The 57,671-nt window shown below is 72.7% G+C and carries 47 protein-coding genes (1 of these 47 running past the window's edge); 25 read left to right on the top strand and 22 right to left on the bottom strand.

What is annotated here, in order from left to right:
• On the top strand, positions 1–435 hold the final stretch of the coding sequence (locus G3I54_RS22470) for an aldolase/citrate lyase family protein (RefSeq protein ID WP_164616676.1). 864 nt of this gene lie to the left of the window's left edge; the window shows 435 of its 1,299 coding nt (coding positions 865–1,299); its start codon lies beyond the left edge, outside the window; it ends in the stop codon at positions 433–435.
• A 7-nt stretch (positions 436–442) separates the two neighbouring features.
• Here G3I54_RS22470 and G3I54_RS22465 read toward each other — a convergent pair whose 3' ends face one another.
• Positions 443–1,297 carry an SMP-30/gluconolactonase/LRE family protein gene (locus G3I54_RS22465; protein WP_239144509.1) on the bottom strand — a complete coding sequence of 285 codons (855 nt, stop codon included), beginning with the start codon at positions 1,295–1,297 and terminating at the stop codon, positions 443–445.
• Positions 1,298–1,610: 313 nt separating this feature from the next.
• The gene (locus tag G3I54_RS22460; protein WP_164616674.1) at positions 1,611–2,177 is read right to left on the bottom strand and encodes a CGNR zinc finger domain-containing protein; all 567 of its coding nucleotides are present in this window, start codon (positions 2,175–2,177) and stop codon (positions 1,611–1,613) included.
• Positions 2,178–2,278: 101 nt separating this feature from the next.
• On the opposite strand from G3I54_RS22460, the gene G3I54_RS22455 reads away from it, so the two are divergent.
• A complete protein-coding gene (locus G3I54_RS22455) occupies positions 2,279–3,124 on the top strand; it encodes an alpha/beta hydrolase (RefSeq protein ID WP_164616673.1) in 846 nt (281 codons plus the stop codon).
• A 99-nt stretch (positions 3,125–3,223) separates the two neighbouring features.
• Here the strand turns inward: G3I54_RS22455 and G3I54_RS22450 are convergent, their stop codons facing one another.
• Complete coding sequence (locus G3I54_RS22450) at positions 3,224–4,252, bottom strand: LacI family DNA-binding transcriptional regulator (protein ID WP_164616672.1); 1,029 nt, start codon at positions 4,250–4,252, stop codon at positions 3,224–3,226.
• Between the two features lie 207 nt (positions 4,253–4,459).
• Here G3I54_RS22450 and G3I54_RS22445 point away from each other — a divergent pair, with 207 nt between their 5' ends.
• Positions 4,460–5,389 carry an ROK family protein gene (locus tag G3I54_RS22445; protein WP_164616671.1) on the top strand — a complete coding sequence of 310 codons (930 nt, stop codon included), beginning with the start codon at positions 4,460–4,462 and terminating at the stop codon, positions 5,387–5,389.
• Positions 5,390–5,617: 228 nt separating this feature from the next.
• Here the strand turns inward: G3I54_RS22445 and G3I54_RS39655 are convergent, their stop codons facing one another.
• The 5 genes from G3I54_RS39655 to G3I54_RS22420 form a co-directional block, all read right to left on the bottom strand.
• Entirely contained in the window at positions 5,618–5,839 is a 222-nt protein-coding gene (locus G3I54_RS39655) for a hypothetical protein (protein ID WP_239144504.1), read from the bottom strand.
• A gap of 406 nt (positions 5,840–6,245) precedes the next feature.
• Positions 6,246–7,277 (bottom strand): hypothetical protein, encoded by a 1,032-nt coding sequence (locus G3I54_RS22435; RefSeq protein WP_164616670.1) that lies wholly within the window; start codon positions 7,275–7,277, stop codon positions 6,246–6,248.
• 27 nt (positions 7,278–7,304) lie between these two features.
• Positions 7,305–8,723 carry a type I glutamate--ammonia ligase gene (gene glnA, locus G3I54_RS22430; protein WP_164616669.1) on the bottom strand — a complete coding sequence of 473 codons (1,419 nt, stop codon included), beginning with the start codon at positions 8,721–8,723 and terminating at the stop codon, positions 7,305–7,307.
• A gap of 60 nt (positions 8,724–8,783) precedes the next feature.
• Entirely contained in the window at positions 8,784–10,448 is a 1,665-nt protein-coding gene (locus G3I54_RS22425; RefSeq protein ID WP_164616668.1) for an AMP-binding protein, read from the bottom strand.
• Positions 10,449–10,528: 80 nt separating this feature from the next.
• Positions 10,529–11,248 (bottom strand): maleylpyruvate isomerase family mycothiol-dependent enzyme, encoded by a 720-nt coding sequence (locus G3I54_RS22420; RefSeq protein WP_164616667.1) that lies wholly within the window; start codon positions 11,246–11,248, stop codon positions 10,529–10,531.
• 467 nt (positions 11,249–11,715) lie between these two features.
• On the opposite strand from G3I54_RS22420, the gene G3I54_RS22415 reads away from it, so the two are divergent.
• The 8 genes from G3I54_RS22415 to G3I54_RS22380 are packed head-to-tail and all read left to right on the top strand — an operon-like array spanning position 11,716 to position 20,778.
• Positions 11,716–12,876 carry an acyl carrier protein gene (locus G3I54_RS22415; protein WP_164616666.1) on the top strand — a complete coding sequence of 387 codons (1,161 nt, stop codon included), beginning with the start codon at positions 11,716–11,718 and terminating at the stop codon, positions 12,874–12,876.
• Between the two features lie 22 nt (positions 12,877–12,898).
• Entirely contained in the window at positions 12,899–13,150 is a 252-nt protein-coding gene (locus G3I54_RS22410; RefSeq protein WP_164616665.1) for an acyl carrier protein, read from the top strand.
• Positions 13,147–14,346, top strand: a complete 1,200-nt coding sequence (locus tag G3I54_RS22405) for an acyl-CoA dehydrogenase family protein (protein WP_164616664.1) — start codon at positions 13,147–13,149, stop codon at positions 14,344–14,346. The genes G3I54_RS22410 and G3I54_RS22405 overlap by 4 nt, the downstream gene beginning before the upstream one ends.
• On the top strand, positions 14,339–15,463 hold the full coding sequence (locus G3I54_RS22400) for an acyl-CoA dehydrogenase (protein WP_164616663.1): 1,125 nt from the start codon (positions 14,339–14,341) through the stop codon (positions 15,461–15,463). Before G3I54_RS22405 ends, G3I54_RS22400 begins: the two co-directional genes overlap by 8 nt.
• Before the next feature lie 54 nt (positions 15,464–15,517).
• Entirely contained in the window at positions 15,518–17,194 is a 1,677-nt protein-coding gene (locus G3I54_RS22395) for a carbamoyltransferase C-terminal domain-containing protein (RefSeq protein ID WP_164616662.1), read from the top strand.
• Positions 17,191–18,564 (top strand): lysine 2,3-aminomutase, encoded by a 1,374-nt coding sequence (locus G3I54_RS22390; RefSeq protein ID WP_164616661.1) that lies wholly within the window; start codon positions 17,191–17,193, stop codon positions 18,562–18,564. The genes G3I54_RS22395 and G3I54_RS22390 overlap by 4 nt, the downstream gene beginning before the upstream one ends.
• On the top strand, positions 18,561–19,238 hold the full coding sequence (locus tag G3I54_RS22385) for a 4'-phosphopantetheinyl transferase superfamily protein (protein ID WP_164616660.1): 678 nt from the start codon (positions 18,561–18,563) through the stop codon (positions 19,236–19,238). Before G3I54_RS22390 ends, G3I54_RS22385 begins: the two co-directional genes overlap by 4 nt.
• Before the next feature lie 7 nt (positions 19,239–19,245).
• The gene (locus tag G3I54_RS22380; protein WP_164616659.1) at positions 19,246–20,778 is read left to right on the top strand and encodes an AMP-binding protein; all 1,533 of its coding nucleotides are present in this window, start codon (positions 19,246–19,248) and stop codon (positions 20,776–20,778) included.
• 87 nt (positions 20,779–20,865) lie between these two features.
• Here the strand turns inward: G3I54_RS22380 and G3I54_RS22375 are convergent, their stop codons facing one another.
• Positions 20,866–21,582 (bottom strand): alpha/beta fold hydrolase, encoded by a 717-nt coding sequence (locus G3I54_RS22375; RefSeq protein ID WP_164616658.1) that lies wholly within the window; start codon positions 21,580–21,582, stop codon positions 20,866–20,868.
• 221 nt (positions 21,583–21,803) lie between these two features.
• Here G3I54_RS22375 and G3I54_RS22370 point away from each other — a divergent pair, with 221 nt between their 5' ends.
• The 6 genes from G3I54_RS22370 to G3I54_RS22345 all read left to right on the top strand — a co-directional run bounded on the left by G3I54_RS22370 (position 21,804) and on the right by G3I54_RS22345 (position 34,874).
• On the top strand, positions 21,804–24,398 hold the full coding sequence (locus G3I54_RS22370) for an amino acid adenylation domain-containing protein (RefSeq protein ID WP_164616657.1): 2,595 nt from the start codon (positions 21,804–21,806) through the stop codon (positions 24,396–24,398).
• A 59-nt stretch (positions 24,399–24,457) separates the two neighbouring features.
• On the top strand, positions 24,458–27,715 hold the full coding sequence (locus G3I54_RS22365; protein WP_164616656.1) for an amino acid adenylation domain-containing protein: 3,258 nt from the start codon (positions 24,458–24,460) through the stop codon (positions 27,713–27,715).
• Positions 27,705–28,964 (top strand): condensation domain-containing protein, encoded by a 1,260-nt coding sequence (locus tag G3I54_RS22360; RefSeq protein WP_164616655.1) that lies wholly within the window; start codon positions 27,705–27,707, stop codon positions 28,962–28,964. The genes G3I54_RS22365 and G3I54_RS22360 overlap by 11 nt, the downstream gene beginning before the upstream one ends.
• Positions 28,961–30,220, top strand: a complete 1,260-nt coding sequence (locus tag G3I54_RS22355; RefSeq protein ID WP_164616654.1) for an MFS transporter — start codon at positions 28,961–28,963, stop codon at positions 30,218–30,220. The genes G3I54_RS22360 and G3I54_RS22355 overlap by 4 nt, the downstream gene beginning before the upstream one ends.
• A gap of 51 nt (positions 30,221–30,271) precedes the next feature.
• Positions 30,272–33,556 (top strand): non-ribosomal peptide synthetase, encoded by a 3,285-nt coding sequence (locus G3I54_RS22350; protein WP_164616653.1) that lies wholly within the window; start codon positions 30,272–30,274, stop codon positions 33,554–33,556.
• 280 nt (positions 33,557–33,836) lie between these two features.
• Entirely contained in the window at positions 33,837–34,874 is a 1,038-nt protein-coding gene (locus G3I54_RS22345; protein ID WP_164616681.1) for an NUDIX hydrolase, read from the top strand.
• Positions 34,875–34,918: 44 nt separating this feature from the next.
• On the opposite strand, the gene G3I54_RS22340 is transcribed toward G3I54_RS22345, so the two are convergent.
• Together G3I54_RS22340 and G3I54_RS22335 are read right to left on the bottom strand one after the other, a co-directional pair.
• A complete protein-coding gene (locus G3I54_RS22340; RefSeq protein WP_164616652.1) occupies positions 34,919–35,605 on the bottom strand; it encodes an MBL fold metallo-hydrolase in 687 nt (228 codons plus the stop codon).
• Positions 35,606–35,747: 142 nt separating this feature from the next.
• Positions 35,748–37,112, bottom strand: a complete 1,365-nt coding sequence (locus tag G3I54_RS22335) for a dipeptidase (RefSeq protein WP_164616651.1) — start codon at positions 37,110–37,112, stop codon at positions 35,748–35,750.
• Between the two features lie 195 nt (positions 37,113–37,307).
• Between G3I54_RS22335 and G3I54_RS22330 the strand changes: the two genes are divergently transcribed.
• Positions 37,308–38,522 carry a geranylgeranyl reductase family protein gene (locus G3I54_RS22330; protein WP_164616650.1) on the top strand — a complete coding sequence of 405 codons (1,215 nt, stop codon included), beginning with the start codon at positions 37,308–37,310 and terminating at the stop codon, positions 38,520–38,522.
• 119 nt (positions 38,523–38,641) lie between these two features.
• On the opposite strand, the gene G3I54_RS22325 is transcribed toward G3I54_RS22330, so the two are convergent.
• The gene (locus G3I54_RS22325) at positions 38,642–39,097 is read right to left on the bottom strand and encodes a nitroreductase family deazaflavin-dependent oxidoreductase (protein ID WP_164616649.1); all 456 of its coding nucleotides are present in this window, start codon (positions 39,095–39,097) and stop codon (positions 38,642–38,644) included.
• Positions 39,098–39,223: 126 nt separating this feature from the next.
• Between G3I54_RS22325 and G3I54_RS22320 the strand changes: the two genes are divergently transcribed.
• From G3I54_RS22320 to G3I54_RS22305, 4 genes are all read left to right on the top strand, one after another.
• A complete protein-coding gene (locus G3I54_RS22320) occupies positions 39,224–39,928 on the top strand; it encodes a TetR/AcrR family transcriptional regulator (protein ID WP_164616648.1) in 705 nt (234 codons plus the stop codon).
• 89 nt (positions 39,929–40,017) lie between these two features.
• Positions 40,018–41,319 carry a sensor histidine kinase gene (locus G3I54_RS22315; RefSeq protein WP_203686970.1) on the top strand — a complete coding sequence of 434 codons (1,302 nt, stop codon included), beginning with the start codon at positions 40,018–40,020 and terminating at the stop codon, positions 41,317–41,319.
• Positions 41,316–41,981, top strand: coding sequence for a response regulator transcription factor (locus tag G3I54_RS22310; protein WP_164616646.1), 666 nt, complete (start codon positions 41,316–41,318; stop codon positions 41,979–41,981). The genes G3I54_RS22315 and G3I54_RS22310 overlap by 4 nt, the downstream gene beginning before the upstream one ends.
• A 186-nt stretch (positions 41,982–42,167) precedes the next feature.
• On the top strand, positions 42,168–45,386 hold the full coding sequence (locus G3I54_RS22305; protein ID WP_164616645.1) for an FG-GAP-like repeat-containing protein: 3,219 nt from the start codon (positions 42,168–42,170) through the stop codon (positions 45,384–45,386).
• A 97-nt stretch (positions 45,387–45,483) separates the two neighbouring features.
• On the opposite strand, the gene G3I54_RS22300 is transcribed toward G3I54_RS22305, so the two are convergent.
• The 3 genes from G3I54_RS22300 to G3I54_RS22290 form a co-directional block, all read right to left on the bottom strand.
• Positions 45,484–46,239 carry a maleylpyruvate isomerase family mycothiol-dependent enzyme gene (locus tag G3I54_RS22300; protein ID WP_164616644.1) on the bottom strand — a complete coding sequence of 252 codons (756 nt, stop codon included), beginning with the start codon at positions 46,237–46,239 and terminating at the stop codon, positions 45,484–45,486.
• Positions 46,240–46,281: 42 nt separating this feature from the next.
• A complete protein-coding gene (locus G3I54_RS22295) occupies positions 46,282–46,647 on the bottom strand; it encodes a hypothetical protein (RefSeq protein WP_164616643.1) in 366 nt (121 codons plus the stop codon).
• Between the two features lie 104 nt (positions 46,648–46,751).
• Positions 46,752–47,882 (bottom strand): MFS transporter, encoded by a 1,131-nt coding sequence (locus G3I54_RS22290; protein WP_164616642.1) that lies wholly within the window; start codon positions 47,880–47,882, stop codon positions 46,752–46,754.
• A 239-nt stretch (positions 47,883–48,121) separates the two neighbouring features.
• Between G3I54_RS22290 and G3I54_RS22285 the strand changes: the two genes are divergently transcribed.
• Entirely contained in the window at positions 48,122–49,336 is a 1,215-nt protein-coding gene (locus G3I54_RS22285; protein ID WP_164616641.1) for an ROK family protein, read from the top strand.
• 116 nt (positions 49,337–49,452) lie between these two features.
• Here the strand turns inward: G3I54_RS22285 and G3I54_RS22280 are convergent, their stop codons facing one another.
• Together G3I54_RS22280 and G3I54_RS22275 are read right to left on the bottom strand one after the other, a co-directional pair.
• A complete protein-coding gene (locus tag G3I54_RS22280) occupies positions 49,453–50,034 on the bottom strand; it encodes a DUF4865 family protein (RefSeq protein WP_164616640.1) in 582 nt (193 codons plus the stop codon).
• A 10-nt stretch (positions 50,035–50,044) separates the two neighbouring features.
• Complete coding sequence (locus G3I54_RS22275) at positions 50,045–50,629, bottom strand: TetR/AcrR family transcriptional regulator (protein ID WP_164616639.1); 585 nt, start codon at positions 50,627–50,629, stop codon at positions 50,045–50,047.
• A gap of 162 nt (positions 50,630–50,791) precedes the next feature.
• Between G3I54_RS22275 and G3I54_RS22270 the strand changes: the two genes are divergently transcribed.
• Entirely contained in the window at positions 50,792–51,085 is a 294-nt protein-coding gene (locus tag G3I54_RS22270) for an SHOCT domain-containing protein (RefSeq protein WP_164616638.1), read from the top strand.
• 135 nt (positions 51,086–51,220) lie between these two features.
• Here G3I54_RS22270 and G3I54_RS22265 read toward each other — a convergent pair whose 3' ends face one another.
• Both G3I54_RS22265 and G3I54_RS22260 read right to left on the bottom strand, forming a co-directional pair.
• A complete protein-coding gene (locus tag G3I54_RS22265) occupies positions 51,221–51,739 on the bottom strand; it encodes an ATP-binding protein (RefSeq protein WP_343240392.1) in 519 nt (172 codons plus the stop codon).
• Positions 51,740–51,996: 257 nt separating this feature from the next.
• On the bottom strand, positions 51,997–52,314 hold the full coding sequence (locus tag G3I54_RS22260; protein WP_007459530.1) for a hypothetical protein: 318 nt from the start codon (positions 52,312–52,314) through the stop codon (positions 51,997–51,999).
• Positions 52,315–52,572: 258 nt separating this feature from the next.
• On the opposite strand from G3I54_RS22260, the gene G3I54_RS22255 reads away from it, so the two are divergent.
• On the top strand, positions 52,573–53,706 hold the full coding sequence (locus tag G3I54_RS22255) for a PLP-dependent cysteine synthase family protein (protein ID WP_164616637.1): 1,134 nt from the start codon (positions 52,573–52,575) through the stop codon (positions 53,704–53,706).
• Between the two features lie 19 nt (positions 53,707–53,725).
• On the opposite strand, the gene G3I54_RS22250 is transcribed toward G3I54_RS22255, so the two are convergent.
• The 3 genes from G3I54_RS22250 to G3I54_RS22240 all read right to left on the bottom strand — a co-directional run.
• Positions 53,726–54,205, bottom strand: coding sequence for an SRPBCC family protein (locus tag G3I54_RS22250; RefSeq protein WP_164616636.1), 480 nt, complete (start codon positions 54,203–54,205; stop codon positions 53,726–53,728).
• Between the two features lie 97 nt (positions 54,206–54,302).
• Entirely contained in the window at positions 54,303–55,895 is a 1,593-nt protein-coding gene (locus G3I54_RS22245) for an SDR family oxidoreductase (protein WP_343240391.1), read from the bottom strand.
• Between the two features lie 103 nt (positions 55,896–55,998).
• The coding region (locus G3I54_RS22240) for a hypothetical protein (RefSeq protein ID WP_239144502.1) at positions 55,999–57,671 on the bottom strand (1,673 nt) is incomplete at its 5' end.

The raw sequence follows: 57,671 nt of genomic DNA, 5'->3' as shown, positions 1-57,671 counted from the left end.
GTCGCCGCCGCGGGCACCGGCGTACGTGTCTCCGACGGCTCGACCAACGTCCTGCCCGTCGGCCCGACCGACCAGGTCCACGAGGCCTGGCGGCTCCACTACGGCCTCACCCGCCGCGCTCTGGCCCGCGCCTACTACCAGGGCTGGGACATGCACCCCGGCCACCTGCCGACCCGCTACGCGGCCGTCTACGCCTTCTACCGCGAGGGCCTGGAGCCGGCCGCCGCCCGGCTCGCCGCCTACGTGGCCAAGGCGGGCGGCGACGTCATGGACGAGCCCGCCACCGCCAAGGCCCTCAGCGGCTATCTGCTGCGCGGCATCGACTGCGGCGCGCTGGACACCGCCGAGGTCGCCCGGCTGACCGGCCTGACCCGCGCGGACCTGGACGCCTTCGCCTCGCCCCGCCGGGGAGACCTGACGGTCACCGCTCCGTAGGGCTGCGTCAGTAGGCGGCGCGCCCCGGCGGAACGGCCAGTCCCGCCGGGGTGCGCAGGCCGGCGACGGGCAGCGTGCGTTGGCCGCCGCGCACCGCCAGTTCCACCACGCGGTCGTTGTTGAAGTCCGCGACGTACAGCGCGCCCGCCAGGTCGAAGGCCAGGCCGTACGGGGAGTTGAGCCCGGTCGCCGGAACGGTCTGCTGCGGCCCGCCGCCCGCCGGCAGCTTCACCACCCGGTCATTGCCGCTGTCGGAGACGAAGAGGTCTCCTCGCCCGTCGAAGGCGAGGCCGGTCGGCTGGGAGAGCCCGGTGGTGGGCACGGTCGTCTGCGGGCCGCCGTCGGCGGGCACCTTCACCACCCGGTCGTTGACGAAGTCCGCCACGAAGAGGTTCCCCGCGCGGTCCAGGGCCAGCCCGTTGGGGTGGAGCAGTCCGCTGGTGGGGACGGTGACCTGGCCGCTGCCGTCGGCGGGCACCTTCACCACGCGATCGTTGAAGCTGTCGGCGATGTACAGGTCGCCGTTCGCGTTCAACGCCAGCCCGATGGGGCGGGAGAGGTCGGTGGTGTCCACCGTGGTCTGCGGGCCACCGTCGGCCGGCACCCGTACGACCCGGTTGTTGCCCGTGTCGGCGATGTAGAGGTCCCCCGAGGCATCGAGCGCCATGCCGGTCGGGCGGGTCAGGCCGCTCGCCGCGACCGTGACCGGCTCGCCGCCGCCGGGCGGCAGCCGCAGCACGGTGTTGTCGGCGTAGTCGGAGATGTACAGCGGCGCCGAACCGTGCGCCGGAGGGTGTCCCTCCGGCGTCCCGGGCGCGGCGGAGGCGATCGGCGCCGCGCACAGCAGCAGCGCCGCCGCCAGCACCGCGGGCCGCCAACGAGGCCGCCCGCGGACCGGCTTCGGGGCGCCCGCCCCCGGTCCGCCGGAAGCCCTGGACGCCGCTGTTACGAGATGGCTCATGAGGTACGCACCTGTTCTGGACGTGCTGCCGCTGCCGTACGGGCCTGGGGCGGGTCCGGCGGGTTTGGCCGGGTCCGCGGCGCATCCGGGCCTTGATCCGCCGGAGCCGCCCCCTCGGGCGCCGACGGCCGACGTTAGGAATCGCCCCCGCCGATCCGTCGGCACCACGCCCCGACGGGCCGGGCGGCCACCCCAACGGCCCCGGACGCCAGCGTCACGCCCCGTCGGCCCTCGGGCGTCGTGGCGGCGCGGCCGGGCCGCCACGGGCTCGGTAGGCGCGCATCTTGTGCCGCGCGCCGCACACGTCCATGTCGCACCAGAGGCCGTTCGACGACGGAGCCCGGTCGTAGAAGACCCAGCGGCACTCCGGGGCCGCGCACGCCTTGAGGCGGGTGGCGTGACGCCCGGTCAGGCCGTGGAACAGGAGGGCTTCGAGCACCGGGCGCACCACCTCGGCCACCGCCCCGCCGGAGGTCGGCCGCAGCGTGAGCGTGCAGTCGGGGCGTACGGCCGGAGCGCCCGCGACCGCGGCGACGAGCCGGTTGAGGGCGTCGACCGCCTCCGGCGAGGTCCGCTCGACCAGAAAGGCCCGCACGGTCTCCCGTGCCTCCGCGAGCGATGCCAGGTCTCCGGGACCGCTCAGGGCCGGGAAGCCGTGCGCACCGAGCCACCGGGCCGCCGTCTCCGGCCGGGCGAGGTCGTCCTCGCCGTGGAGGTGGGTGGCCGTGTTGCAGAACTCCTCGACGAGTTCGAGCTCCGCGGGTGCAGGGTTCCTTCGCATGATCACTACTTTACCAACGTTACCGACAAGCCGCCTTTGCTGGTAACGTCGAAAGTCAGGCGAGGCCCCGCCTGTCCCAACCGCACATCAGGAGGCACGCCATGAACGGGCATCTGACCAGGACGTTCGAGACTCCGGACGGGGCGGTGCGCTGGGATGTGCTGGGGGAGGGGGAGCCGGTCGTCCTGCTGCACGGCACCCCGTTCTCCTCGCTCATCTGGCGCGACATCGCACCGGCGCTCGCCCGCAACCACCGCGTCCACCTCTGGGACCTGCTCGGGTTCGGGCAGTCGGAACAGCGCGACGGGCAGGACGTCGGCCCGGCGGCGCAGGCGAAGGTGTTCACCCGGCTCCTGGAGCACTGGGGGCTGGAGCGCCCACGCGTCATCGCCCACGACATCGGCGGAACCGTGGCCCTGCGGGCACTCCTCCTGGAAGGTGCGCGGTACGCGGACCTCACCCTGGTGGACGCGGTGGCCTGCGGGGAGTGGGGCACCGGACTCTTCCGGCTCATCCGGGAGAACGCGCATCTCTTCGAGCAACTCCCCGGCTACGCCCACGAGGCGCTGGTGGAGAGTCATCTGCGCCACGCCACCCACACCGGCTACCGGCCCGACGTGCTGGCCGCCCATGTCGATCCCTGGCGCGGCGAGCGCGGCCGGGCCGCGTACTGCCGGCAGTACCGGCAGGCCGAACAGGCCGACACCGACGCGTTCCAGCATCTGCTGGGGACCGTACCGGTGCCGACCCGGATCATCTGGGGGCGCGAGGACCGGTTTCTGCCGGCGCCCTTCGCCGAGCGGCTGCACGCGCTGATCCCGCACTCCGAACTGCACTGGATCGAGGGCGCGGGCCACACCGTGCAGGAGGACGCCCCCGCCCAACTGCTGGCCCTGCTGACCCGGGAGTTCCGGCCGGTCGGAGCCGGCGTCGGCGTCGGGAGCTGACGGGGGCGACGGGGTACGAGGCTCGCGGGCGGGTGGCGCCCGCGTCCTTGCCCTTGCCCTTGTACGGGCGGAGCCTCGGCCAGGCGGGCACGAGGGGTCTCAGGCGGGGGGCAGTTCGCCCGAGCCGCGCGGGATCAGCGTCGTCGGCAGCTCCACCCGTGCCGTGGCGTGGTCCGCCCCGTCGAGGCGGCGGAACAGATGCTCGGCGGCGGTCCTGCCGACCGCCGCCGCGTCCTGCGAGATCACGGTGATGCCGAGCAGATCGGCCAGCTCGATGTCGTCGAACCCCACCAGCGCCACCGGCGGCTCCCGCTCCGCGATCACCCGGACCGCCGTCACCGTCACCCGGTTGTTGCCCGCGAACAGGGCGGTGACCGGTTCGGGGCCGCTCAGCATCTCCTCGGCCGCGGCCCGCACCCGCTCCGGCTCGGTGGAGCCGAGGGAGACCCAGCCGTCCTCGACGGTGATGCCCGCCTCCCGCATGGCGACGTGATAGCCGCGCAGCCGCTCGGTGGCCGTATGGATCCGCGGCTGGTCGCCGATGAAGCCGATCCTGCGGTGGCCGTGCGCGATGAGGTGCGCCACGCCCTCCCTCGCCCCGCCGAAGCTGTCGGAGAGCACCATGTCGACGTCCACGTGGCCCGCCGGGCGGTCCACGAAGACGGTGGCGATGCCCGCCTTGATCTCCGGCTCCAGATAGCGGTGGTCGTCGCCCGCCGGGATCACGATCAGACCGTCCACGCGGCGGGCGCACAGCGCCAGCACCAACTCCTGCTCCCGCTCCGGATCCTCGGCGCTGGAACCGTTGATCAGCAGCGCGCCGTGCGCGCGGGCGACCTCCTCCACCGCGCGGCTCAGCGGACCGTAGAACGGGTCCGCCAGATCCTCCAGGACCAGTCCGATGGATGCCGTACGGCCCTTGCGCAGCACGCGGGCGCTGTCGTTGCGGCGGAAGCCGAGCGCGTCGATCGCCTCCTGCACACGGCGCTCGGTGTCGGGCGTGACGCCGGGCTCGCTGTTCACCACCCGGGAGACCGTCTTCAGGCCGACTCCGGCGCGGGCCGCCACGTCCTTCATGGTCGGCCGGTTGCCGTAGCGGGTCTCGGAATGACGGGCGGTCCGGTCCACGTGCGCTGTCCTGTCGTCGGATACGGGCGGGGCTGCGGTGCTCCGGCCGGGGCCGAGCGGGGCCCGGCTGGGGCGCCGCGGGGGTGATCGGAGGCTGTGGCGTCGAGCATAGGCCCTGGACAACGTTGTCAACAGAATGGAGACTGTGCAGACTATGGACGGAACCCGCAGGTCCCGCCCCTTCACTGATCCGGAGAGCCCACACCGATGCATACCGACCTCGTCGCCGCGCTCGACATCGGCGGCACCAAGATCGCCGGAGCGCTGGTGGACGGCGACGGATCCCTCCTCGTACGGGCGCAGCGGCCGACGCCCGCCCGGGAGGGCGCCGAGGCGGTCATGGGCGCCGTGGACGAGGTGCTGGGCGAGCTGATGGCCTCGCCGCGGTGGGGTCGCGCCGGTTCCGTGGGCATCGGCAGCGCCGGTCCGGTGGACGCCGCCGCGGGCACGGTCAGCCCGGTCAACGTCCCCGGCTGGCGGGACTTCCCGCTGGTGGAGCGGGTGCACAAGACGGCGGGCGGACTGTCGGTCGCGCTGGTGGGCGACGGGGTGGCGATGACGGCCGCCGAGCACTGGCTCGGTGCGGCCCGCGGCTACGACAACGCGCTCTGCCTCGTCGTGTCGACGGGCGTCGGCGGCGGTCTCGTCCTCGGCGGCACCCTGCGGCCCGGCCCCTCGGGCAACGCCGGGCACATCGGCCACATCAGCGTCGACCTGGACGGCGACCCGTGCCCCTGCGGCGCGCGCGGCTGCGTCGAAGGCATCGCCAGCGGCCCCAACATCGCCCGCCGCGCCCTGGGGAACGGCTGGCAGCCCGGCCCGGACGGTGACGCGACGGCCGCCGCGGTGGCCGTCGCCGCCCGCGCCGGCGACCCGGTCGCCATCGCCTCCTACGAGCGCGCGGCCCAGGCGCTGGCGGCCGGCATCGCCGCCACCGCCACCCTGGCGGACCTCGACATCGCGGTGGTCGGCGGCGGCGTGGCCGGGGCCGGCGACGTGCTCTTCGTGCCGCTGCGCCGCAGTCTGCGCGAGTACGCCACGCTCTCCTACCTCCGACGACTGACCGTGGCACCCGCCGTGATGGGCACCGACGCGGGTCTGGTCGGGGCCGCGGCGGCGGCCATCGCGCTGGGCTAGCGCCCGACAGTCCCCAGCGCCCGTCGGGCGTCGACAGCTTCCAGAGGGCGCCCGGTTCGTCAGGCCGGGCGCCCCTGGGCAGCGGGCGTCGACACGGTCTATCGCGATGGCGCCCCTGTCCGTCGACGCCGGGACGTTGAGGTGGTCGCCTGGCACGCGCTGACGGCTGTCGACGCGGCATCAGCGGCCCGGGCGTCGCCGACCCGCGTCGGCGCCAGTACGCGTACGTCAGGATGCCGAGCATGGGCCCCACAGGACCAGAGGGGCGTAGGAGGCATGGAAGTAGACGGTCTCCCAGCCGCCGGCCCTGCTCGGGAAGTCGGCCGGCAGCGGATCGCCGTTGACCTTGGACCGGGTGACCGTGGAGATGGTCGCGATGACCGTGAAGACCAGGGTCAGGATCGTCGCCCCGATCGTGGCCGGGACGACCGCGGCGGCCGTCGGCCCCATCCCGGCATCCAGCGCGGGAACACCTCGCCCCAGCGGGCGACCAGCCCGACGGCCGTGAAGGCGAGGATTTCGGAGATGAGGGTGAGGAAGACGATGTAGGCGTTCATCGCCCGGTCCTCGATCGACCCCGCCACGCTTGTCCGCGGCGAACAGCGCGCCCAGCCGCCAGATCCCGGACGGGAGCACCACCAGCGGCACCGCGTAGGCGACCCGGCGGGCCCAGCGCGGCACCCCTGCGGCGGGCTCGTGCGCCGCATGCCACGCCCGAGGCAGGCGGCCCTCGCGGCGAGGCGTGTTCGCTGCGAGGACGACACGTCCGTGCGACCAGGTTCACCGGCAAGGAAGCCGAAACGACCGGGTTCGCCGATGATCGGGGCGCCGAGCCGGGCGTGGGGTGCCGCCCGCGCTACTGGATGCTCCAGCGGTGCGGATGGTCGGGGTCGGTGGGGCAGGCGAAGACGTTCAGCTCGCCGAATCGGCCCACGACGACTTCGGTGGGGGTGGCGGACCGATGGGTGGGCAGGTCTTGATCCTCAAGCGGTTTCCAGCTGCCGCTGCCGCCGTCCCATTCCGAGCTGTCGATGGTCAGCAGCAGGTGCATCGGCATGCGGCAGGTCCGGCAGTCCATGGGGTGGGCGTCGGTGGCGTGCCAGGAGGCGAAGCCGCCGACGCGCCAGCCGGGCGGGATGGACAGGTCGTACTGGTAGTGGACCGGATCGGCCGCGTTCTCGCTGGGCTGCTGCTCCGCCTCCTCTTCCTGGGCTTCCTCCCAGGCGTCGAGCCGGGCGCACAGCTCCTCGGGCAGGAGGCCGGCGAACGGGTAGGTGGTCACCTGCTCCGGTTGCAGGACGCAGGACTCGGGTACGAACCCGGCGGACCCGACGACCAACGGCTGCGGGGGAAGGGCCAACGCCTCCCGGACTTCCCACGACCGCCGCCAGCGCAGATGCAGATTCAGGTCGTACCGGCTCGGGCCGTGCGCGTCGAAGGGGCACCAGAACACCTGGAGCAGGTCGCAGTCCTCCGGCCCTCGCGGCAGGTCCGGGACATCCCGCCGATACAGCTGGGCCAGGCCGATCAGAGGCAGCGGATCCGTCTCCGACGCCTCGGGGAGCCGGTGCTCCAGGTACAGCTCGGCCAGGAGCTCCCGTTCCTTCTCCGTGGGGCCCGGGCTCTGCTCCCGAGCCCACGCGGCAGCCAGGATCCGCCGGTAGCGGTGGATGTCGGCCGGGCGCCGACCCCGCCCTCTGCCGTGGGCCTCACCACACACCGGCCACGGCTCGTCCGCCGGCCACAGCATCGGACCACCCACCGAGCTGTCAGAAATCTGCGGGCTGCCCGGTCGCGGGTGGAGGCGCGTCGTCGTACCCCGGTAGGCAGCCAGTTCCGGGAAGAGCACCTCGACGTCGAGCGGGCGCGGTGGAGTGGTCCTCGTCATGGAACGCGACCCTAGACACCCTTTCGCTCAGGCGTCGAAGTAGAGCGCGAACTCGTACGGGTGCGGGCGGTGGCGGATGGCCTCGATCTCCCGTTCCCGCTTGAGGCGGATGTAGGTCTCGATCAGGTCCGGGGTGAAGACGTCGCCCCGCAGGAGATACGCGTGGTCCTGCTCCAGCGCGTGCACGGCCTCGTCGAGGCTTTCGGGAAGCCGGTCGGGGGCGGTTCCCCCGTGGGAGGCGTAGAGGTCGGCATCGATCGGCTCGGGGGGCTCGATCTTGTGCTGGATACCGTCGAGGCCCGCCATGAGGATCGCGGCGAAGCCGAGGTAGGGGTTGCTGGTGGCGTCCGGGAACCGGATCTCCACCCGCTTGGTCCGCGGGTCGTCACCCGTGACGGGGATACGGACACAGGCCGAGCGGTTCCCCTGAGAGTAGACCAGGTTGACCGGCGCCTCGAACCCCGGAAGCAGGCGGTGGTAGGAGTTGAGCGAGGGGTTCGTGAACGCCAGCAGACTCCTCGCGTGGCGCATCACCCCGCCGATGTAGTGCCGTGCGGTGTCGGAGAGGCCCGCGTAGCCGTTCGGGTCGTGGAAGAGCGGCTCGTCGCCGTTCCACAGCGACTGGTGCACATGGAGCGCGTTGCCGTTGTCCCCCTGCAGCGGCTTCGGCATGAACGTCACGGTCTTGCCGTGCTGCCATGCGGTGTTCTTCACCACGTACTTGAGGAGCTGCAACTCGTCGGCGGAGCGCAGCAGTGTGCTGAAGACGTAGTTGATCTCCGTCTGGCCGCCGGACGAGACCTCGTGGTGGGACTTCTCCACCACGATGCCGCAGTCCTGGAGGTGGGCGACCATGGTGTCGCGGAGGTCCGCGAACCGGTCGTGCGGGCTGACGGGGGAGTAGCCCTCCTTGGGGCGGATCCGGTATCCGAGGTTCCCGCCGTCCTCCTCACGGCCGGTGTTCCACCAGCCCTCCGCCGAATCCAGCTGGTGGAAAGCGGCGTTGACGTCCTCACCGAACCGTACGGAGTCGAAGATGTGGAACTCCGGCTCGGGGCCGAAGTACGCGCGGTCGGCGATGCCCGAGTCCTGGAGGTACCGCTCCGCCTTGCGGGCGATGTTGCGCGGGTCACGGCTGTAGGGCTCGCCCGTGGCGGGGTCGTGCACGAAGGAGTTGAGGATCAGCGTCTTCCGCGCCCGGAACGGGTCGACGCACAGCGAGCTGAGGTCGGGGATCAGCAGCATGTCCGACTTCTCGATGGACTGGAAGCCGCGGATCGAGCAGCCGTCGAAGGCGACGCCCTCGGTGAAGAAGGACTCCCCGATGGTCGCGGCGGGGAGGCTGAAGTGCTGCATCTGGCCGAACAGGTCGCAGAACCTGAGGTCGAGGAACTTGATGTCCTCGTCGGCGATGCGACGCAGGACGTCGTGAGGGGTGGGGGACATGGGTGCTGCTCCTTGCGGTTGCTCAGGTTGCTTAGGGGAGGGCTCGGGCGACCAGGTGGCTCAGGCTCGTTCTCGCAGCGCGGCGCGGTCGACCTTGCCGTTCTGGGTCAGCGGTATCTCGTCGAGGAACCGGATCTCCCGGGGGACCATGTAGCCGGGCAGCGATACCGCGCAGAAGGCGCGGATCTGCTCGCCCGTGACGACGCCCACGGGCGACCCGGCCCCGGAGACGTACGGACCGCCGCCCGGGGCCGGTGCACCGGTCTTAGCCCCGTCGGATCCACGGGCGTGCTTCACGGTGGTCACGAACGCGAACAGAGCGGGCTCGCCGTCGGCGTCCGGCAGGGCGAGCACCGCGGACCCGGCGACGGCGGGGTGTTCCTCGACCCGGCTCCGCACCTCGCCGAGTTCCACCCGGTTGCCCCGGATCTGCACCTGGGAGTCGGTACGGCCGCGGTAGTACAGCTCGCCGTCCGGGCCGCGGTAGGCCAAGTCGCCGGTGCGGAAGACCAGTTGTCCGGAGCGGTGGTCGAGCGGATCGGGAACCTGGGCGGCTGCCGTAGCCCGCGGATCGTTCCAGTAGCCGGAGAACATGGCGGGCGAGCGAAGGTAGAGCTCGCCGACGACGCCCTCGGTCCTCACGAGCTGCCCGTCCGGGCCGATGAGCATCCCTTCGGAACCGGGGTGCGGATTGCCGATGGACAGCCGGACCGCGTCGTCGGGCAGGGGATCGGGCACCTCGGTCAGGGAGCACGACATGCATTCGGTGTGCCCGAAGCTGTTCAGGACCCTGATGCCGGGGCGGAGTTCGCGCAGCCGGCGCAGTTCGGGCAGGGGGAACTCCTCACCCGAGAACAACACCGTGCGCAGCTTGTCGAGCCGGGCCAGCAGATCGGGCTCGCGCCGCAGGGACTGCCGCCAGATCGACGGTACGCCGTTGACCTGGGTGACCCCGGCGTCGTCGAGGAAGCGCAGGAACCGGCGCGGCCAGCGCAACAGCGAACGCGGCACCGGCACCACACAGGCCCGGCTCCCGAGCGCCATGCCGACATCGAAGAGGGAGAGGTCGAACTGCAGCGGCGCCGTGGTGGCGATCCGTTCGTCCGCCGGAATGTCGCTGTCGGCGATCAGCATGTTCAGGTAGGACACGATGCCACGGTGCGTCATGACGACGCCCTTGGGGCGGCCGGTCGTACCGGAGGTGAAGATGATGTACGCGGGGTCGGTTCCGACCGCCCGGCGCCGTCGGCGTTCCCGGTGCGCCGGACGCGTCCGCACCGTGAGCGCGGACGAGGTGAAGCGGGCTGAGCCGACCCCCTCGGGCAACTCGATGCGGCAGCTCGCCGCAGTGGTGAGGAAGAGCGCGGGGTCGGCGAGTTCGGTGATCGTCGCCACGCGCTCGGCGGGGGTCTCCGGGCTGACGGGGACGAAGGTGAGGCCCAGGAGGGAACAGGCGAGGAGCATGGCGACCGCGTCGGCGGAGGTGTCCGCCTCCAGGACGACGCGGTCTCCCACGTCCATCCCGAGCGGTTCGAGAAGCCGGGCGTACGCGTGGGTACGCCGCTCCAGTTCCCGGTAGCTCACCGGGAGGAAGGCGCCGTCCTCGGCGGCCTCCAGGAAAGCGGTCCCGTCCGGCGAGAGGCGGGCGCCCGACAGCATGAACTCGTGCAGCATGCGGGGTTCCTGGGAGGGGGCGTCGATGTTCGGGTGAGCCACGCGGTTCATCGGTCCTTTTCGTACGGCGGTGATGAGGGAGCGCCCGGGCGCGGGGGTGCCCGGCGGGGCAGGTGTCCGTCCGGACCGGTTCAGATCCAGTACGGGGCCGGGGGAGGCGGGCCGCCGGCCGAGCTCCGCAGGAGCGCCCCCGATGTGCGGCCGGTGAGCCAGCCGAGCAGGTCGGCCTGGGTCCCGGACACGGTCGGCCCTCCGGCGGCCAGCTCCAGGGCCAGGCCGGTGTCCGTCGCCTCGATCCGCAGGGCGGGGGCGCCGGTCCGGTGCCGCTGGGCTTCGACGAGATCCTCGATGATCCAGCGTGCGGCCTCCTGCGGCACATCGGCGCAGCTGTAGCCGCGTGCCAGGTCCACGTGGTGGATTTCCAGTTCGCGCAGGCGGGTGGGCACGAGGGAAACCGGTGTGCGCAGTTCGCCGGTGCGCATGCGGACCTCGTTGTGCCATGCCGCGGAGGACAGCGCGCGCACGGCGGCCTCGAAGCGGGCGGCGCTCTCCACGACATCGGCGACCAGTTCGTCCACGGGGCGCTTCGCGCCCGCCTCGATCTCCTCCGCACGTGCGTCCATGCCGGCGTACTGAGGTGTCTCCACACCGGTCTCGGCCCAGGAGAGAAGGCGGCACAGGCTGTCGGCGGCCCGTGCCACGTGGGTGATGACGTGGCCGCGGGTCCACGGCGGAACGAGGCTCTCACCGGCCACGTCGGCGGGGGACAGCCCCTTGACGGTGTCCACGAACCGCTCGGTGGACGCGGCGATCGGATCCAGCGCTTTCCGTTCCTGCGGGTGTGCCCTCACGAGTCGGTCAACCTTTCAGGTATCCGCAATGCGGAATTGAGTATCCGTATAGCGATAGCGGGTTGGACCCTAAGAGGAAACGCTCCGTTCCGTCAACCGGCTCTTCGGGCAGGTGGGGTGCGGTAACGGGGGCTGCTCGCGAGGTCGGTGGGGCCCGATGGTGATCTGGGTCACTGGGCATTGCCGAATGTGATCCACTGGCCTAACTTGATGCCGCAACGTGGATTTAATATTCCGCATTACGGAAAAGTATCCACGGTTGAGTGACCCGTGGCCCCGTGGACGCGACCTCCGGAAGCGAGCTCGCCGGGGCATGGGCACCCCAGGCGGCCTCGCCGGACCGGTTCCCCGCCGAACCCGTCCGCCTCTGGGGCACCACCGTCCGGCGCGGGTGCGCCGCACAGCTCCGACCACGGCGACCCATCTGCCGGTTCGCGGTCTGCATCGGCCTATACAAGGGGGAACGCGTGCACGTCACGAGGGAGACAGCCCACCGGATCGAAGCGATCTCCGGCGTCCGGGCCGGACTGCTGGACTGCGTCCAGTCGAACCTGGCCGTACTGGCCGATCACTTCCACGGCGCCGACGTCCATCTGCGGCTCGGATCGAAACTGAGCTCCCGGTGGTACCCGGGAGCGGACGACCTGCCCACCTTCGACCCGCCCCTGGAGGAGGAACTGGCCGAAGCGGAACGAGTCCTGGCGCTCACCGTCCGCGCGCGGACCACGACGACGGGCGCCCGACTCGCCCGGGAGACATGGGCACCGGGCGAAACGCGGTACGCCGTCGCCGACGCCCATGAGATGACGTGGCTTCCCTACTTCCGCCGCGCCCACATGGACCACAGCTTTCTCCTGATGGCGCCCGAGGTTCCGGACGGCCCCTGGACCGTCGTCGACGCGTACGACAACGAAACCCAGTGGGGCGCGGCCAAGCCCGGCACCTGGGCCGTGGCGCCGGCCGACGTCGCTCTGCTGGGCCGTATCGACCTGTACGACGTCGAGCCCTTGCCCGTACCCGGCACTCGCCCCGCGCTCCGTGTCGAACACGAACCCGTGGACGACTACATCGGCACGCTCGCCCGGCACGGCGACAGAGAGCGAGCCCTGCACCGGCTGACCGGCGACACCTGGCTCCTGGCCCGCTCCCGTCGGCTCCACGCCCTCTTCCGCGCCGGAGGCGCCGACCCGGGGGAGGAGACGTCCCGGCACCTGGAGCAGTGGGACCGGTTCGCCACCCAGACGTACGTCGCCTACCGGCGCGTGGCCCGGGGCCGTTCCGAACCCGCCGGAACGCTCGACCGGCTCGCCGAACTGCTCGAAGCGGACCGACAGGTCTTTCCCACCCCCGCCGGCCCGGCCGAAGCGCCGAGGCCGCCCGAGGAACTGCGCGGCCGGATCGCCGCCGTCGTGGGCCGGGTGCTCGGCGCCGACCCCGCGGCCCTGCTCACACCGGACGTGGACCTCGCGGCGCTGCCCGGCTACACCTCGTTCCGCGTGATCGACATCATCGACCGCCTCGAAGCGGAGCTCGCCGTGGAACTCGAATCCGACGACCTCGTACCGGAGAACCTGCGGAGCATGGACGGGCTGTGCCGCATCGTCCACCGCGCCACCCGCTCACACTGACCCGCCCACGAGAGGACCCGCTGTGGACAGCGCCTTCATCGAACTCCTCCGCCGCCAGCTCAAACTCGACCCGGCCGTCGAGATCACCGCCGACAGCAGCCTGCGTGACCTCGGCATGGACTCCATGCGCTCCATCGAGCTGCTGTTCGCCGTCGAGGACACGTACGACATCACCCTCCCGGACGACGAACTGAACGACACCACCTTCGGCACCCCGGGAAACCTGTGGCGAGCCGTCCACGCGCAGCTGCCCGGCGAACCGGTGACCTCATGAGCGCGGTGGCCGCCCCCGTCCACGAAAGCGCTCGGACCGCCGCCCGGCCGGAGCTGGACGCACGCATCGCCCGGGTGACCGCCGTCGCCGAGCAGCACCTGGCCGCCGCCGACCGGGACGCGGTGTTCCCCGTCCAGGCGCTGGACGAGCTGCGCGACACCGGCCTGCTCGGGCTGGTGGTCCCCACCCGGTACGGAGGACTCGGCGGTGGCCTGCGTGACGTCGTCGACGCGGGCATCGCACTCGGCCGCTGCGACATGTCGACCGCCCTGATCTTCACGATGCACTGCCAGCAGGTCGCCGCGGCGGTGGAGTTCGCCGCCCCGCCTCTGCGTGACGAGCTGCTGCCGGTGCTCGGCGCCGGGCGCACCTACCTGGCCTCGGTCAGCACCGAGAGCGGCAAGGGCGGGCACCTCTACAGCGCACGCGCCGCCCTGCACCGGAGCGGCGCGGAACTCCGGATCGACCGGTTCGCCCCCGTGGTGACCGGCGGCGCCCACGCCGACGGCTTCCTCATCACCATGAAGAACGCCGATGCAACTGCGGACAACGACGTCGCGCTCGTCTACGCCTCCCGTGACCAGCTCACCGTGGAGACCGCCGGGGAGTGGCAGCCGATGGGGATGCGCGCCACCGGCAGCGCACCGTTGAAACTCTCCGGTTCGGTACCCGGCGGCCAGATCGTCGGAGCCGACGTGCCCTTCCGGGACGTCGCCAACCGGGTCCTCGGGCCGTACGCCCATCTGGGCTGGTCCGCTTCCTGGCTGGGGACCGCGGCCGGCGCCCTCTCCCGCGTCCTCGGCCTGGTCCGCGGCCCCGACGGACGCAAGCGCTTCGACCTCGGATCGGAGCTGCTGCTCACCCGGCTGTCCACCGCGCGCCAGCGGCTCGATGCCGTGCACGCGCAGATACGGCACACCCTCCTGATGCTGGAGACGGCGCCCGACATCACCGCTCCCCCCTGCCAGTTGCTCCTGAACGGGCTGAAGCTCTCCGCGTCCGAGCAGTGCCTCGCCGCGGTCGACGACCTGGTCGACGCGGTCGGGCTCCAGCACGGCTACCTGAAGAACTCGCCGACCAGGCTCGAACAGAGCCTGCGAGATCTGCGGTCGGCGGCGCTCAACTACAAGAACGACCGCCTCCACCTGGCCGACGGACGTCTGGCGCTGCTCGACCGGGAGGTGTCCTTTGTCTGACGCGACATCCGCCGGAACCTCCGGCGAACTGCGCGACCTGTTCCGCTCGTTGCCTCCCGAGGCCACCGGGCGGCAGCTGTGGGAAGCCCTGGGCTCCGCGGGGCGCATCGCCTGGATGTTCCCCGACGGCGACGCCTCGGCCGGCGTCGTACCGGAACGGCTGGCCCAGGTCCTGGCCGCTGCGGGTGAACGGTTCTCCTTCGGCAGCACCATGTCCCTGTGCGTGCAGGCGGCCACCACCCTGCCGCTGCTCGCCTCCGACCCGGGCTCGGGCGCCACCGCACTGGCTCAGGCGCTGTCGGGGAAAGCGGTGATCGCTCTCGCGGCCACGGACACCGGTGCCGGATCGGATCTGGCCTCCCTGAGCACCCGGGCCGACATCGGGGAGCACGGTATCCGGATCACCGGCGCCAAACGGTGGATCAACAACGCGGTGGACGCCGACCATCTGCTGGTCCTGGCCCGCCACCGGCCGGGTCCGCACTTCACGAACTTCACCTGGTACCTGGTACCGGCCGACGCCCCCGGGGTGACGGTCCGCCCGAGCGACACGGAGCTGTTCGACGGGTCCGGCACCGGCGACATCGACCTGCACGATGTGCGGCTCGGCCCCGACTCCCTCATCGGGCGGACAGGCATGGGCTTCCCGGCGTTCATCCGCCACATCGGTCCCGAGCGCCTGGCGGGCGCCATGTGGGCCGTCGAGCTGTGCCGGTCGACGCTCGACAGCACCCTGGCCTGGTTGCGTGCCCGGCCCCACGGTGACGGCACCCTGTGGGACCTCGACAGTGTGCGCCAGCGGTTCGCGGCCGGTCTGACCCAGGTGACGCAGCTGTCGGCGCTGTGCGCGGGTCTGCGCGACCGCGTCGTCGACGGTCACGACAACACGGCCGCCGCTCTGCTCAAGGCAGCGGCCGGAACGACCGTCAACCAGGTGATGGATCTCTGCGGTCAACTGCAGGGCTCCCACGGCTTCTCGACCCTGGGCGTCCAACGACTGCGATCCCAGGCGGCCATCTTCGCCATCAGCGGCGGTGCCACCGAAGTCGTGCAGTCCATCGTGGCCGACAGCGCCCAGGACGAACTCGACCGTCTGCGTCTGCCCGACGGCGGCTGACGCCGTACCCGGCCCCGCCCGCCCTCCCCTTCCAACGGACCACGGAGCACTTCCATGTGGATTCTCGGCGTCAACGCGCCCCCCACCGGCTGGCACGACACAGCCGCCTGCCTCGTCAACGGCGAGGGCGAGGTGGTCGCCTTCTCCGAGGAGGAGCGCTGCAACCGCGTGCGTCACTCGCTGTACCGCAAGCCGCACCACGCCGCTCGCTTCTGCCTCGACCAGGCGGGCATCGAAGCGGCCGACATCGACGTCGTCGCCATCGGCTGGGATGTGGACCAGCTCTATCCCGGACGTTTCGAGGACGACGCCGACTTCCTCGCCTTCGCCGTCGGGCTCGACTTCGGCGACCGGCTGCCGGAGGTGGTGCGGGTACCGCACCACGCGGCACACGCGGCCTCCTCCTTCTACTCCTCGCCGTTCCGCAAGGCCGGGGTCCTCGTCGTCGACGGACACGGCGAGAACGAGTCGTCATCGATCTGGACCTTCGAGTACGGGGCCGAGCCCCGCTCCGAGCGCACCTGGCCGCGCACCGCGTCCCTGGGCTACGCCTACGACGCGGCTTCCACCTGGCTCGGCTTCTCCTTCCTCAACGCGGGCAAGACCATGGGGCTCGCCGCCTACGGCCGGGCCCAGGGGCTGTCGGTCGAGACCCTGGTGGACATCGAGGCCGACGACTTCCGGCTCGCTGTCGGCCCGCTCGTGGAGAGCACCGGCCGTGCGAGCGCCACGGAGATCAAGGAGCAGTACGACCTCATGGTCGCCGCCTGGCGCGACCGCTACGCGAAGATCGCCGGGGCGAGCGGGCCCACCCGGCCGGAGGGGTCCCTCGCCGACGACCCCGGCGCGGTCCTCGTCGCGTACACCGCACAGCGCGTCGTGGAGGAGAGCGTCACCGCACTCGCGGCCATGACCCGCAAGATCTCCGGCACCGACGCCCTGTGTCTGGCCGGCGGTGTGGCGCTGAACTGCAGCACCAACGGAATGCTGCCGGGCCCCCTCTACGTACCGCCGGTTCCCCACGACGCCGGAGTCGCCCTGGGCGCCGCGTGGATGGTGAATCCGCCGCGACAGCACACGGGGCGGGCGCTGAACCCGTACCTCGGCACGGACATCGACGGCGGCGCCCACGGTGCGTCGGCGTCACCGGACACCTCCGGCCTGGTCCGTACCGGCCTGGACATCGACGCCGTCACGGCGCTGCTGCTCGAAGGCCGCGTCGGCGCCGTGGCCCAGGGCCGGGCCGAAGTGGGCCCGCGCGCCCTGTGCCGGCGCTCCATCATCGCGATCCCCGACACGGCCGGAGTCACCGACCGGGTGAACCTCATCAAGGACCGCGAGCAGTGGCGTCCGTTCGCCGGTGTGACCCGCCCCGGGTACGGCGCCGAGCTGTGGGAGCCGCAGGAGCACCTGAGCCGCTACATGCTCGGGGCCGCGAAGGCGACCGACCTCGGCCGGCGGACCGCCCCGGGGGTGGTCCACGTGGACGGGACGACCCGCCCCCAGGTACTGCACGGCGACGAGGCCCCGGCCGTAGGCGCCGTGCTGGACGCCCTGGAGGGGCAGGGCGTACCGCCGGTGCTGCTGAACACCTCGTTCAACGGCAGGGGCGAACCGGTCGTCAACACCCGCGGCGACGCCCTCGCCGCGTTCCGGTCGATGAACCTGGACTTCCTGGTGCTCGGCGACGAGCTGTTCGTCAAGAAGAACCCGGCCGAGGTGGCGCGATGACCACGCCTCTCATCACAGGCCCCGGCCCGCTCACCGCCGCCGGGACCGTCCGGCCGCCGGGCGGGGAGCGCTTCCGGGCCTTCGGCCCGCGGCACATCGACGAGATCGCCGAGCGCTACGGACTCGACTCGGAGATACGCGAAACGGTGCGGCGGATCTCCCTCGTGCTGCCGTTCCGCGTCAACTCCTATGTCCTGGAACACCTGATCGACTGGGATCGCGGCGTCGACGACCCGATATTCCAGCTGACCTTCCCGCAGAGCGGCATGCTGACGCGCGGAGACGAGCGCCGACTGGCCGCGCTGTCCGCCGATCCGGCGGACAAACTGCTGCTGCGGAAGGCCGTCACGGCCATCCGGGACCAGCTCAATCCGCACCCCTCGGGCCAGCAAGAGCTCAATGTGCCCGAGCAGGACGGGGTCGCGCTGCCCGGGTTGCAGCACAAGTACCGCGAAACCGTGCTGTATTTCCCCAGCCAGGGGCAGACGTGCCACGCGTACTGCACCTACTGCTTCCGCTGGGCGCAGTTCATCGGCGACGCCGATCTGCGCTTCGCCGCCCCCGACCCCTCCGGACTCATCGACTACCTCGGAACGCACCCAGACGTCCAGGACGTCCTGGTGACCGGGGGCGATCCGATGGTGATGACGACGGAACGGCTGAGGACCCACCTGGAACCGCTGCTCGGCGTCGAGTCCGTCCGTACCGTCCGCATCGGCACCAAGTCGGTCGCCTACTGGCCCCAGCGATTCGTCACCGACCAGGACGCCGACGACGTACTGCGTCTGTTCGCGAAGGTGGTGGAGTCCGGCCGCCAGCTCGCGGTGATGGCGCACTTCAGCCATCCCCGCGAACTGGAGACGGACCTGGCGCAGGAGGCCCTGAGGCGGATTCGGAGCACCGGCGCGGTCGTCTACTGCCAGGCGCCCCTGATCGCGCACGTCAACGACGACCCGGACGTGTGGGGCCGTCTGTGGCGTGCCGAACTGGCCGCCGGGGCTGTTCCGTACTACATGTTCGTCGAGCGGGACACCGGACCGCAGGAGTACTTCAAGGTTCCGCTGGCCCGTGCCGTGGAGATCTTCCAGGAGGCCTACCGGACGCTGCCCGGCCTCGCCCGCACCGTACGCGGACCGGTGATGTCCGCGACGCCGGGAAAGGTGGCCGTGGACGGGGTGGAACAGACCCGGGACGGCCGCTGGTTCCGGCTGCGGATGCTTCAGGCTCGTGATCCCGCCCTGGTGGGGCGGCCGTTCAGGGCGCGCTGGTCGGCCGACGCGGCGTGGCTGCACGAGCTGGAGATCGATCCGCAGACGCCGGTGGAGCTGCGTGCGGCGGTGCTCGGGCAGCTGCGGACCGAAGCCGCATGACGCAGACGCGGGGGGCGGGGCCCGCGGGGTGGGAGGTCGCTTCCGGGGTGTGGCTGGCCGTGGCCGCGACGGAGGCCCTCGCACCCGGCGCGCACCGCGACGACGTGGCGCAGTCCCGGGGGATGCCTCCGTGGCGGGCCCGTGAGTTCTGCGCCGGGCGGGGCCTGGTGAGGAGCCTGCTCGCGCGCGCCGCGGTGGCGGGCGCGGGCGAGGGCGCCCGGCCCGCCCCGGACGTCCGCATCGTCCGGGACGCCGAGGGCAGACCCGCTCTGGAGGGCCACGCCGGAGTGCACCTGAGCGTGTCGCACGATGCCGGGACGGTGGCCGCCGCGGTGGCGTTCGGCCGCCCGGTCGGCGTCGATGTGCAGCACCCCGACGGGCGGATCGGAGCAGGACTGGCGCGGCGCTGTCTGCGGAGCGGGGCGGCCCGGCTGAACGCCCTGCCCGCCGAGGAGGCGGCACGTGAACTGGCCTGGGTCTGGACCGCGCAGGAAGCCTGCGTGAAGGCGGCCGGCCGAGGACTCGCCGGCCGCCCCTGGGAGATCGACGTACCACTGGGCGCTCGGCGGGGCCGGTGGCGGCAGTACCGGTGGCTCAGCCTCCGCGATCTTGTCGCGACACCGCTCAGCTGCGCGTTCCCCGAACCCGGCCCGCAGGGCCGACGGGAAGGATGACCGGCTGATGACGAGCACGCACACGAGCCGCACACTGTACGACCGGTTCGCGTCGACGGTCGAGGCGTACCCGGAGGAGACCGCCCTGGAGGTGGCGGGCACGCGGCTGGACTACGCGGGCCTGGCGGCCGGGGCGGAGCGGATCGCGGCCGGCCTGGTCCGGCGCCTGGGCGGCCGGGTGCCGCGCCGCGTGGGCCTGCTGGCGTCGCGGTCGGTGACGGCCTACGCCGGGTATCTCGCGGTACAGCGGCTGGGGGCCACGGTGGTGCCGCTGGGGACCGCCTTCCCCGCACGGCGCAACGGGCTCATCGCCGAGGCGGCAGGACTGGACGCGGTCCTCACGGACGGCAGTGGAGATCTCGCGGGGACCGGGGTGCCGGTGTGGGACCCCTCGGACGGGGCCGCGGTAGGCGCGGAGGAGAAGGACGCCGGGTCCCTGCCGCCCCCGTCCGATCCGCACGCCATCGCCTACATCCTCTTCACCTCCGGGTCGACGGGCGCGCCCAAGGGCGTCCCGGTGAGCCACCGCAACGTCGGCGCCCATCTCGATCACATGATCCCGCGCTGGGACGCCGGCCCCGGCGCCCGTCTCTCGCAGACGTTCGACCTGACCTTCGACCCCTCGGTCTTCGACATGTTCGTCGCCTGGGGGTCCGGGGCCGCGCTGGTGGTGCCGACCCGTGACGAGGTGCTGGCCCCGGTGCGGTTCGTACGTGGACAGGGCATCACCCACTGGAACTCGGTGCCTTCCGTCATCACGCTGGCGGACCGGCTGCGGGTGCTGGTGCCGGGCAGCATGCCGAGCCTGAGGCACAGCCTCTTCTGCGGGGAACAACTGACCTACCGGCAGGCGAGGGCCTGGCGACGGGCCGCCCCGTCGAGCAGCGTCCACAACAGTTACGGGCCGACCGAACTCACCGTCACCTGCGCCACCTACCGGCTGCCCGACGAGGAGGCCGAGTGGCCCCGCACCTCCAACGGGACGGTCCCGATCGGCACACCGCACCCGGGTGTCGAAACGCTGCTGCACGAGGGGGAGCTGTGCGTGCGGGGCCCCCAGCGTTTCGACGGCTACCTCGACAGCACCGACGACGCGGGACGGTTCCTGACGCCCGGTCTCGTGCCGTACCGCTCGGCGGGGGAACTGACCCCGGAGCACTGGTACCGCACCGGCGACCGGGTCGCCGAGGCGGGGACCGGTGTGCTGGTGCATCTGGGGCGCCTCGACCAGCAGGTCCAGGTGAACGGTTACCGCGTCGAACTGGGCGAGGTGGAGGCCGCGTTGCGCGAGCAGCCGGGCATCCTCGACGTCGTGGTCCTGGCCAGGGCCACGACGAGTGGCCCGCGGCTGGTGGCCGGCTATGTGACGGACGGCGCGGATGCGTCGCCCGGCGCCGTGCACGCGGCGCTGCGGGAGCGGCTGCCCGCCTACATGGTTCCCCAGTCCCTGACCGCCCTCGACGCCCTGCCGCTGAACGCCAACGGAAAGGTCGACCGGTCGGCGGTGGCCGGACTTCTGGAACGTGAGGGAGAGGGATGAGAACCGGCCCCGAGGGCCTTCCTGCGAGCAAAGAATTTCGCGAGGAGAGACCCCGGGGCCGACCTGAACCGAAGACCGTCGGGCCGTCTACTTCTCCGGGGAGCGGGATGCGATCCGGTCCGTGAGAAAAGCGAGCACATTGTTTTCCGGTGACCTCAGGAAGAAATGTCCGCCGGGAAATTCGTGGTGCTCGAAAACGCTGCTCGTGCAATCCCGCCAGCCGGTTATCTCGGTGCCGCGCAAAGAGTCCTCCTTTCCGGTCAGTACGGTGATCGGGCAGTCCAGGAGAGGCCCCGGGGCGGCCCGGTAGGTCTCGACCGCGGTGAGGTCCGCGCGCAGCGCGGGCAGTGCGAGCGCAGCGAGCTCGGGGTGGGCGAGAGCCTGCGCACTCGCGTCGTCGTGGCTCCTCGCCCAGTCGAGCAACCCTTCATCGGGCAGCAGGCTCACGTCCTGCCGACGGCTGCCCGCAGGGGCGGCGCAGGCGGCGGCGAACATCTGCCTCGGCCCGGGAAAGCCCTGTTCAAGAAGGGTGCGCGCGACTTCGAAGGCGACCAGGGAGCCCATGCTGTGACCGAAGAACACACAGGGCGGGCCGGCCGGTTCGGCAGCGACGGCGGCGGCCAGCGGGCCTGCGAGGCCGGTGATGCTGCGGGGCGGTTCCTCGCGCAGCCTGCTCTCCCGGCCCGGGTACTGGACGGCGCGGATCTCGATGTCCCGGGGGCCCGCGTCCAGCCAGGAGCCGTAGGCCGAGGCCGAACCGCCCGCGTGCGGGAACAGGAACAGCCGGATCGCTGGATTCTCCACGGGAATTCCGGTGAGCCAGGGTCGGGGATTCACTGGAAAATACCTCCAAAAGGGGCGGAAGGATGGCGGGGGAGTCATCGGGGCACGCCGATCGTCCGTGCCTGATCAGGTAATCATGCTTGACGGCAATCGGGAACTTTGACTACCGTTTCGTTTATTGAAAATGCAATTTCGCGATGCGGAAAAAAATGGCCGGGGATCGGCGAGGAAGAAGGGTGAGCGTGGAACGCACAGCGCTGGATACGGAGCATTACTGGCGTGAGCGCCTCTCCGGGTACGACGAGGCGCTCGTCCTCGGGATCGAGCACCCGTCCGGCGCCCCGGGCGATCGCAGCGTCCGTGAAGTGTCGCTGAGCCCGGCGGGCGACGCCGCTCTGCGCGCGGGGGCCACCCGCCTCGGAACGACCCCCGAGATCCTGGTCGTCGCCGCGTGGTCCGTGCTCCTGGGGCGGTACGGCGGAGGGGACGACGTCCTCTTCGGTATCGCGCGGTCCGCCGCCGACGGGGCCCGGCACCCCGTGGCCCCGATGCGCATCGGACCCGGCGGCGGACAGCGGGTCAGGGATCTCCTGGGCGCCGTGGCCGCGGCCCTGCCCGATCCGGCGCACACCCGGCCCGCCCCGCGGGAGATGCTCGCGTACGGCGAACTGCCCACGGCGGAAGCGCTGTACGACAAGGTGCTGCACCTGACGGACCGCGTCGGCCGGCGGGCCGGCGCGGACACGGACATCCAGCCCTCCGTCGAGGCGACCGTCACCACCGCCTCCCCGCTGACCCTGCGCCTCGACCACGACACCGCCCGCATCGAGGAGCGCGACGCCGCCCGTCTGCTGCGCCACTTCGGGCAGCTCTGCGACAGCCTGGCCGCCGCCGACGCGGACGCCCGGGTGAGCGAACTCCAGCTGCACACCTGGGACGAGCTGGACCGCATCCTGCACACGTGGAACGACACCGCCGTGCCCGTCGACGACCCCGTCTGCATCCACGAGCTCGTCGAACGCCAGGCCGCGCGGACTCCGGACGCCGTCGCCCTCGTCCAGGGCGACACCGCGATGACCTACGCCGAACTGGACCACGACGCCGACCTGCTCGCCGCTCACCTGGCGGCCCGAGGGGTGGGCCCCGGAGACTTCGTGGCCCTGCACGTCGACCGCACGGTCCACAGCGTGGTCGCGCTGCTCGGCATCCTGAAGTCGGGTGCGGCCTACGTACCGATCGAGTCCTCGCTGCCCGAGGAACGGATCCGCCACCTGCTCTCCGCACTGGACTGCTCCGTCGTGGTGTGCACCGTGCGACGGCTTCCCGTACTGGGAGAGCTGGCCCGGGACCTGCCTGGCCTGCGCCACCTGCTGGTCGTCGGCGAGACGCGGAACGAAGCCTTCCCGGACCGGGTCGCGCCCGACACCGTCACGGTCACCCCGGCGGCGGCCCCGCCTGCCACGGACGCGCCCACGCCCCGCCGCGCCACCCCCGACGACCTCGCCTACGTCATCTTCACCTCCGGTTCCACCGGTACTCCCAAGGGCGTCCTGCTGCGGCACGCCCCCGTGGTCAATCTGATCCGCTGGGTCAACTCCACGTTCGGGATCGGAGCCGAGGACCGGGTGCTGTTCATCACGGCCTTCGGCTTCGACCTCTCCGTCTACGACGTGTTCGGCCTGCTCGCGGCGGGCGGCAGCATCCGCCTCGCCGACGACGACGAGGCCCGCGATCCTCAGCGGCTGCTGGAGATCCTGGACCGGGAACCCGTCACCTTCTGGGACTCGGCACCGGCGGCGCTGCAACAGCTGGAGCCCTTGTTCGGCGCCCGCGCCTCCAGCCGCCCCGCGGCCCTGCGCCTGGTCTTCCTCAGCGGCGACTGGATTCCGGTGACCCTCCCGGACGCGGTACGGGCCGCCTTCCCCCGTGCCGAGGTCGTATCACTCGGCGGCGCCACGGAAGCGGCGATCTGGTCCAACTTCCACCGCGTCGACAAGGTCGACCCGCGGTGGAGCAGCATCCCGTACGGGCGTCCCATCGACAACGCGCGCTACTACATCCTGGACGGCGACCTGTGCCCGGCGCCGGTCGGTGTGCCGGGCGACCTCTACATCGGCGGCTCCTGTCTGGCGTCGGGCTACTTCGGGGACGAGGAGCTGAGCACCCGCAAGTTCATCCCCGACCCCTTCGCCGGCACCCCGTCGGCGCGCATGTACCACACCGGGGACCGCGCCCGGTTCTGGGCGGACGGCACCATGGAGTTTCTCGGCCGCTGTGACAGCCAGGTCAAGGTGCGCGGTTACCGCATCGAACTGGGCGAGATAGAAGCCGCGTTGAACACGATCGACGGGGTCGGCACAGCCGTCGCGCACGTCCACGGGTCCGGGGCCACAGCCGTGCTCACCGCCTACGCCGTGCCTGTACCCGGTCAGAGTCTCCACGCGGACGCCCTGCGCGAACGGCTCGCCCAGGCCCTGCCGGCCTACATGGTCCCCACCGAAGTCGTCGTCCTCGACCGGCTGCCCGCCACACCGAACGGAAAGCTGGACCGGAGGGCCCTGCCCGCACCCGGCGCGTCCCGGCCGGTGGGAGCCCGCCCGCACACGCCCACCGAGGCTGCCGTGGCGGAGGTATGGGCCGAGGTGCTCGACCGCCCCGTCGGAGCCGAGAGCGACTTCTTCGCCCTGGGCGGCCAGTCGCTCCTGGCCGTACGCGCCGTCGCGCGTCTCAACTCCTCCCTCGGCGCGGACATCCCGATCAGGACCCTGATGGAAAACCCCCGCCTGCGGGACTTCGCCCGCGCGGCGGAGCCGTTCCTGACCGGATCACCGGCCTGATGCACAACCCGCGCCCCACGCCCGGACTCCGGGCCGGTACGCAGGACTGGAAAGGTGTCATGCACGAACTCCACGACAGCACCCGCCCCCCGACCCCGACCGGGGCCCCCGTGCCGACGGAAGGAACCGGGACCCGCACACCACCGGGCGGAGGTCTGCACCACGGCTTCGAACAACAGGTGCGCCGGGCCCCGGGCCGGACCGCCCTGAGCTACGGCACGGAGCATCTGACGTACGGCGAACTCGACCGCGCAGCAGACCGGCTCGCCGGTCTGCTGCGCCGACAGGGGGCCGGGCCGGGCGAGTTCGTCGGGGTGTGCGCCGACCGGTCGGCCGAACTGGTGATCGCGCTCCTCGCCGTCCTCAAGTCCGGCGCCGCCTACGTTCCCCTCGACCCCGCCTACCCGGTCGAGCGCACCCGCTTCACCCTGGAGGACACCGGCTGCCGCCTGGTGGTGGGACAGGAACGCCACCGCGAGAGGTTCACCGACGCGGGCGCCGCCTATCTCGCCGTGGAGAACTCCCCCCTCCCGGCAGGGGCCCCCGTACTCCGGGCGACCACGACCGGCCCGGTGGGCGACGTGCGGCCCGGACAACCCGCCTATGTCATCCACACCTCCGGGTCGACCGGCACCCCCAAGGGCGTGGTGGTCAGCCACCAGAACGCCCTGCGCCTCTTCGAAGCCTGCCGCGACGAGTTCGGCATCGCCGCCGCGGGGAGCGACGACACCTGGACCCTGTTCCACTCCACCGCCTTCGACTTCTCCGTCTGGGAGATATGGGGCGCGCTCCTGCACGGTGGGCGACTGGTCGTCGTCGACCACATCACCAGCCGCTCCCCCGACTCCTTCCTGCGGCTTCTCATCGACCAGCGGGTCACCGTCCTCAGCCAGACCCCGACCGCCTTCCGCCAGCTGCTGCGGGCGGCGGAGGCCGACGGATGGCCCGAGACCGACCTCCGGCTCGTCGTCCTGGGCGGCGAGACGCTGGAACCCGCCACGCTGCGGCCCTGGTTCGACCGGTACGGCGACCTGAGCCCCCGCGTCGTCAACATGTACGGCATCACGGAGACGACCGTGCACGTCACCCACCGGGACATGACGGCCTTCGACTGCGACGCACGGCACAGCCCCATCGGAAAGCCGCTGCGCGACCTGGACGTCCACCTCCTCGACAGCGCGATGAGGCCGGTCCCGGCAGGGGACGTGGGGGAGATGTACGTCGGGGGAGCGGGCGTCGCGCAGGGATACCTGAACCGACCCGACCTCACCGAGCAGCGCTTCGTGCCCGACCCCTTCGGCGCGCCCGGCGACCGCCTCTATCGCACCGGAGACCTGGCCGCGCGGCGGCCCGACGGGGAGCTGGAGTTCCGCGGACGCCTGGACAACCAGGTCCAACTGCGCGGATTCCGCATCGAACTCGGCGAGATCGAGGTGGCGCTGGCCGCGCTCCCCGGTGTCCGCGAGGCGGCCGTCGCCCTCGGCGAGGACGCACTGGGCGAACCGCGGCTCGTCGGTTACGCGGTACTCGCCCCCGGCCACGCCATCCGGGAGGAGACGCTGCGCGAGGCGCTGTCCGACCGTCTGCCGGGGCACATGGTGCCCTCTGTCGTCGTCCTGCTCGACGCCTTCCCCCTGACGGCCAACGGCAAGCTGGACAGGAAGTCCCTCCCGGCGCCCGCCCCGCCCGCCGACCGCACCGCGCTCTCCGACTCCGCAGCCGGGGCCCCCGGGGCCGTACCGGGAGTGGGGGAGATCCTGCACCAGGTGTGGGCGCGTGCGCTCGGCCGGAGCGCCGTGGACCCGCACGCCAACTTCTTCGCCCTGGGCGGCGACTCCATCACGGCGGTCCGTGTCGTCGGCGCGGCACGCGAGGCCGGGCTCCGGCTCCGGGTGGAAGACGTGTTCACCCACCCCACGCTCGCCTCCCTGCAGACGCGGTGCGGCGTGTCCGACGGCACCCGGCTTTCCCGCGAGGCCCGTGCGCTCGACCTGCTGACACCGCAGGATCGCGACCGGCTGCCGACCGGGATCGTCGACGCCTACCCGCTCACCCTCCTGCAACTGGGCATGGTCTTCGAGTCACAGGTCAGCCCCGACGCGACCCTCTACCACGACCTGGTGAGCGCCCGCATCGAAGGGAGTCTCGACGAAGACGCTCTGCGCCGTGCCCTGGCATCGGTGACCGCGCGCCATGACGTCCTGCGCACCTCCTTCGACCTCGGCACCTACAGCGAACCGCTGCAACTCGTCCACGAAAGCGTCGACGCGGTGCTCCACCTGCACGGCCCGGCCGCCGCCGGCACCCCGTCGGGCACCGTGGAGGAGTGGTGGCGCGAGGAGTGGCGGCGCCCCTTCGACTTCTCCGCCGCCCCTCTGTGGCGCTGTCACGTACACGACCACGCCGACGGCAGCTTCCAGCTCTCCGTCTCCGCCCACCACAGCATCCTGGACGGCTGGAGCTTCTCCCTGCTCCTGACCGAACTGATCAGCGGCTACGAACGGGAACTCGTCGGCGGGTCCACACCGCTCCCGGCCTCGGGACCGCCGTACCGCGCTGCCGTGGAACTGGAACGCGCGGCACGCGAGTCCAGCGCCTCACAGCGGTACTGGTCCGAGGCCTGTCGGAAGAACGCCGGTCACGTCCCGCCGCCCGCTCCGCCCGGGGCCGCCCCCGCCGCACCATCGCTGGAACCCGATGTCCGCCTGCCGCTGCCCGTCGCCCTGACCGACGCGGCGCGGGCCGGCGCCGACCGGCTCGGCGTGCCGACGAAGTCCGTCTTCCTCGCCGTGCATCTGTGGGCCCTGAGCGAGGCCGCCGGAGCAGGCTCCGCGCCCGTCACCACCGGGCTGGTGGCCAACACCCGACCGGAGACCGCCGACAGCGAACGCACCCTGGGCCTCTTCCTCAACAGCGTCCCCCTGGCGGCGACCGTACGCGACGCCACCTGGCAGGACCTGGTGCGCGATGTCTTCGCCCAGGAGCGGGCGCTGCTCCCGCACCGACGCTTCCCGATGGCCGACATCCGGAACGCGACGGGCGAAGCGCCCTTCTCCGTCCTCTTCAACTACACCGACTTCCGGTCCTTCGACGACCTCGACGCACTGCGCCGGCTTCGCGTGGCCGACTGGTGGTCCTGCGACCGCACCAGCTTCCCCGTGGTCGTCGAAGTGGCACGGCGGCCGATGGGAACCGACTGGGAGCTCACGATCAGGGCCGACGCCACCAAGACCGACCCGGCCTTCTGCGCCCGTGTCGCACCCCTCTTCCTCGAAGGACTGCGCCGATTCCGCGAGGAGTGGGCCGATGCTCGCTGACCCGACCGCCACGGAGTCCGTACCCGTCTCCCCGGCCCAGCGCGAACGGCTCACCCTGTGGGCGGCGGGCACGCCGAGCCAGGACCAGCCCACCTTCGCCTGGGAGTTCCCCGCCGCGATCGACGAGGAACGCGTCAGGGACGCCTGGGCCAAGGTGATGGCCCGTTACGCGACGCTGCGTTCGCTCTTCGCCGAAGAAGGCGACGGCGTCTTCAGCTGCCGCCGCGGCCCGGTCACGATGGCCGACGACACCTGCGTCAGCACCCCGCCCGAGACCTTCTTCACACAGCTGTGCGCGCCCGTCGACCTCCTCGGCGGGCCAGGGGCCCGCCTCGTCCACAGCCCGGCAGGACCGAGGACGCTGCTCGGCCTCAGCATCGACCATCTGGTCATCGACGGGCACAGCTACGGCCGGGTCGTGGCCGACCTGTTCGCCCTGCTGCGCGGCGAGGAACCGGCCGGGCCCGCGCCCGCCGCCCCGGACGCCTTCTTCCGCGAAGAGCTGGAGGCGGCCGCCGGTCCGGCCGGTGAGAAGGCCCTGGCGTACTGGCGGCGCACCACCGGCGGCCGCACCTATCCGCCCCTGCACACGGGCCTGCACCGTCCCGAAGGCGCCGGTGTACGGGCGGAGACCGCCCACTGCACCGTCGTCTTCGATCCGGCCTGTCCGCACGCCCGCCATCCGCAGGGCCGCTCCGCCACCGTGCTGGCATCGGTGGCCGCGGCCACCGCCAGGACCCTGGACCTCGTCCCCGGGCAGGACCCGTTCACGGTGCTGCTGCAGAGCTCCCGCCGCTCGAACGACGAGAAGCTCAACATGGCGGGGTTCCTGTCCAACTGGCAGCCCGCCACCTTCCCCGTCGCCCACACCGCCCCGGAGCTCGTCGCGGATGTCGCCGATGCCGCCTTCCGCGCCCTGCGAGGCCATCACCTCCATCACGCCGAGGTGGTCCGCCGGCTGGAACCCGAGTGGTACGGAGCCCGGTACGTCCCCAGCGAACCACTGCCTCCCTACGCCCTCTTCAACTACCTGGTCGAACAGGAACCGCCTCACGTGGACGGCCATAGCGGCACCCCCCTCGACGTTCCGCCCATGGGCGCGTATCGGCTGCACGGAGCGCTGCGCGTCTACGGCACCGAGCGGGCCGACGCCCGTTCCGCCCAGGTGCGCCTGGTCGCCGACGCGTCCGTGTTCGGCGACGGCTTCGCGGGGCGCGTCGCCGAAGCGGTGACGGAGGCCGGGGCATGACCGGGCTGCGCAGGCGCATCGCCGGGGCCACCGAAGGGCTGCCGAGGGCCTTCTGGTTCCTCTGGGCCAGTCTCCTCGTCAGCCAACTGGGCTCCTTCGTCATCCTGTTCATGTCGATGTACCTGACGCGGGAGCGAGGGTTCTCCGCCTCCTTCGCGGGCCTTGTCGTGGGACTGGCGTTCGGCGGCGGGGGCATGGTGGGCACCCTGGCCGGAGGGTTCGTCGCGGACTTCCTCGGCCGCAGGCGCACCATGCTGACCGGGAACCTGGTCACGGTCGTGTGCATGGTGGCCCTCGGCTACGCACGGGACCACCTCACCATCCTGGTCCTCGCCGTGGCCGTCGGCACCGCCAGCAACATGGTGCGGCCCGCGGCCGGGGCGCTGATGGTCGACCTCACCGAGCCGAAGGACCGGCCGCGGGCGTTCTCGCTCCAGTTCTGGGCGGTGAACCTCGGCTTCTCCGTGGCCGGAGCCATGGCGGGTTTCCTGATCGAGGTCGACTTCACCCTGCTGTTCCTCCTCGACGCCGCGACCACGCTCGTGGCGGCGCTGCTGGTCTACTTCTGCGTGCCCGAACCGCGACCGGCGCCGAGTCCGTCACCGGCGGACGCCGGGGAACCGGCCGAGAAGCGTGGCACCGGCATGGCCCTGGTGCTGCGCGACCGGTCCTTCCTGGCGCTCGTGGGACTCGCCGTGCTGTTCTCCGTGGTGTTCATGCAGCACATGTCGACGCTGCCGCTCGCGGTCCAGAACGCGGGGCTGCCGCCCGCCACGTACGGCTGGCTCATCGCGCTCAACGGCATCGCCATCGTCGTGGGCCAGCTGTTCGTACCGCGACTGATCAGCGGCCGCCGCCCGGGGCGGGTCCTCGCTCTGGCAGCGGTCCTCATGGGCGGCGGCTTCGGCCTGCTGGCCGTCGGCGACTCGCTGGCCGTGTTCATCGTCTCGGTCCTGATCTGGACGGCGGGCGAGATGCTCAACGCCTCGACGGGACCGGCCCTGGCGGCCTCCCTCGCACCGGACCACATGCGCGGTCGCTACCAGGGGTTCTTCACCGTCTCGTACAACGTGGCGGGACTCGTCGGTCCCTCCGTCGGCGGCTACGTCCTCCAGCACGGCGGCAGCGCGCTGTGGCTGGGCTGCCTGGCCCTCGGCGCGCTGACCGGCCTGGGCCACCTCGCCGCAGGGGCGGCCAGGGAACGGGGAGCGGCCCGCCCGCAGCCGGCGCGCGAACCCGCCGCCCCGACCGCCTGAACCAGCCCGCGCAGGGACGTGACCCCGCGGCGACCTCCACGGAGACCACATATGACCAACCCCTTCGAGGCTTCCGGCCACAGGTATCTCGTCCTCACCAACGACGAGGACCAGCACTCGCTGTGGCCCGCGAACACCGCCACGCCCGACGGCTGGCGGGCGGTGCACGGACCGTCCGACCGTGCCGGATGCCTGGACCACATCACCGCGCGGTGGGGCGACATGCGGCCCCGCTCGCTCCGGCGGGCGACGGCCCCGGACGGGGCGGCCCGCCCCGACGCGCCGCCCGAGGACGGCCCCGTCGAATGGTTCACCAGGTGGGCGCGGCGCACCCCGGACGCCCCGGCCGTCCTGTCCGGCACGGCGTCGCTCACCTACGCCGAACTCGACGCGCGCTCCGAGGAGCTGGCCGGGCGGCTCGTCCGTCGGGGCGTGGGGCCCGAGGACCTGGTGGCGCTGCTGCTGCCGCGCTCCGCGGACCTTCTCGTGGCGTTGCTCGCCGTGCTCAAGTCCGGTGCGGCCTACGTGCCGCTGGACCCCGAGTATCCGCAGGACCGCATAGCCCATGTTCTGGCCGACGCCGCCCCGAAGGTGCTCCTGACCACGCCGGAACTGGCCGCGAAGGGAGCCGCGGGCCGGGACGCGCCGTACCCGCTGTTCGTCGCGGACCCGTCCGCGGAACCCGGCGACGCCGAGCGCGGCGGAGCCCCCCGACCCCGCGCGCTGCCGGACCGGCCCGCCTATGTCATCTACACCTCCGGCTCCACCGGCCGGCCCAAGGGTGTCGTCGTCACCCGTGCGGCACTGCGCAATTTCCTCATCGCCATGGACGAACTGGTGGGACTCACACCGCGGGACCGGCTTCTTGCGGTCACGACCATCGCGTTCGACATCGCGGGCCTGGAGATGTATCTGCCGCTGCTCCAGGGCGCGGCGGTGGTGATCGCCTCCGCCCGGGACGTCCGTGATCCGTTCGCGATGGCGGAGCTGATCGACCGGACCGCGGCCACCACCGTGCAGGCGACGCCGTCCCTGTGGCAGGCACTGGTCACCGACGTCCCCCACGCGCTCGGGGGCCTGCGGATGCTGGTGGGCGGTGAGGCTCTGCCGACCGCGCTCGGCGAGCGGATGCGCCGACTGGGACGCCGGGTGGTCAACCTGTACGGGCCCACCGAGACCACCATCTGGTCCACGGCCCAGGAGGTGGACGGCAGCGCGGCCCCGTCCTCGATCGGCCGGCCCGTCCGCAGGACCCAGGCCTACGTCCTCGACGACGGGCTCCACGAGGTCCAGGACGGGGCAGAGGGCGAGCTCTACCTCGCGGGGGACGGCCTCGCCCGTGGCTATCTGCACCGCCCCGCCCTGACGGCGGAGCGTTTCGTGGCCGACCCGTTCGGCCCCGCCGGCACCCGTATGTACCGGACCGGCGACCTGGTCCGGCGGGGCGGCGACGGCACCCTGGAGTACCTGGCCCGTGTCGATTTCCAGGTGAAGGTACGCGGCCACCGCATCGAACCGGCGGAGATCGAGCATGTGGTGGGCGGTCACCCGGACATCGAGCGGGCGGTCGTGACGGTCCATGAGGACACCCCCGGCGACGCCAGGCTCATCTGCCATGTCATCGCGGCTCCGGGGCGCCGCCCCGAGAGCGACGCGGTGCGCGAGTACGCCGGCCGCTTCCTGCCCGCGTACATGGTCCCGGCTGTCGTCCGCACCGTGGAGGCGTTCCCCCTCACCCCCAACGGCAAGCTGGACCGCGCCGCGCTCACCGCCCTGTCCACAGCGGCCGTACAAACGCCGCAGGACGGGGCGCGGTACCTGCCGGAGGACGACTCCGTACGGGGCGCGGTGGCCCGTGCCTGGCGCCAGGTCCTCAACGCACCGGTCCCGGCCGGGCGCGGTTTCGCCGAACTCGGCGGCAGCTCTCTCGGGGCCATCCGTGCGGCGGCCGCGCTCCGGGAGCTGACCGGCAGGGCGATGACCGCCACCGACGTCCTGGAAGCCGCCTGTGCCGAGGACCTCGCACGTACCCTGGCCCGGGCACCGCACGCCGCACCGCCCGCCCGTTCGGGCGACGGCCGCAGGTCCGCTCCGCTGAGCGCCAACCAGCGGGCGATCTGGATGCACGAGCAACTCAGCCCCGACCCGCTGCTCTATCTGGAGTCCTACTGCCTGGAACTCCACGGTGACGTGGACAGCGACCGGCTGGCCGCCGCCGTACGCAGGACCGCGCAGCGGCATCCGGCCGTGGGCGCGGCGGTGGAGTTCGACGACGGCGAACCGCACCTCGTCCTGAATCGCCATCACATCCGGCTCGTGGTCCGCTCCCTCCCCCCGGGCCTCGACCGGGACAGCATCCGGGCCCTGATGCGTGACGAGGCCGCCCGGCCCGTCCCGCTGGACGGCGGACCGCTGCTGCGCGTCCTTCTCTTCCGCGCCCCCGACGGCGTGAACGTCCTGCTGCTGACCTGGCACCACCTCGTCATGGACGGTTGGTCGCTGCGTGAGTTCCTGCGTGACCTCGGGTCCTTCCACGACGGACCCGGGGCCGCGGCGGCCGAGATCCCCGTCACCGTGTGCGACCTCAACGCGGCGAGCCTCCGGTCCGACGCAGCCCCTGCGGCCGAGGACGCCCTGGCCGAGGCCGCGGAGGCGCTGCGCGGCGCGGTGGACCGTTCCGTGACCGCCGAGCCCGCCCACTGGTCGAGGGCCGGGGTCGCCCATGCCGTCGAGTTCACCCTCCCCGGCGACCTGGCCCGCCGGGTCGAGGGCACGTCGGCGGCCACCGGGCACCCGCCCTTCGTGCTGATCTGCGCGGCCTACCGGCAAGCTCTGAGCACGGTGCTGGGCCTGCCGGACCCACTGCTGGCCGTCGCGGTCTCGGGGCGCGAGCCGGACCGGGCCGCGGAGGTGGTGGGCTGTTTCGTCAACACCGTGCTGCTGGCCGGCGTCCCCACCGAGGACCTCGACGGCCCGGAGCTGCTCGCCGCGACCCGTGCCCTGACCGACCGCGCCCTCGCGGTCCAGGAACATGTGCCGTTCTCCCGGCTGGTGCAGACGCTGCGCCGGACGGCACGGCTGCCGATGGACTTCCCCCGGCTGTATCTGAGCGTGGACGACGAACCCGCGCTGTGCCTGGACGGCGTTGACACCGAGGTCGTGCCGGTCACCCCGGACCGGGCGAAATTCGCTGTCACTCTGTCGCTGCTCCGGGCCCCCGGCCGCCTCTCGGGACGCCTGGAGCACCGGGATTCCGTACTGCCGCCCGGCGAGGGCGAGGTGCTTCTCAAGGCCTTCGAGTCGGCACTCGATCGACTCGCCGGTACCGCTGCCTGAGCCGCCCGTCCCGGCGGGGGGTGAGGGGCCGGTCGGCCCCGTACACAGCCCCCGCGACGGCTCGGAGCGCACGGCATGAGCTGCCCGGTGTGGAGGGTACGTACAGCGAGGTGACGATCGCAATGGAGGAGCGGATCGTTGGGTATCTCCAGGAAGTGGGGGAGACGGAAGTGGTGGGAGCCGGGCTGTGGGCACCGCCTTTTCCCGTCCTTCTCCCGGACGATCCCGCGAAATCCACTCCGCCGCTGTTCAGCGGCCTTCCCACCCAGGAGTACTAGTGATTGTTGTCTGGATCAACGGTGCGTTCAGTGCGGGCAAGACCAGCGCCGCGGGCGAACTGATCGAGCTGATCCCGAACAGCACGCTGTACGACCCGGAGATCACCGGAGCGGGGCTGCGCGGTCTGCTGCCGCAGAAGAGGCTCGCCGAGGTCACCGACTTCCAGGACCTGCCGATCTGGCGGCGGCTCGTCGTGGACACGGCGGCGGCGCTGCTCGCCGAGGTGCCCGGGGTGCTGGTGGTGCCGATGACCCTGCTGCGACAGGAGTACCGCGACGAGATCTTCGGAGGGCTCGCCTCCCGGCGCATCCCGGTCCGGCATGTGGCGCTCTCACCTGAGGAAACGATCCTGCGGAGCCGGATCGCGGGCCGCGAGGAGTTCCCCGGCGACGAGGAACAGAGCGAACGGGTGCGCCGGTGGGCGTACGAGCACATCGGTCCGTACCGCGACGCCCTCGGCTGGATCACCGAGGACGCGCATGTGGTCGACAACAGCGCCCTCACGCCCCGCGAGACCGCCGAGCGGATCGCGGACGCCGTGCGCACCGGGAGGGCCGCGCCGTGCCCGATCGTCCAGAGCCCCGAGCCGACCGGCGAGACGGTGGCCGCCGGGGTGCTGCTCTTCGACGAACAGGACCGGGTGCTGCTCGTCGACCCCACGTACAAACCGGGGTGGGAGTTCCCCGGCGGGGTCGTGGAGGCGGGCGAGGCCCCCGCACAGGCCGGGATCCGTGAGGTCGCCGAGGAGATAGGCCTCCGCCTCGACCGGGTGCCCACCCTGCTGCTCGTCGACTGGGAGTCGCCCCGCCCGCCCGGCTACGGCGGACTGCGGTTCCTCTTCGACGGCGGCCTGTTGCGCTCCGAGGACGCCGGCCGGCTGCTGCTGCCCGGCTCCGAGCTGCGCGGCTGGCGCTTCGTCACCGAGGAGGAGGCCGCCGGGATGCTGCCGCCCACCCGGTACGAGCGGCTGCGCTGGGCCCTGCGGGCGCGCGAGCGGTCGACGGTGCTCAACCTGGAGGCGGGGGTGCCGGTGGGCTGAGCGGCGCGCCCGGCCTTTCGCGGCAGGAACCCCCGCGGACGTCCTCACGCGCCGTTGGCCGCCGTCTCCATCAGCGCGGCCGCGTCCTCGGTGAGCGGGTCGCCGTGACCGAAGCAGACGGTACGGGGCGCGAGCGAGGCCAGCCGCCGGAACGTGTCCGCCGCCTCGGCGCGGTCCACGTTGAACACGCCGAGCATCACCCGCTCCACGGAGGCGACGCTGTCCCCGGTGAACAGCACGCCGTGGCGCGGCAGATGGAGGGCGATGGAGCCCGGCGTGTGACCGGGGGCGTGGACCACCCGCGCGCCGTCCCCGAACGGCAGCTCCTCGCCGCCGGTCGCCTCGCGGTCGACCCGGGTGGGCGGGGCCTCGGGGCAGGTCAGTCCGTGCTCCCACAGCGGCCGTTCCCAGTCCAGCAGGTCCGGCTCCGGTACGGGCCGCTCGCCCCGGATCACCGGTGCGTCCAGCGCGTGGGCGATGATCTCGGCGCCGTACCGGTCCGCCAGCTCCTGCGCGGCACCGTAGTGGTCGCGGTGGCCGTGGGTGAGGACGATGCGGCGGATCCGGGCCGGGTCGGAGCCGAGCGAGCGGATCGCGTCCTCGATCGCGGCGGCCGACTCGATGTCGCCCGCGTCGATCAGGGTCGAATCCGGTCCGTCACGCCAGAGATAGGCCTGACCGATCCGGAAGCGGAACATGTGCAACCGGGGGAGCACCTCGACGAGATCCATGCGGCGAACGTACGCAGCGGCGGACGTCCGCCGCACGGATCTACGCTTCGGGCGACTTCGCCGAGGGCGTAGGGCCCCGGGGCTGCCCCTCAAGCAGCCGCCGGCCTGAAGCAGCCGCCGGCCTCCGGCGGCCGTCGGCGGGTCAGGCCTTCTTCGACTCCGCGTAGTTCCGCAGGAACAGCGCCTCGGCGACCGACATCCGCTCCAGCTCCTCCGGCGACACGCTCTCGTTCACCGCGTGGATCTGCGCCTCCGGCTCGCTCAGCCCGATCAGCAGGATCTCCGCCTCCGGGTAGAGGCCCGCCAGAGTGTTGCAGAGCGGGATGGAGCCGCCCATGCCGGAGGACTGCATCTCCTGGCCCGGGTAGGCGTCCCGCATCGCGTCCGCCATCGCCGTGTACGCCGGGCTGGTCATGTCCGCGCGGAACGGCTGCCCCTGGCCCACCTGTTCCACCCGCACCCGCGCACCCCACGGAGCACGCGACTCCAGGTGCGCGGTGAGCAGCTTGGTCGCCTCGGCGGCGTCCTGGCCCGGCGGCACCCGCAGGCTGACCTGCGCCCGCGCGCTCGCCTGCACCGACGGGGTCGCGCCGACCACCGGCGGGCAGTCGATGCCGATGACGGTGACGGCGGGCCGGGCCCAGATCCGGTCCGCGACCGTGCCCGTGCCGATCAGCTCCACCCCGTCCAGCACCTTGGCGTCCTGCCGGAACTCCGCCTCCGGGTACTGGATGCCGTCCCAGTCGGCGTCACCGGTCAGACCGTCGACCGTGGTCGTGCCGTCCTCGGCGCGCAGCGAGGCCAGCAGCTGGATCATCGCGGCCAGCGCGTCCGGGGCCGCGCCGCCGAACTGCCCCGAGTGCAGGTTCCCCTCCAGGGTGTCCAACTGCACCCGCAGCATCGTCATCCCGCGCAGCGTCGCCGTGACCGTCGGCAGCCCGACCCGGAAGTTCCCCGTGTCGCCGATGACGATGGTGTCGGCCGCCAGCAGCTCCGGGTGCGCCTCCGCGTACCGCTCCAGACCACCGGTGCCCTGCTCCTCGGAGCCCTCGGCGATCACCTTCACCGAGACCGGAACGCCGCCGTTCGCCTTGAGGGCGCGCAGCGCGAGCAGGTGCATGATGAACCCGCCCTTGCAGTCGGCCGCGCCCCTGCCGAACCAGCGACCGTCGCGCTCGGTCAGCTCGAACGGCGGGGAGATCCACGCCGACTCGTCCAGCGGCGGCTGCACGTCGTAGTGCGCGTAGAGCAGCACGGTCGGCGCACCGGCCGGCCCGGGCAGGAACCCGTAGACGGACTGCGTCCCGTCGGGGGTGTCCAGCAGGGCGACGTCCGTGAACTCCTCGGCGCGCAGCGCGTCGGCCACCCAGTTCGCCGCGCCCTCGCACTCGCTCCTCGGGAACACCGCCGGGTCCGCCACCGACTGGAACGCCACCAGTTCGGCCAGCTCCTCCCGGGCGCGGGGCATCAACGAGGCGACGGTCTCGGAAATCGGACGGGCGGTCATGGGCACGCTCCTCGTGGGTGCGACGTTATGGGTAGGGCGCGGTGTGTACGCGACCGTGTACGAAGCCGTTCGTGCGGCGACGCATGTACGACGAAATCATGGCCGATCCTCCCACAGGAGGGCTTGGCCGGAACGCGCCGTAGGATGCCGTGAGCAGCTTGGGGCCACTGGTCGGATCGGGAGCAGAAGCACATCGTGAGCAGCGAGAACGCAGACGCCGGACATGAGCCGGAAGAGTCGTCCGTGTGGGATGTCGTCGTGGTCGGCGCCGGACCGGCCGGCGCATCGGCGGCGTACGCGGCAGCCGTGGCGGGCCGAAGAGTCCTGCTGCTGGAGAAAGCGGAACTGCCGCGCTACAAGACCTGCGGCGGGGGAATCATCGGCTTCTCGCGGGACTCCCTGCCGCCGGGGTTCGAACTGCCCCTGAAGGACCGCATCCACGCGGTCACCTTCTCGCTCAACGGCAAGCTGTCGCGCACCCGCCGCTCCCGGCGCATGCTCTTCGGGCTCATCAACCGCCCGGAGTTCGACGCCGGGCTGGTGGAAGAGGCGCAGAAGGCCGGAGCCGAACTGCGCACCGGGGCATCGGTGGTGCGGGTCGAGCAGCACGGTCCCGCCGTGCCCGACCGGCGAACGGTCGCCGTGGTGCTGGCCGGTGGCGAGACGGTGCTGGCGCGGGCGGTCGTCGGCGCGGACGGCAGCGCGGGCCGGATAGGAGCCCACGTCGGGGTGAAGCTCGACCAGGTCGACCTCGGCCTCGAGGCGGAGATCCCGGTTCCGGCCACCGTGGCGGAGGACTGGGCGGGCCGGGTGCTCATCGACTGGGGCCCGATGCCGGGAAGCTACGGCTGGGTCTTCCCCAAGGGCGACACCCTCACCGTGGGCGTCATCTCGGCGCGCGGCGACGGCGCGGGCACCAAGCGGTATCTGGAGGACTTCATCGCCCGCCTCGGCCTCGCCGGGTTCGAGCCGGCCGTCTCCTCGGGCCATCTGACCCGCTGCCGCAGCGACGACTCGCCGCTCTCCCGCGGCCGGGTCGTGGTCTGCGGTGACGCGGCCGGACTGCTGGAGCCGTGGACCCGCGAGGGCATCTCCTTCGCGCTGCGCTCGGGTCGGCTCGCGGGGGAGTGGGCGGTCAGGATCGCGGAGTCGCACGATGCGGTGGACGCCCGCCGGCAGGCCCTCAACTACGCCTTCGCCATCAAGGCGGGCCTCGGCGTGGAGATGGGCGTCGGCCGCCGCATGCTGAAGCTGTTCGAGCGCCGCCCGGGCGTGCTGCACGCGGTGCTGACCGGCTTCCGCCCGGCGTGGAAGGCGTTCGCCGGGATCACCCGGGGGACGACGTCGCTGGCCGAGCTGGTCCGTACGCACCCGCTGGCGCAGCGGGCGCTGTCGGCGATGGACCGCTAGACACAGACATCGCTGGACACAGACATATCGCTGGACACGCACATCACGACCGCACTTCTCGGGGTGCCGTTCCGTCCGGCCGGGCGGGAGCGGCGCCCCGGGCCCGTGCCGGGCACGGCTCAGCCCTCGACCGTGATGCGGAAGACCGGGTGGTCCGGGACGGCGGCCAGCAACTCGGCGTCCGTGGACTTCGCCGTGACCCCCTGGAAGTACTGGTTGACCTCCCAGCCCCACCGCTCCAGATAGGCGCGGACGATCCGCGCCTTCTGCGCGTCGTCGGGGATCTCCACGGCGGTGAAGCGGCTGACCTTGCGTCCCAGCCGCAGCTCTCCGCCGCCCGCGACGCGCATGTTGCGCACCCACTGCGAGTGACCGCGGGCCGAGACCAGGTACCGGTCGCCCTCGAAGGTGTGGGTGTTGACCGGGACGCGCTGCATCTGGCCGCTCTTGCGCCCGCGCACCGACAGCTCGGCGGAGCCCATCAGGCTGAGGCCGTGCCGGGCCATCCAGCCGACGATCTTGTTGAAACGGTTGGCGGAGGCGCTCGCCCGGAGGTAGTAGGGCTGCTGCGGCATGGTGGCTCCCGAGGTATGGGAGAGCAGTGCTCTCGCTTGAGATCAGTGTGCACGGACGGGTGCTCAAAAGCAAGAGCACTGCTCTCATTCTTGATCGCCGCTCCGTTCGCATGGCAGACTCATCGCATGAGCAGCATCCGAGGGGCCAGGGAACGCGCCCGTATCGAAGTGACCGCGGCGATCAAGGACGAGGCCAGGAGGCAGCTCGCCGAGGAGGGCGCGGCGAAGCTCTCGCTACGGGCCGTCGCCCGGGAGCTGGGCATGGTCTCCTCCGCGCTCTACCGCTACTTCCCGAGCCGGGACGACCTGCTCACCGCGCTGATCGTCGACGCGTACGACGCGATCGGCGAGGCCGCGGAGAGGGCGGCGGCGGAATCGGCGCAGACCGTCGCGCCCGCCGATCGCTGGGTCGCCGTGGCCTGTGCCGTACGGGAATGGGGGCTCGCCCACCCTCATGAGTACGCGCTGATCTACGGCTCGCCCGTCCCCGGCTACATCGCCCCGATGGACACGGTGGGGCCCGCCTCGCGGGTGGGCCTGGCCCTCATCGACATCATCCGCACCGCGTACCGGGCCGACGCCCTCACCCTGCCCTCCATCGACCCGGAGCTGCGCGCCGACGCGGAGCGGATGGCCGCCGATTTCGCCGAGGGCGTCCCGCCCGAGGCCGTGGCGGCCCTGGTCGGCGCCTGGGCCCAGCTGTTCGGCCTGATCTCCTTCGAGCTGTTCGGCCAGTTCAACCGGGTCGTCGAGGCGCGCGAGCCGCTGTTCCGGCAGGCCGCCGGTGAACTGGCCCGCACGGTGGGCCTGCGCGGCGTCACCACGGACTGACGGCGCGGCGGCGTACTCCCCGCGGAGTACGGGTGATCACCACGCACGGCGGACGCTTCCGGACCCGTCCGCCGTCTAGCGTGGCCGCCATGGACGAACAGCAGCCGCACCGGGGCGGCGGCCCCCCTTGCGGCCTCCCTGGAACCCGGCCGCCCGGACGGCCGGGCAGGCGGGGCGGACCGCCGCCGTGGCTGTCCGGCGCGCGCTCGCGGACCGCCGCCGGGCTGCCCTGGCCGTCCACGGCCGTGCTCCTGGTGTTCGTCATGGTCGGCACGGGCTTCGCCGAGCACGGGCAGGACCGCCGGCCCCTGGACCTGGTGGCCCGGCTGCTGCTGTTCGTCGCGGTCGGCGTGCTCCTCCTCCGCCACCGCCGCCCCGTGCTCGCCATGGTCACCACATGCGCGGTGACCCTGGTCTACCTCGCGGCGGGCTACCCGTACGGCCCGGTGTTCGTCGCCGTCGCCGTGGGCTGCTTCAGCGCGATCGTGGCCGGGCACCGGAAGGCCGCCTGGTGGTCGCTGGGCGGGCTGTGGGCCGGGCACGTGCTGGTCGCCCACTGGCTGTACCGCTGGCTGCCGCCGGACGGCGACCCGGCCGCGCCCTGGGCGCAGGAGGGCTTCATCACCGCATGGGTGGTGGCCGTCGTGGCCGCCGCCGAACTGCTGCGGGTGCGCCGCGAGCAGTGGGCTGCCGCCCGGGCGGAGCGCGAGGCGGCGGAGCGGCGGCGGGCCGACGAGGAGCGGCTGCGCATGGCCCGCGAACTCCACGACGTCCTGGCCCACTCCATCTCCGTCATCAATGTGCAGGCCGGCGTCGGGCTCGCGCTGCTCGACTCCGACCCGGAACAGGCCAGGACCGCCCTCACCACGATCAAGGCGGCCAGCAAGGAGGCGCTCGACGAGGTACGTCAGGTGCTCGCCAACCTCCGTACCCCCGGCGACGCCCCCACCGCCCCGGCCCCCGGCCTGGACCGGCTCCCCGAACTCGTCGAACAGGCGGCGGGCGCCGGGCTCACCGTCACCGTGGAGAGCGAGGGCGATCCGGCCGCCGTCCCGCCCGGCGCCGGTCTCGCCGCCTTCCGCATCGTCCAGGAGGCCCTCACCAACGTCGTCCGCCACTCCGGCTCCCGTACCGCGCTGGTGCACATCGCCCACGGCTCCGGGCGCGTCCGCCTCCGCGTCGACGACGCGGGACCGGCCACCGGCGACGACGCGGGCGGCAGCGGCAACGGACTCGTCGGGATGCGGGAGCGGGCCGCCGCCCTCGGTGGCACGATCGAGGCGGGCCCCCGCCCGGACGGCGGCTTCCGGGTCCTCGCGGAACTGCCGCTCACCGCCCCGGACCACGACCGCCGCCAGGACCCGCCGGAGCCCGCCGAGGAGACACCGTGATCCGTGTACTGCTTGCCGACGACCAGCTGCTGGTACGGGCCGGCTTCCGGGCGCTGCTGGACGCGCAGCCGGACATCGAGGTCGCCGGGGAGGCCGCCGACGGAGACGAGGCGGTCCGCCTGGTGCGCGAACTGCGCCCCGACATCGTGCTGATGGACATCCGTATGCCGCGCCTGGACGGACTGGCCGCCACCCGGCGGATCACCGGCGCCCCGGACCTGGACGAGGTGAAGGTGGTCATGCTCACCACCTTCGAGCTCGACGAGTACGTCTTCGAGGCCATCCGCAACGGAGCCTCGGGCTTCCTGGTCAAGGACACCGAGCCGGAGGAACTGCTGCGCGCGGTACGGGCGGTGGTCGGCGGCGACGCGCTGCTCTCGCCGGGCGTGACGCGCCGGCTGATCGCGGAGTTCGCGGCCCGCTCCAAGGAGCCGACGGCCGCCGCCTCGCTCGCCCGGCTCACCGAACGGGAGCGGGAGGTGATGGCGCTGGTCGGCATCGGCCTGTCGAACGAGGAGATCGCCCGCAGACTGGTCGTCAGCCCGCTCACCGCGAAGACCCACGTCAGCCGCACGATGGTCAAGCTGGGCGCCCGCGACCGGGCCCAACTCGTCGTCCTCGCCTACGAATCGGGGCTGGTGCGCCCCGGCTGGCTGGGCTGAGCGGGGCGGGCGAACCGGTGCTCCCGCGGTGCTCCGGCGTGGAGGAGGCGCCGGAACTCTTGAACGAGTTCGAAACTGAATATTGTGTGAAGATCTTTCCTGGTACTGTCACCCTCCCGCGCGGGGGTGAGCGGCCTTTCCATGAGTGCCCCCCTGTGTCGATCACCTCGGGGAGGGGCTTTCTTCATGATGCGTCCACAGGACAGACGGGTCACGCGCCGACGGCGCGTGCTCGGCCGTATCGCTGTCACCGTCACGCTCGCCGTGACCGCCGGAATCGGTGCGACCGGGGGAGCGGCCGTCGCCGATACCCGCGGCACGGCCGCCGATCCCGTCGTCATCAGCCCGGGCGCACGGTTCGTGCCCCGCGCCACCGTCGTCCTGAACGCCGGCGAGACCGGATTCCTCACCGCCCAGGAGGGCGACGACCGCCTCCGCTGGATCGACTACGCCACCGGCGAGGCGACCGTCCTCGACCACCGGCTGCCCGAGCAGCTCGCGTACGACGTGGACGCGTTCCGCTTCGACCGCTCGCTGCCGGACTTCGGGCACGGCTCCGACACCGTCGCCCTCTACTCGGACTCTCCGGCTCCGCATGTGGTGCTCCGGCAAAGGGGTGGCAGCGGACCGGCCACCACGGTCCCGATCCCGGTGGGCCAGACCTACCTCGCGACCTACGGCGACCGTGTCATCACCCGCACCGGGCCCGAGGACGCCGTCACGAGCCTGCACATCCTGAGCCCGGAGAACGGCGAGGTGCGGGATCAGAAGCTGGAAGGCCTGCCGGAGGGGTGGCGGCTCACCGTGGGTGAGGGCGACGCCCGGTCCGTCGCGGTCCGCGCCATCAAGTGGGAGGACAGCACCATGTCCCAGGGGTGGTGGGTCGTCGACCTCGCCACCGGCGGTGTGAAGGAGCTCTCCCCGAACGGCGACAGCGTCACCTTCGACCGCGACACGGTGTTCCACCTCGGCGCCCCGTCCGGCGACGCCGCCCAGGTGTACCGCCGTGACGACCTGGACGCGGAGCCGACCACGGTCGACCTGCGGGACGTGGCCTCGTACGACGACGTCGTACGGCGCTTCGGCGACGACTTCGTCACCGTGACCCCGCCCAACCCCGGCGACAACGAGTACCGGGGCAACCAGCTCGTCCTGCGCGGCGCCACCGGAAGCCGGAAGGTCCTGCTGGCCGTCGCCTCCACCTCGGTGCAGCGCACGCCCGACGGTTCGCTCCTGGTGGCCGGCGCGGAAAAGAGGACCGACCGCGGCGCACTCGACTGGGGCTACTACCGCTTCACCCGCGCCGCCGACGGCACCGTCACCCGCAAGCGCCTGGCGGACATAGCGGACCGGGAGGCCAAGCCGGCCGGTATCTCGCTGGGCAGCGGCATCCTCACCACGGCCGACGACTCGGAGTACTACAGCCCCGGCACCATCATCGGTGGCTACCGCAGCACCTGGCTGAAGACGTCCGGCCGCCCCGAGGAGCTGAACTCCACCGTCGACGGCCTCGTGTCCGGCCGGGACGACGACGGCTGCCACCCCACCTACGGCGTCCGCTGCGTGAGCATGTTCGCGAGCGGCGACGGGCATCACGGCCGCAAGGCCGCGACCGAGCAGGACGTCACCATGCTCTACCGGAACGGTGAGGAATCCTGGGGTCCGCAGGTGACCTCCGGACTCGGCAGCCCGGAACTCGTCGACCTCTCCGGCCGGTTCGGGGTGGTGAACCAGGCCTGGGGCGGTAAGCAGGCGGTTCTGAACTTCAAGGACGCCGACACCGGGAGCGTGCTCCTGAACCGGGAGCCGGTCGCGGCCGCCGTCTGGGGCGACACGCTGTGGAGCGCCCTCGGCGGATACGAGGATTCCGGCTCGGGCGTGCCGACCGGGGTGGCGGCGAAGAACCTGTCGACCGGCGCCGCCGGTGAGTCCTTCGACGCGGGGTGCGTCCCGAACGACCTGCAGGCCGTGGGTCGTTGGGTGTACTGGCGGTGCGGCGGCCCGGTGCACGACTTCAAGGGCGCGGGCGTCTACGACCTGCAGGCCAAGCGCTCGGTGAAGCTCGGAGCCGAGGAGACGCTGCTCGGCGACGGCTACCTGGTCCGCCGCTCGGACGCGTCCGGCCTCACCCTCGTCGACCTGCACGGCGGACTGCCGGCCGGCGGCAAGGAGAGCGACCTGCCCCGGCGGGTGGTCGCCACGGTCGCCGAGCTCGGCGACCGGACCGGACGGCGTTCCGGATGGACCGTCGACCGCTTCGGCGGCCATGTCGCCTACACGGGCACGGACCGCCAGGTGCGGATCGTCCCGTCCGGCGTCCCGGCCTCCCGGATCGCCGTCATCGACGCCGAGACGCCGGCCCTGGATATCGGGGCCGGGGTGTGGAAGCCGCGTTGGTGGCTGTCGAAGCCCGCGGGATCCTGGGGGCTGACGCTCAAGAACAAGGCGACCGGACAGACCGTACGGACGCTCTCCGGCGGAGAGGCGCGAGGACTGGTCGCGCCGTCGTGGGACGGCAAGGACGCGGCCGGACGGTACGTCGCGAACGGGGCCTACACCTGGACCCTGACGGCGAAGCCCGCCGACGGCGTTCAGACGGACCTGTCCGCATCCGGGACCGTGCAGGTGACCGGCGGAACCGCCGTGCGCCGCGACCATGTCGGCGACGACGGCCACCCGGACCTCTACGCCCGCGGCGCCAACGGCTCGCTGGCCGTCTATCAGGGCAACGCCTCCGGCACGGTGTCGGCGAAGGCCGACGGCGGTACGTGGCCCACCACCTCGACCGTCGTCCCCTTCGGCGACCTCGACGGCGACGGGGCGAACGACACCCTGGTCACCGACAAGGACGGCTTCCTGTACCGGTACTCCGCCGAGCGCGGCAAGGTCGTCACGCCGGAGACCCCGCACACGAAGATCGGCAGCGGCTGGAAGTCCTTCGACGCCCTGACCTACTCGGGCGACCTCACCGACGACGGCATCCCGGACCTGGTGGCCCGGCAGACCGCCACCGGTGACCTGTACCTGTACGCGGGCACCGCCGCCGGCGGCTTCACCGGTGCCGGCAAGATCGGCAATGGCTGGAAGTCGCTCACCATCGTCGGCGCCGGTGACCTCGACGGTGACCGGCACGCCGACCTCGTCGCCCGCACGACGGCCGGCGACCTCTACCGGTACAACGGCACCGGCAAGGGCGCCATCGGCGCAGGGGTGAAGATCGGCTCCGGCTGGGGCGGCATGGCCGACATCGTCGGCATCGGCGACCTCACGGGCGACGGCAAGGACGACATCCTCGGCCGCACGACGGCCGGCGACCTCTACCGGTACGCGGGCAACGGCACCGGCGGCGTCGGCGCGGGCGTCAAGATCGGCACCGGCTGGAAGAGTTTCGCGAGCGTGCGTTAGCGCATCGAGGTGTGGGGCCCGCCGGAGACAGGTCCGGCGGGCCCCACACCTTTCTCGTCGCCCCCGACGCCGGTCGGCCGCTGCGGCCCGGTGCCCCTCACCAGGTGACCGCGGAGCCGTCCGCCCAGAGCCGGGCCACCGAACGGTCGCCGCGCAGCGTGACGGCGGCCAGCGGCAGCCGGTTCCAGAGGGTGAGGTAGAGCCCCTCGGCCGTACCGCTCAGCTCGCAGTCGACGCCGTCCTCGGAGGCGTCGGGGCCCGCCGAACGTACGGCCTCCGGCGGGTCCTCGGAGATCCGTACCGTCCAGGTCGCCTCCGTGTCCACGGCGCGTACCCGCAGTGTGCGGGGCTTCCTGGAGCGGACCTTGCTCTTGGGCCGGGCGTGGAAGCCGGTGAGGAGTTCGTCGATGCCGTCGACCGCGCGGTCCGCGGGCACCGGGGTCAGCGGTCCGCCGAGCGCCGATTCCGCGTCCACGCGGTGCATGGCCGTCTCGTGCAGCTGGCGGCGGGACCAGAACGCCAGGGGCGAGGGGGCCGGGAGGAAGGTCCAGCAGTCCAGATCGGCGGGTGCTTCCTCCAGGGCCCGGACCAGATGGTGGTGGCCCTCGCGGAACCAGGCCAGGAGTTCGGCGCCGTCGAGGGCGGGTTCACCGCCGTCGGGCTGGTAGTCGGTGTGGCCCTCGGTGACGAACGCCGCCGCCCATCGGTGCACCATGCCGGTGTGCCGCAGGAGGTGGCGTATCTGCCAGCCGGGGCAGGTCGGGACCGATGCCCCCGGTCCGGCCCGCTCGGCGGCGGCCGCGAGCAGCCGTCCTTCCACGGACAACGACGCGATGTGCTCGGCGATCTGCATGGCGGTGATTGTGCCAGGGCGCCGCAGGCCGCCCCGCGGGTGTCAGATGCCCTGCGGGTGCGCGGATCCGGTCGAACCGACCCGGCGCACCAGGCGGACGAACCAGCCCAGGGCGAGCGACTGGAGGAGGACCGAGACCACCAGGGCGAGCACCAGGAACCACGCGGGCCCGCCCGCGTCGGCGCCCGCCAGGGAGCTGCCGAAGAAGAACAGGAAGACGGTCGGGGCCGCGAGGAAGAACAGCCAGACACCGGCGAACGAGGCGTCCTCATGGGTGACGAACAGGGTGTCCACGGCGACGAAGAGCGTCGCCGCGAGCACCAGCCCGAGGTAGATCAGGGAAGCGGGGTTGCGGAAGGTCAGCCGAACCAGGGCGTTCAGGTGCGGGTGGTCGGTCGGACGCTTCATGGTCGGGTCCCTTGCTCGGCGGAAGGTCTTCGGGCTTCCATCGTGCGCCGGGGGAGCGGCACCCGCCTGAGTACGGCTACTCAATCGACCGGGTGTGCGGGCGATCAGGTGTGCGCATCCGAGGTGGCGTTGCGGGCCCCGTACCCCAGGGCGGCCGCCGCGGCAGCCAGCAGGGCGACCGTCGTCAGGGCCAGCGGCAGCGAGAACCAGTCGGCGAGGAAGCCGATCGCGGGCGGGCCGAGCAGCATTCCGCCGTAGCCGAGCGTCGAGGCGGCGGCGACCCCGCTCGGTCCCGCGAGTTCGCCGGCCCGGCCCACGGCGACGGGGAAGATGTTGGCGAGGCCGAGTCCGGTGACCGCGAACCCGGCCAGCGCCAGCCAGGTGGTCGGCGCCAGCGAGCCCAGCAGCATCCCGGCCGCCGCGGTCGCCCCGCAGAGGACGAGGGTGCGGGTCTGCCCGAGCCGTTCCAGGAGCATCGTCCCGCTCAGCCGGCCCACCGTCATGGTCAGGGCGAACAACGCGTATCCGGCGGCGGCGAGTCCGGGGTGCGCGCCCAGGTCCTGTTCCAGGTGCAGCGCGCCCCAGTCGGCCAGGGCCCCTTCCCCGTACGCCGTGCACAGGGCGATCACGCCGAAGAGCGCGACGATCTTGCGGGCCCGGGGCGACAGCCGCTGCTTCGGCCCGTGCGGATCGGCGGCCTCCGGGGCGGCGGGGGCCGGACGGTGGCGCATCAGGGAGGTACCGGCGAAGGCGGTGACGAGCAGGCCGATCCCGGCCAGCAGGAAGAGATGGGTGGAGGCGGAGAGGCCTCCCGCGACCAGTCCGCCGAGCCCGGCGCCGACCATGCCGCCCAGGCTGAACGCCGCGTGGAAGCTCGGCATCACGGGCCTGCGCAGGGTGGCGACCAGATCGACGGCGGCGCTGTTCATCGCCACGTTCATCCCGCCGTACGCCGCGCCGAACACCAGCAGCACCAGGCCGAGCGCGAGCGCCGAGTGGGTCTGGGCGGGCAGGGCGATGCTCAGGGGGAGCAGGACGCCGCAGGCCACGGTCACGGCGTGGCTGCCGTAACGACGGCAGAGCCGGCCGGTGAGCATCATGGTGATCACCGCACCGGCGGAGACGCCGAGCAGGGCGAGGCCGAGGGTGGAGGCGGAGGCTCCGGTCTGCTGCTTGATGGCCGGGATACGGACCACCCAGCCGGCGAAGAGGAACCCGTCGAGGGCGAAGAACACGGTCAGCGCGGTACGGAGGCGGGCCGACGAGGGTGGGGCGGTGTCTCCGCCAGGTCCCCCCGGTAGGGCCGTCCGCAGTTTGTTTAGTTGCGGCACAAACTCAGCATAGGGGCGCTCCGGCGGCGGGCGCAACACCGCCGCGCACGGGGAGTTCCAGGGGTACGGCGGTGGCCCGGGCGGGATGCCCGGACCGGCCCCGGGCGTCCGGGGCGCCTCCGGATCATGGGAGACTCGCCCCCATGAACGGCAAGGCGACCACCACCCGGACGAAGTTGGAGAGGGGCCGCAGTGCGCTCGGGCCCGCGCTGGAACTGGTCCACACCGGGCGCGCTCCCACCCGGGCCGTGCTCACCTCCGAACTCGGCGTCACCCGCGCCACCGCCGGGGCGGTCGCCGCGGAACTGGAGGCGCTCGGGCTGATCCGGGTCGACTCCAGCCCCGGGTCGGCGGCCGGGTCCCAGGGCCGCCCCTCGCACCGGCTGTCCGTCCTGGAGACCGGCCCGGTCGTCCTCGCCGCCCAGGTGCACGCCGACGGCTTCCGGGCCGCGCTGGTCGGGCTCGGCGGCCGGATCGTCGCCACATCGCCGGGCTGCGTCGCGGTGATGGCCGACCCGGCACAGGTGCTCGGCGAGGTGGTGGAGGCGGGGGCGGAGCTGCTCCGCTCCAGCGGGCTGCGCTGTGTCGGAGCCGGGCTCGCGGTGCCGTCGGCGGTCGCCGAACCGGAGGGAACCGCCCTCAATCCGCTGCACATCGCCTGGCCCGCGGGCTCCCCGGTCCGGGACATCTTCGCCGCCTGCGTCCGCGAAGCGGGCATCACCGGGCCCGCGTTCACCGGCAACGACGTCAACCTCACCGCGCTGGCCGAGCACCGGCACGGCGCGGGGCGCGGCGCCCAGCACCTCCTGTGCGTGGCCACCGGCCACCGGGGCGTCGGCGGGGCCCTGGTGCTCGACGGCCGCCTGCACAGCGGGAGTTCGGGCCTCGCGCTGGAGGTCGGCCATCTCACGGTGAACGCCGAGGGGCGGCCCTGCCACTGCGGCGGCCGCGGCTGCCTCGACGTGGAGACCGACCCGCTGGCCTTCCTCACCACCGCCCGCCGCGAACCGGGCCCCGAGGAGTCCCTCCTCAAGCAGGCCGGAAACCTGCTCCGCGCGGAGTACGACGACCCCGCCGTACGCCACGCCGCCGAGGCGCTGATCGACCGCCTGGGCCTGGGGCTCGCGGGGCTGGTCAACATCCTCAACCCCGACCGGATCATCCTCGGCGGGCTCCACCGCGACCTGCTGGAGGCGGACCCGGAGCGGCTGCGCGCCGTCGTCGCCGACCGGAGCCTGTGGGGGCGCAGCGGCAGTGTGCCGATCCTGCCGTGCACCCTGGCGCACAACAGCCTGGTGGGCGCCGCCGAACTGGCCTGGCAGCCGGTCCTCGACGACCCGCTTGCCGCGCTGGCCTGAAGCGCGCCCGGGCCTGAGGCCTGCGTGGCCAAAGCCCGCCCGCCCCGCCCCGCCTTGGCCCGGCCCGAGGCCTGCTCAAGCCCGAAGCCCGGCCCGTACCGTCGCCTACGCGCCGTTCACCACTGCCGACCCCGCCGCAGCCGACCCGCCTCCGGCGACGACAGGTGCAGCACCTCGTAGGCCTCGCCCGCAGCCCCGGGCTCCGGCCGCTCCCACAGGGTGAAGTGCACCAGCTCCCAGAGGCGCGGATCCACCGCCAGCGCGGTGGCGACCACTCCGGGCAGAGCGGCGATCCGACGGGTCTCCTCCAGGGCCGCTCCGACCGCGTCGGCGGGCCGTACGCCGGCGGGCACCGGCCGCCGCAGCCGGACGGCCGCGCGGGGGAGCGCGCCGGAGGACGGCCCCTCCTCGTGGGCCAGGCCCGTCCAGTGCTGCACCTCGGGGCGGCCGAAGTCGTCGACCAGGCCCTGGAATCCCGCGCCCCACAGGAAGGCGTTCATCCCCTCGGGGGCGTTCCACAGGTAGAACGGCGCGTACTGGTTCACCGGCGACCCCGCCTCGCGCTCCCGGATCAGATAGGCCTTGAGGCCGAGCCCGGGGAAGTCGTCGAGGAGATGGCCCTTGGTCGCGACCCGGTTCCGGATGATCCCCATGTCGTAGTCGGCGGGCAACGTGATCTCGTACTGCATGGCGTGCACGCGGGACTCCTCAGCTCTGGCGGGTGCGGGCGGCGAGCAGCGACAGCAGGCCCTCCACCGCACGGTCGAAGGCGGTGGACGAGCCCGAGGCTCGGGCCAGCACATAGCCGCCCTGCACCGTGGCGACCACGGCCGCCGCGACCGGCCCGGGATCGGTCCCCGGGGTGAACTCGCCCGCGTCCACGCCCTCCTGGACGATCGCGGTGATCCGGCCGCGCAGCCAGTCGAACGTGGCGTCCACCGGTGCGCGCAACTCGTCGTCGGCGATGACGTCCGGGTCCATCGTCAGCCGCCCCACCGGGCAGCCGCGCAGCACCTCGCGCTCGCGCAGCAGATACGCCGCGATCCGCTCGTACGCGCTGCCGGGGCCGTCCAGCAGCCGTTCCGCGGTCCCGCGCATCTCTTCGGCGGTGCGGGCGATGGCGGCGAGTGCCAGCTCCGGCTTCCCGGTGAAGTGGTGGTACATGCTGCCCTGGCCCGCGCCCGCCCGCTGCTGGATGGCCTTGGGGCTGGTGCCCACATAGCCGCGCTCCCACAGGAGCTCCTGGGTGGCCTCGATCAGTCGGTCCGGGGTGCTCATACGAGGAGTGTACATACTAGTAGGTACAGAAGGGGAGGGGCTGTGCCGCCTCCGGCTGCTCCCGCCGGAGTACGTACACGGCCGCCGGGTGTACGACGCCCCGGAGCACCTCCTGCGGGCAGGCTCGAAAGCGACCGGAAGGCACCACGCCATCCGCGAACGAGGGAGCTGACCGAGATGAACACCCTGGCGCACTCCGGCGGGCCCGGCCCCTGGGTCCTGCTCTTCCCGCTCGTCTGGGCGGCGGTCGTCATCGGGATCGTCACCCTGCTGCGCCGCACCGTGTGGCGTGGGCGCCGAGGCCCGTGGGCGGCCGGCCGTGGCCCGCGGGGCGGCCCCGGCGAGTCCTCGCCGATCGCCCTGCTCGGCCGCCGCTTCGCCGCGGGCGAGATCGACGAGGAGGAGTACTGGCGCCGACTGTCCGTGCTGGACGAGCAGTTCGGCCGGACCGCGGGCGGCGGACCGGCGTGACCCCGGCCGGAGCGCGGGGCGGCGGAGCGGTGCGAAACCGCTCCGCCGCCCGCACGTTCCGACCGGGCCGCGCTCGGTCCTGCCCGTTCCGGCCTGGTCCTGCCCTGCCCGTTCCGGCCCGGTCCTGCCCGCCCGTCAGCCGACGGCGGCCGACCGGGCGGGCACGGCCGCGATGTCGTCGGGCGTGATGGTCACGGTCCCGAACGGCCCGTCGGTCGTCGACCCGTACACCGCGAGCGGTGGCAGGGTCGAGGCGCCGGAGGCCGCGGGCAGGGTGAACCAGACGGCCTTCCCGGCCGAGCCGATCGGCCGCACGCCCCAGCTTTCGCTGACGGCGGCGATCAGGGCCAGACCCCGGCCCGACGTGGCGAACGAGTCCGCCTCGTTCACCGTGGGCAGCCGCGGGTCGTGGTCGTGGACGGAGACCGTCAGACGGTCGAGCAGCAGCTCGATGTCGACGGTGCATGACTTGTCCGGCTGTGCGTGCCGGTGAACGTTGGTGAGAAGCTCGGTGACGCCCAGGGCCGCCTGGTCGATCAGAGGATCGAGATGCCAGTAGCGCAGTTGCGCCGAGATGATTCTGCGGACCTGACCGATCCGCGACGGCAGGGCCTGGAGCTCCACCGTGCAGTGCCTGCTTGGCTCGCTGATCACGGCTGCGACTCCCCGAAATAGGTCCGGAAGAAGAGAAGAGACGCGAACGGGCCCGGCGGACGACTGACTGCCGAATCCGCTCTGCTCTTGTCGTGTCTGCTCGTGTCGCGCGACCCGGCTCCGTGGAGCGGATCGCTCTGTCACCGAGGGTGCACCTTCAGTGACATGGATCCAGCGTGGCTCAGGGGATACGGCTCCGCAACTCGCGGCGGAGCCCGGCCGGCCGGGAACCGGTCGGCCGGGTCCGTACCGCTCGGTCAGTCCCGGCGGCCGCGCGCACTGCGCAGCGTCTCCAGAAAACGCCGCAGCGGGGCGGCTCCGTCGCGTCTGCGGCTGCGCTGCCCCATCGTCAACCGGTAGCGCACCCCGTTCACCCGGGCGATGACGGAATCCGCCGCGATGAACCACCACTTGCGGGCGCTGACCGTGCCCACCGGGGCGCTGTCGATCTCCCGGCCGTTGCTCGTGAGCAGGGACAGTCGGCCGTCCTTGACGACCACCTGACCAGCCCTGGTCAGCGATCTGGTGAAGCGTTCGATCCTGACCCCCGACGCACTGAACTCGACGTCCGCCATCGCGGATTCGCCCCCCTTCGTCACCACTCCTGCTGTGCAGTGTGCCCCGGTACGGGCCGGATCGCCAGAGGGCCCGGAACCCTGGTGCACGGCCGCCCGCACCGCCTGCCACAACCGCCCCGCGGGCGCCGGTCAAAGGCAGCGCTATGGACCATCAAAGTGACCGTTTGTGCAGGTGGGGTGCATATCGTGGAGGCAGGAACACCGGATCGACGGCATCGATCGACGGCATCGATCGACGACAACAGGAGCAGGCCCATGGACACCAGTGAGCACACACGCGGGCACAGGGCCACGGCGACCGTGGACGTCGACCGCAGCGACCCGGAGTACCGCGCTTGGCTGAAGGAGGCCGTCCGCAAGGTCCAGGCCGACGCGAACCGCTCCGCCGACACCCATCTGCTGCGCTTCCCGCTCCCCGAGGCATGGGGCATCGACCTCTATCTCAAGGACGAGTCGACGCACCCCACCGGCAGCCTCAAGCACCGCCTCGCCCGCTCGCTCTTCCTCTACGGGCTCTGCAACGGCTGGATCAGGCCCGGCAAGCCGGTCATCGAGGCCTCCAGCGGTTCGACCGCCGTGTCCGAGGCGTACTTCGCCAAGCTGATCGGCGTCCCGTTCATCGCCGTGATGCCGCGCACCACCAGCCCGGAGAAGTGCCGCCTCATCGAATTCCACGGCGGCCGGTGCCACTTCGTCGACGACTCGCGCACCATGTACGAACAGTCCGCCGCCCTCGCCGCCGAGACCGGCGGACACTACATGGACCAGTTCACCTACGCGGAGCGCGCCACCGACTGGCGCGGCAATAACAACATCGCGGAGTCGATCTACCAGCAGCTGCGCCTGGAGCGTTACCCGGAACCCGCCTGGATCGTCGCCACCGCCGGGACCGGCGGCACCTCGGCGACTATCGCCCGCTACGTCCACTACCTCCAGCACGACACCCGCATCTGTGTGCCCGACCCGGAGAACTCCTGTTTCTTCGACGGCTGGACCAACCACGACCCGCACGCCACCAGCGACCGCGGCTCACGCATCGAGGGCATCGGCCGCCCGCGCATGGAACCCAGCTTCGTGCCCGGCGCCATCGACCGCATGATGAAGGTGCCCGACGCCGCCAGCGTCGCCGCCGTCCGCGCCCTGGAGCGCGCCATCGGACGTAAGGCGGGCGGGTCCACCGGCACCGGGCTGTGGAGCGCGTTCAAGCTGATCGCCGAGATGGTGGAGCGGGGCGAGCAGGGCAGCGTCGTCACGCTGCTGTGCGACCCGGGCGACCGCTACCTGGACAAGTACTACTCCGACGCCTGGCTGGAGGAGCAGAGCCTGGACATCTCCCCGTACGCCGCCGCCATCGACGAATTCCTCGCCACCGGCGCCTGGCCCTGCTGAGCACCGTCCTCCGGAGCCGTCAGGGGGTTCGCGCCGCCAGCCGCGCGTCCAGGCGGCGCACGGCGTCCCGGAAGGACCGGCCCACCCCCGCCCGCGCCAGGCTCAGCACCAGGCGGAACGGCCCCGTCCCGTCGGCGGCGAAGGTCCACTGCACCCGGGTGCCGGATCCCTCCGGGGTGAGCCGCCACTCCTCCAACAGGGCCCGCAGGCCGGGTGCGTTGGACTCGTCGGCCCGGTAGGCGTAGCAGGTGTCCGGTTCGGCGGCCATGATCGTCTCGCGGAACCGGACCCCGCCCCGCAGCCGCACCTCACGGCCCGCGCCCGCGTCGGTGGGCGTGGCCCGGGTGACGGCGGTGAACCAGGACGGCCAGGACGCGACATCCTCGGCGAGCGCGCGGTACACCACGTCGACCGGCGCGGACACCTCGGCGGCGAACACCAGACGTATCGGCGCGGAGTCGGCGAACTCCCGTCCCACGGTACGGAGTCGGCGTGCCATCCCGTGCACCTCCCGGCGCTCTGCGACATGTGGAGCCGGGCACACCCCACGGCGTGTCCGGCGGACCAGGGCGGGGCACACCCTAGCGGCCGGACCGTCAGTTGTCTGTACCACTGTCGGCCACCGGTCCGCGCCGCTTCTCCTCGGCCGCGGCCGCCTCGGCGATGTTGCGCGCCATCCCGCCGAACACCACCGAGTGGAAGGGCCACACGCTCCACCAGTACGCGTGGCCGGGCAGCCCGCGCGGATGGAACAGGGCGCGCTGCCCGTACACCGTGCGGCCCCGCTCGTCGCGGCGCACCGACAGCTCCAGCCAGGCCAGGCCCGGCAGCCGCATCTCGGCCCGCAGCCGCAGCAGCTCGCCCGGCACGATCTCCTCCACCCGCCAGAAGTCCAGCGAGTCGCCCACCCGCAGCCGCTGGGCGTCCCGCCGGCCGCGCCGCAGCCCCACCCCGCCGACGAGCCGGTCCAGCCAGCCGCGTACCGCCCAGGCCGGCGGGAAGGAGTACCAGCCGTTCTCCCCGCCGATGCCCTCGATCACCCGCCACAGCGCCTGCGGCCCGACCGGCACGGCCAGCTCCCGCTCGTCGCGGTAGAGGCTGCCGCCCGCCCAGTCCGGGTCGGTGGGCAGCGGGTCGCTCGGCGCGCCGGGCACCGAGGCGTTGGACCAGCGGGTGTCGACCCGCGCCTCCTGGATCCGCTTCAAGGCCAGGCGCAGCGCCCGGTCGAAGCCGATGGCCCCGTCCGGCGGATCGGGGACGTACTCCTTGATGTCGTGCTCCCGGCAGACCACCTCGTGGCGCAGCGACTCCGTGAGCGGCCGGGCGATGGAGCTGGGCACCGGTGTGACCAGACCGACCCAGCGGCTGGAGAGCGTCGGGGTGAGCACCGGCACGGGCAGGATCAGCCGCCGCCGCAGCCCCGCCACCCGGGCGTAGCGCTGCATCATGTCCCGGTACGTCATCACGTCCGGGCCCCCGATGTCGAAGGCCCGGTTCACCTCCTCGGGCAGCGCCGCGCAGCCCACCAGATACCGGACCACGTCCCGTACGGCCACCGGCTGGATCCGGGTCCGCACCCAGCTCGGGGTGATCATCAGCGGCAGCCGCTCGGTGAGATACCGCAGCATCTCGAACGAGGCGGACCCCGAACCGATGACGATCGCCGCGCGCAGCACTGCCGTCGGCACCCCGGAGTCCAGCAGGATGTGCCCCACCTCTGCCCGCGAACGCAGATGCGGCGACAGATTCTGCTCCGGCACCCCGGCCGGGGTCAGCCCGCCCAGATACACGATCCGGCGCACCCCGGCCGCCCGCGCCTGTTCGCCGAAGGTCCGGGCCGCCTTACGGTCGGTCTCCTCGAAATCCGAGCCTGAACCGAGCGCGTGCACCAGGTAGTACGCCACATCGACGCCCCGCATCGCCTCCGCCAGGGACGCGGCGTCGGTGACATCGCCGCGCACCACCTCCACCCGGTCCGCCCAGGGGTAGTCGCGCAGCTTCTGCGGCGTTCTGGCCAGCGCGCGCACCCGGTGCCCGGAGCCGAGCAGGGCGGGCACCAGCCGGCCGCCGATGTAGCCGGTGGCCCCGGTCACCAGACAGCGCGGAGGCGAGCCGTCCGGGTGGTCCGGAGCATCGGGAAGCTTCAGCTCGCCGGAGCCGTCGTCAGAACCGTCGTCAAGATCCGTCACCTGTCCGAGTCTGGCACCGGACGGCCCGCACGACCGGTCGGGGCCTCCGTACGGCGGCATCGACGCCATCGGTACGGTGACGGCCCCCGGCCCTCGCGCCGGCTCAGCGCACCGCCGCGAGCGTCCCTCCCTCGCGCAGCGACGCCGTCAGCTCCACAGCGGCGTCACGCGGCGCCCGCACCGCGAACGTCGGACCGCCCGCCGCGCCCCGCACCGCCCCACTCGCCTCGATCCGGGTCACCGCCCGGCTCCCGGCGGCCAGGACGTACCACCGGCCGGAGGCCGCCTTCCAGTGGGTGCCCGCCAGGACGTGCTGCCCGAACCTGCTGCACAGGGCCGTGTCGTCGCGGTCGGCGACCACCGCGGCCGGTTCCGTCGGCGAGGCGGCCGGCCCGAGGAACTGGACCAGGACCCGGCCGGGGCCCCGCCAGGTGTCGGCCCGGGTACACAGCCAGCCGGCCGACGCCCCGCCCTCGGGCAGCTTCTGCTCGGCGAAGGCCCAGTTGTTGACCGCCCGTACGCCGGAGCCGGAGAGCGCCCGCAGCGAACACGCCGTGCGCGCCCAGGCGAGCAGCGCGTCCGTGCCCGTCGCCTCGCGCGGCTGCCGGGCCGGCGCGCCCCGGCCGGGCTTCGGGGTGTACGTCAGATGCGCGGGGGCCAGGTCGCCCAGATCCGTCAGCAGGAACGCGTGGTTCTCCACGATCCGCTCGGAGGACCGCAACTGGAGCACCGGCCAGGAGTCGCACGCGCCGCCCGCGGCGGGCCGGTCCACCGCGGCGGTGATCCCGTCCGGGCCCACCTCCAGCGGCCGTCCGGGCGTGTCCGGCGCGAGCAGGTCCCGGGTGGTGGACCCGTCGATCCAGGGCGCGAGCAGGAACCGGGCGCTGTCGCCCGTACGGCTGACGACGACGGCCGCACCCGTCGTCACGTCCGCGTCATCCGTCCGCGCGAAGTCGAGGGCGGCCCCGCCGGACCCGGACAACGGCTCCGCGTACCGCACCACCCGGACCCCGCCGTCGTGGAACAGCACCACCGCCGCCCCGTCCACCTCACCGGCGAACAGCAGCCGGGGCGGCTGCGCGGGCGGCACCGCGACCGTGCCCGGCGTGGTGGACACCCGCACCGACTCCGGCGGCCCCGCCCAGGCCCGCAGCGCCCGGCCCAGCAGTTCGCCGTCACCCGTGCGCCCGCCCCGGGCGGGCCAGGCGGTGAAGTCGACACGCGAGGTGTCCGCCCACCGCTCCGCCGCCGTCCGCAACAGCCCGGCCGGATCGAGCACCGGGGCGAACACCCCGGCCGGGGCCCGGTCCTCGCCCCCGCCCCGCGCCCCCTCCTCGACGGCCACCGCCAGACCGCCCGCCACCACGCACAGCGCCGCGGCGACCGCCACCGCCCGCACCCGGTGCCTGCGCCGCAGCAGATCGCTCGGCCGGGTCTGCACCGTGCACGGGTCGAACTCGCCCGACCCGAGCATCGCCCGCGCCCCGGCCCGGTCCGGCTTCCCCAGCCGGGCCGCCCGGCGCAGCGCACCCGCCGGATCCACCACCTCCGCCTCGGCCAGCAGCGCCCGTACCGCACGCTCGTCGAGACCCTCCAGCAACTCCAGGGCGAACGCCGCCCGGACCGGCCCGGGCACCGTGGACAGCGCCCGGTCCAGGGCCAGTTCGTCGACGCCGCCCGCCCGGGGGAAGAGCCGCAGCCCCCACACCACCGGCACCGTCGGGCGCAGCGCGGCCGGGGCCGGCAGCCGCCCGGGCCACCAGCGGGGCCGCCGCT

This window comes from Streptomyces sp. SID14515 (assembly GCF_010548505.1).
In the GTDB taxonomy this organism is placed as follows: Bacteria; Actinomycetota; Actinomycetes; order Streptomycetales; family Streptomycetaceae; genus Streptomyces; species Streptomyces caviscabies.
Note: the sequence above shows the minus strand (reverse complement) of the source record. Positions and strands in the feature narration are given on the sequence as shown.

Bases quoted from the DNA above. Each gene is read 5' to 3' on its own strand.
- G3I54_RS22295 (WP_164616643.1), bottom strand. From the start codon at position 46,647: ATGAAGCGTCCGACCGACCACCCGCACCTGAACGCCCTGGTTCGGCTG.
- G3I54_RS22460 (WP_164616674.1), bottom strand. From the start codon at position 2,177: ATGCGAAGGAACCCTGCACCCGCGGAGCTCGAACTCGTCGAGGAGTTC.
- G3I54_RS22350 (WP_164616653.1), top strand. From the start codon at position 30,272: ATGACCAACCCCTTCGAGGCTTCCGGCCACAGGTATCTCGTCCTCACC.
- G3I54_RS22395 (WP_164616662.1), top strand. From the start codon at position 15,518: ATGTGGATTCTCGGCGTCAACGCGCCCCCCACCGGCTGGCACGACACA.
- G3I54_RS22320 (WP_164616648.1), top strand. From the start codon at position 39,224: ATGAGCAGCATCCGAGGGGCCAGGGAACGCGCCCGTATCGAAGTGACC.
- G3I54_RS22455 (WP_164616673.1), top strand. From the start codon at position 2,279: ATGAACGGGCATCTGACCAGGACGTTCGAGACTCCGGACGGGGCGGTG.
- glnA (WP_164616669.1), bottom strand. From the start codon at position 8,723: ATGTCCCCCACCCCTCACGACGTCCTGCGTCGCATCGCCGACGAGGAC.
- G3I54_RS22260 (WP_007459530.1), bottom strand. From the start codon at position 52,314: ATGGCGGACGTCGAGTTCAGTGCGTCGGGGGTCAGGATCGAACGCTTC.
- G3I54_RS22425 (WP_164616668.1), bottom strand. From the start codon at position 10,448: ATGAACCGCGTGGCTCACCCGAACATCGACGCCCCCTCCCAGGAACCC.
- G3I54_RS22355 (WP_164616654.1), top strand. From the start codon at position 28,961: ATGACCGGGCTGCGCAGGCGCATCGCCGGGGCCACCGAAGGGCTGCCG.
- G3I54_RS39655 (WP_239144504.1), bottom strand. From the start codon at position 5,839: ATGGGGCCGACGGCCGCCGCGGTCGTCCCGGCCACGATCGGGGCGACG.
- G3I54_RS22340 (WP_164616652.1), bottom strand. From the start codon at position 35,605: ATGGATCTCGTCGAGGTGCTCCCCCGGTTGCACATGTTCCGCTTCCGG.
- G3I54_RS22255 (WP_164616637.1), top strand. From the start codon at position 52,573: ATGGACACCAGTGAGCACACACGCGGGCACAGGGCCACGGCGACCGTG.
- G3I54_RS22315 (WP_203686970.1), top strand. From the start codon at position 40,018: ATGGACGAACAGCAGCCGCACCGGGGCGGCGGCCCCCCTTGCGGCCTC.
- G3I54_RS22300 (WP_164616644.1), bottom strand. From the start codon at position 46,239: ATGCAGATCGCCGAGCACATCGCGTCGTTGTCCGTGGAAGGACGGCTG.
- G3I54_RS22380 (WP_164616659.1), top strand. From the start codon at position 19,246: ATGACGAGCACGCACACGAGCCGCACACTGTACGACCGGTTCGCGTCG.
- G3I54_RS22360 (WP_164616655.1), top strand. From the start codon at position 27,705: ATGCTCGCTGACCCGACCGCCACGGAGTCCGTACCCGTCTCCCCGGCC.
- G3I54_RS22275 (WP_164616639.1), bottom strand. From the start codon at position 50,629: ATGTACACTCCTCGTATGAGCACCCCGGACCGACTGATCGAGGCCACC.
- G3I54_RS22390 (WP_164616661.1), top strand. From the start codon at position 17,191: ATGACCACGCCTCTCATCACAGGCCCCGGCCCGCTCACCGCCGCCGGG.
- G3I54_RS22445 (WP_164616671.1), top strand. From the start codon at position 4,460: ATGCATACCGACCTCGTCGCCGCGCTCGACATCGGCGGCACCAAGATC.
- G3I54_RS22405 (WP_164616664.1), top strand. From the start codon at position 13,147: ATGAGCGCGGTGGCCGCCCCCGTCCACGAAAGCGCTCGGACCGCCGCC.
- G3I54_RS22365 (WP_164616656.1), top strand. From the start codon at position 24,458: ATGCACGAACTCCACGACAGCACCCGCCCCCCGACCCCGACCGGGGCC.
- G3I54_RS22285 (WP_164616641.1), top strand. From the start codon at position 48,122: ATGAACGGCAAGGCGACCACCACCCGGACGAAGTTGGAGAGGGGCCGC.
- G3I54_RS22250 (WP_164616636.1), bottom strand. From the start codon at position 54,205: ATGGCACGCCGACTCCGTACCGTGGGACGGGAGTTCGCCGACTCCGCG.
- G3I54_RS22335 (WP_164616651.1), bottom strand. From the start codon at position 37,112: ATGACCGCCCGTCCGATTTCCGAGACCGTCGCCTCGTTGATGCCCCGC.
- G3I54_RS22305 (WP_164616645.1), top strand. From the start codon at position 42,168: ATGATGCGTCCACAGGACAGACGGGTCACGCGCCGACGGCGCGTGCTC.
- G3I54_RS22385 (WP_164616660.1), top strand. From the start codon at position 18,561: ATGACGCAGACGCGGGGGGCGGGGCCCGCGGGGTGGGAGGTCGCTTCC.
- G3I54_RS22270 (WP_164616638.1), top strand. From the start codon at position 50,792: ATGAACACCCTGGCGCACTCCGGCGGGCCCGGCCCCTGGGTCCTGCTC.
- G3I54_RS22435 (WP_164616670.1), bottom strand. From the start codon at position 7,277: ATGACGAGGACCACTCCACCGCGCCCGCTCGACGTCGAGGTGCTCTTC.
- G3I54_RS22325 (WP_164616649.1), bottom strand. From the start codon at position 39,097: ATGCCGCAGCAGCCCTACTACCTCCGGGCGAGCGCCTCCGCCAACCGT.